Below are 54,577 nucleotides of genomic sequence, written 5' to 3'. Positions count from 1 at the left end.
CCCCCGGGCACGCCCCGGAGGCGCGAACAGGCCACACTGGACGGCGATGAACGTGCTCGCCGCCGGCCCGGTCACCGACTTCTTCTACTGGCTCCGCGGACCTGCCCTGGACGCGCTGCTGATCGTGCTGGGCGCCCTGCTGGTGGCCCGGCTGGTCAGCTGGGCGGGCAACCGGATCACCGACCGGATCGACGCCGCCGCGACCGACTCCGACGCCCTGGTGCGCTCCGAGGCGGCCAAGCACCGGCACTCGCTGACCCAGGTGCTGACCTGGGCGGCGATCGTGCTGATCTGGTCGATCGCGATCATCTTCGCCCTCGACCGGCTGGGGCTGCCGGTCACCGGGCTGGTCGCCCCGGCCACCGTGCTCGGCGTCGGTCTGGGCTTCGGCGCGCAGCGGGTCGTCGGTGACGTGCTGGCCGGCTTCTTCCTGATCACCGAGCGGCAGTACGGCTTCGGCGACGTCGTCGCCATCCAGGTGGTCGGCGGGATGGAGCCGGCGTCCGGGACGGTCGAGGACGTCACCCTGCGGATCACCCGGGTGCGCTCGGTCGACGGCGAGGTGGTGATCGTGCCGAACGGCCAGATCGTCAAGGTCACCAACCTCTCCCGCGACTGGGCCCGGGCCGTCGTCGACGTGCCGGTGCCGGCGACAGCTGACGTCGCGCGGGTCCAGGAGGTGCTGCGGGAGGTCGGCAAGCAGGCGTACGACTCGCCACGGCTGCACAAGCTGCTGCTCGACGCGCCCACCGTGATGGGCGTGGAGAGCCTCGCGCTGGACGAGGTGAACCTGCGGGTCGTCGCCCGCACGCTGCCGGGCAAGCAGTTCGACGTCGGCCGTGACCTCCGGGCCCGCGTGGCGCTGGCGCTGTCCCGGGAGGGCGTGTCGCTGCGCGCCACCGCCGTGCAGGACGGCGTCAGCATCCAGGACGAGGCGATGGCCGAGGACCGGGCACGCACGGGAGGGGCCGCATGAGCACGTCGTCGGACGACCAGCCCAACAGGGTGCTGCCGCAGGCCGCGCCCGACCAGCCGTCCGCGGTGGCCGCACCGGCGACCCGGCGCACACCGACCTGGCAGGAGCGGGTGCCCGCGCACATCGGGCGGGCCCGCACCTCGACCGTGGTGCTCGGGGTCCTCTTCGTGGTGCTGTTCGTGCTCAACCTCTTCCTGCCCAGCCCGGACAGCGGCACCACGAACGTCGTCCTGCCCAGCGGGGAGACGGTCCCCGTGCCCAACTCCGCGCTGCCCGGCGACATGCTCACGGACACCCCCACGCCGACCGCGCCCTCGACGACCGCACCGCCCGCGCCGACCAGCCAGGTGCCGCCGGAGGACGGGGAGGACGAGGAGCCCGTGACCACGCCGTCCCGCACCACCACCCGCGCGCCGGCCCCCACCCCGACGCCCACCCGGACCGCCACGCCCACCCGGACCCCGTCGCCGACGAGCGAGACGACGGAGCAGGACGAGGAGCCGACGGAGCCCGCCCCGACCACCTCCGCGGACGAGACGCCGACGGCGGACCCGACCGGCTGACCGATCAGAAGGACGTGACCACGGCGATCCCCGGCTCCTGGCCCACCGCGGCCAGCGCCGCGCCGGCGTCGTCCAGGCCGAGCTCGCGGGTGACCAGCAGCTCCGGGCGCAGCCGGCCGGCCGTGATCAGCGAGAGCATCGCCGGGTAGTCGGCCGCCGCCATCCCGTGGCTGCCCAGCAGGGCCAGCTCGCCGGCGATCACCCGCTCCATCGGGATCTCCGGGCGGCCGAGCACGGGCGGCAGCAGCCCGACCTGGACGTGCCGCCCCCGCGGGCGCAGGCCGGCGATGGAGTTCAGGCAGGTGACGGCGGCGCCGAGCGCGTCCAGCGAGACGTGCGCCCCGCCGCCGGTCAGCTCGGCGATCGCGCCGGGGACGTCGCCGGCGCCGTCCACCGTGTGCTCGGCGCCGCAGGCCCGGGCCAGCTCGAGGGCGCCGGGGGCGATGTCGACCGCGACGACCCGGGCACCGGCGGCCACCGCGACCTGGACCGCGGACAGCCCGACACCCCCGCAGCCGTGCACCGCCACCCACTCCCCGGGCCGCACCCGGCCGACGCCGGTGACCGCCCGGAACGCGGTGGCGAAGCGGCAGCCCAGGCCGGCCGCGGTGGCGAACGGCATGCCGTCGGGCAGGGCGACCAGGTTGACGTCGGCGGCGTCCAGGGCGACGCACTCGGCCAGCGAGCCCCAGTGCGTGAACCCGGGCTGGGTCTGGTTCGCGCAGACCTGCCCGGCGCCGTCCCGGCAGGGGCCGCAGTGCCCGCAGGCGCAGACGAACGGCACGGTGACCCGGTCACCCACCGCCCAGGTGCGCACCCGGTCGCCGACCGCGGCCACGGTGCCGGCCAGCTCGTGGCCGGGCACGTGCGGCAGGACGACGTCGGGGTCGTGGCCGGACCAGCCGTGCCAGTCGCTGCGGCAGATCCCGCTGGCGCCGACCCGGACGACGACGCCGTCCCGGTCCGGGGTGGGGTCGGGCACCGCCCGGACCGTCAGCGGACCACCGAACTCCTCGAACACCAGCGCGCGCACCCGCACAGCCTGCCCCGTGCCCCCCGGACGGCGGCCGGGACCCGCCGCCGGATCGCCGTCGCCCGGACGCGCACCCCGATCGACGCGTCACCCGCGCGTACCACCCGCGTGGCAGAGGTCTGCACCGTCGCCTACCGTCGGCACCACGCGGTGCTCCAGCCAGACGTAGCGCGGTCCCCTGTCGTCGCCGGTCACCCGGCACACCCGGAGCAGCCCGGGGCCAGTCTGAGAGAGCAGATGACCGCCACCACCGTGGAGGGCTCCACGCCTCCCCCCGCCCGGGCGCCCCGCTCCGAGCGCCCCCGCGAGCGTCAGGTCAGCGTCTACGCCGCGCTCTCCCAGCAGGTGAAGGACGCCGGGCTGCTGAACCGCCGCCGGCCGTACTACGTCGCGTCGATCGCGCTGACCGTGGCCGCCTTCGCCGGGGTGTGGGTGGCGATCGTGGCGCTGGGCGACTCCTGGTGGCAGCTGGGCCTGGCCGTCGTCCTCTCCCTGGTGTGCACCCAGTTCGGCTTCCTGGGGCACGACACCGCCCACCGGCAGGCCTTTGGGTCGCACCGGGCGAACGAGTGGAACGCCCGGGTGCTCTCCTGTGGTTTCGCCGGCATCGGCTACGGCTGGTGGATGCAGAAGCACAACCGGCACCACAACGCCCCGAACCAGATGGGCAAGGACCCCGACATCGAGTCCGCGGTGCTGGCCTTCACGCCCGATGACGCCGAGGACCGAATGACCGGCCTGCGCGGCTGGTGGACCCGGCACCAGGGCTGGGCGTTCTTCCCGCTGCTGTGCTTCGAGGGCGCGGCCCTGCACGCCAACAGCCTGGCCACCCTGGTCCGGGACAAGACGATGCCGCACCGCCGGCTGGAGATCGCGATCATCGCGGCCCGGCTCGGCCTGTTCGTCGCCGCAGTCTTCCTGATCATGCCGCCGCTGCTGGCCGTGGCGTTCATCCTGGTCCAGCAGGCCGTGTTCGGTCTGCTGCTGGGTGGCTCGTTCGCGCCCAACCACAAGGGCATGCCGATCGTCCCGAAGAACGCCAAGGTCGACTTCCTCCGCCGCCAGGTGCTCATGTCGCGCAACATCCGCGGCGGCCGGGTCACCGACTTCATGATGGGCGGCCTGAACTACCAGATCGAGCACCACCTCTTCCCGAGCATGCCGCGGCCGAACCTGAAGAAGGTGCAGCCGATGGTGCGCGCGCACTGCGCCGAGCACGGGATCAGCTACACCGAGACGTCGCTGGTCGGCTCGTACCGGATCGTCGTCCAGTACCTGAACCGGGTCGGTCTCGCCGAGAGAGACCCGTTCGTCTGCCCGCTCACGGCCTCGATCCGCAACTGAGGCCCCGCCGGGCCCTCGTCACCCGCTGAGCAGCACCAGCAGGGCGACGAGGACGACGAACCCCGCCAGGGCGAGCAGCCCGGCCCGGTGCCGGCGCTGCGACCGCTCGCCGTCCAGCACCCGGCCGTGGACGTCGCCGGGGTCGGCGGGGGCCCGCGCGGCGAGGTCCCGCACCCGGGCCACCACGGTGGCGCGGTCCGCCTCGAGGAGCTCCGCCAGCCGGCCGAGCCCGCCGTCGACGAGCGCCCGGACGTCGGCGACCGGGGCGCCGAGCGCGTCGGCGGCCGCCTCCTCCGGCAGGTCGGCGCCGTACCGGAGCACGAGAGCAGCGCGCTGTCGCGGGGGCAGCCGGGCCAGCGCGGCCGCCGTCGCGTCCGGCGGAACCGGGTCCGGGTGGGCCGGGGCGAAGCCGGGGACGCCGGCGGTGGACGCCAGCAGCGGGGAGCCGGCGAGCACCTCACCGACCCGGCTCCACCGCCGGCCCACGTGGGCGTCCACCAGCTCCCGCCGGACGGCGGCGCTCGCCTCCTGGCGATCGGCGAGCCGGTCCCAGCGGCGGTGGACGGCGATCAGCGCCTCCAGCAGCAGGTCACCGGCCGCGCGCTGGTCACCGGTCAGCAGGTGGGCCAGCCGGAGGGCCACCGCCGACTCGGCGGCGACGAACTCCTCGAACGACCCAGCGGTCATGCACTCCCCGGCGACGCCGTCGGCTCGGACCAGCCGGCCAGGTGCCCGATCCAGGCCAGCGCCAGCCACGCGCCGGTCAGCGACCCGTGCGCCGTCCCGTCGCTGACGGTCAGCGTCCACTCCGCCTCCGGGTGGCGGGGCGAGCGCGAGCCGGTGCCCGGCACCGCCGCCACCACCCGCCACGCCTGCACCGGCAGCCGTCGCGGCGGCCGCCCCTGCGGGGTCCCCCAGACGCCCGTCTGCGTCGCCTGCACCGGCTCGGCGGCACCGGACTCCGGCATCCGCAGCGTCAGCGGACCGAGGTCCAGGTAGTCGTCCGGGTCGGCCGGCAGCGTCCACCCGGGTCGACGAGCCCCGATCCCGGCGTCCGCGCCCAGGGTCGCCAGCGCGGAGACCAGGTGGACGACCCCGCCCAGGAACCGGCCGGCCCGCCGGGCCGCTGAGGTGTCGTCGACGGTCCAGGAGACGCGACTGCGCAGCTCCTCGGCGCTCATCCGCTCAGCCCGCCTGCTGCACCCGGCGGACGGCGCGGTGCTGGTCGAGCCGGTCGGTGTAGCTCTTCGCGTTCAGCGCGATCGCCGCGCGGTCGTCCTCGGTCGTCTCCCGCCGCACCTTGGCCGGCACCCCGGCGACCAGGGAGTTCGGCGGGATCTGCGCGCCCTGCATGACCACCGCGCCGGCGGCGACGATCGAGCCGGAGCCGATGTGCGCGCCGTTGAGCACGGTGCTGCCCATGCCCACCAGCACGTCGTCGTCGACCCGGGCGCCGTGCAGCACGACGTTGTGGCCGACGGTCACGCCGCGGCCGATCACCAGCGGGTGCCCGGGGTCGCTGTGCAGCGTCGACCCGTCCTGGACGTTGGAGTCCGCACCGATCTCGATGACCTCCGAGTCGGCCCGGGCGATCGCGCCGTACCAGATGCTGGCGCGCGGGCCCATGGTCACCTTTCCGACGACGACCGCCGTCGGGGCGACGAACGCCTGCTCGTCGATCTCCGGCGCGCCGAAGTCCAGTTCACCGATGTAGTGGTCAGCCACGTTGCTGTGCTCCTCGCCGAGGGGGCGGGCGGTTCCCGCTGGTGCGGGCAGCAGATCACACCCGGTCGCCGGCGCCCCACTCGGCGAGGAGGGCCCGCACGCTGGTCAGAGGTCCACCTCGGCCATCACCCGGGGGATCTCCGGCGGCAGCTCCCGGGCCAGGAAGCCCAGCCGGCCCACGGTGGCGGCCAGCCGCTCACCGGCGCGGCCGTGCAGGTGGGCGGCCCAGACGGCGGCCTGGGCCGGCTCCGCCCCACGGGCCAGCAGCCCGGCCACGATCCCGGCGCGCACGTCACCGGATCCGGACACCCCGAGCCCGGCGCCGCCGCTCTCGTCGGCCCAGAGCCGGCCGTCGGGGGTGGCGATCCAGCTGGTCGCCCCGCCCAGGCCCACGACGGCCGCGGTCTGCTCGGCCAGCCGTCGGGCCGCACCCGCCGGGTCGTCCGCCAACTCCTCCTGGTCCGCGTGCAACGCGATCGCCAGCTCGGTCGGGTTCGGGGTGAGCACCACGTTGCCGCCCAGGTGGCCCAGGCAGGCCGGGTCGGCGGTGACGGCGGCCAGCCCGAGCGCGTCCAGCGCGACCGGGCCTTCGAGCTCGGGCAGCAGCTGCTCGACCAGGCGCCGGGTCTCGGGCTCGTCGGCCATGCCCGGCCCGATCAGCACGGCCGAGGCCTGCTGGGCGAGGTCGAGGAACAGCTCCGCCGAGGAGCCCTGGATGGCACCGGCCTCGGTGGACGGCACGCCCCTGACCAGCGCCTCGGGCAGCGAGATGGAGACGTGCGGCGCGACCTTGGAGGGCACGACGACCTGGAGCTTCCCGGCCCCGGAGCGCAGCGCGGCCTCGGCCGCCAGCAGGACGGCGCCCACGGTCTCGGTGCTCCCGCCGACGACCAGGATCGAGCCGCGGGCCTCCTTGCCGCCGGTCGGCTCGGGCAGTCGCCAGTCGCGCAGCACCTGCGGGCTGACCAGGGTGTGCTCAGGCCGGGGTCGGGACATCGGTCTCCTCGGTCACGGGGGCCCCGTCGGCCCGGTCGGCGTCGTCCAGGTGGTCGACACCGTTGAAGCCGGCGAGCTGGAACATCCCGCCGTCGGCCGACTCGTAGCGGGTCACCGACGTGTTGGCGACCTGCTCGGCCCGGTCGATGTCCAGCAGCTGCTGCTCGGAGAGCTCCTCCAGCACGTACCGGAAGACCATGATCACGGCCTGGTGCGAGACGCAGAGCAACCGCTCGCCGTCGTGCCGCAGCGCCTCGGTGGCCAGCAGGCTGCGCACCCGGAGGGCGACGTCGGCCCAGCTCTCCCCGCCCGGGGGCCGGTAGTAGAACTTGCCGAGCAGCTCGCGCCGGCCCGCCTCCTCGGGGTGCTCGGCGCGGATGCCGTCACGGGTCATGCCGTCGAAGACGCCGAAGTCCCGTTCCCGCAGCCGCTCGTCGTGGCGGATGGTCAGGTCCAGCCCGCTGGCCGCCACCGCGCGCCGCGCGGTCTCGGCCGCGCGGCTGAACGGCGAGCTCAGCACCGTGGTGGGGCGCTCGTCCTCAGGGAGCCCCGCCAGCCAGGTGCCCAGGGCGTCGGCCTGCCGCTCGCCGGTCTCCGACAGCGGGACGTCGGGGTCGCGGACGTCGAGCTCCAGCCGGCCCGAGCCGGTCTCGTGCGCGTGCGCGTCGGCCAGGTTGCCCACGCTCTCGCCGTGTCGCACCACCCACAGGGCGGTGGGACCAGGTGCCCGTGCCATCGGTCGTCCCGTCCGTCGTCGCGGAGCCCCTGCTGAGCGCCGTCCGCCCTGCGGTAGCCGACCGGCTGCCCGGACAAACCGGACGCCCGGCCCCCTGGACGGCGCGGACGCAGCTGCGGACGATGACCGGCGTGGCCGACGAGAGCACGTTCGAGACCCGGACCTTCGCCACCGCCGCGGACTTCGACGCCTGGCTGGCCGCCGAGCGCGACCGGGCACCGGGGCTCTTCCTGAAGATCGCCAAGAAGTCGGCCGGCATCCCGTCGCTGACCGCCGGCGAGGCGGTGGAGGTGGCGCTGTGCCACGGCTGGATCGACGGTCGGGCCAACCGGGTGGACGACGACTGGTTCACCGTCCGCTACACCCCGCGGCGACCGAAGAGCGTCTGGTCGCAGAAGAACGTGCAGACCGTGGCCCGGCTGGTCGACGAGGGCCGGATGCGCCCGGCGGGGCTCGCCGCGGTCGAGGCCGCGCAGGCCGACGGCCGGTGGGACCGCGCCTACGCCGGGCCCGCCACGATCACCGTGCCCGACGACCTGGTCGCCGCACTGGCCGCCGAGCCGGCGGCCCAGGAAGCCTTCGCCGGGCTCGACGGGGCCAACCGGTACGCCGTCCTGTGGCGGGTGCACACCGCGGCGACCCCGCAGACCTGGGCCAAGCGGATCGCCGCCTGCGTGCAGCTGCTCGTGGAGGGCCGCCGCATCCACGAGTGAGCCCAGCGGTGATCAGGTCCCCTGATCGAAGACTGTCCCCCTGCACCAACGTTGGTGCGGTAGGCCAGTCGGTGATCAGGTGACCTGATCACCGCTGGGGTCGAGGGAGGGGTCAGCCGGTGACGCGGCGGGCGCTGACGTAGCCGCCCTTGTCCACGCTGGTCACCGCGACCGGCCGGCCGGAGACGCTGGCGTGCACCATCTGGCCGTTGCCGATGTACATGCCCACGTGGCTGATCGGCGAGTAGAAGAAGACCAGGTCGCCGGGCTGCAGGTCGGCCCGGGAGACGGCGACGCCCATCGTCGACTGGGCGCGGCTGGAGTGCGGCAGCGAGATCCCGGCGGCGGCGTAGGCGTACTGGGTCAGGCCGGAGCAGTCGAAGGAGTCCGGGCCGCTGGCGCCGATGCCGTACATGTCGCCGATCTGGGCGAGCGCGGTCTGCACGGCGTCCCCGGCGGCCGCGGTGGGGGCCGGCGCAGGGGCGGGGGCGGCGACCGCGGGCCCGGCGATGACGTTGTGCACCCGGACCTGGTCGGCGGCCGAGAGCCGGGCGAGGTCGGCCTGGTAGCCGGCGAGCTCGCCCTCCAGCTGCTCCTTCTGCGCCCGCAGCTCCGCCTCCGCCGCCGTCGCGGCGGCCACGGCGGCAGTGGCGTCCTGCTGGGCCTGCTCGGCGGCGGACCGGGCGGTCGCGGCCGTGGCCACGATGCCGTCGGCGTGCGTGGCCAGCTGGTCGAGGGTGTTCATCTGCTGGACCAGGTCGTCGGCCGAACCGCTGGTCAGGAAGGCGGCGAGCCGGCCGCGGGTGGTGCCGACGTACCCGGTCTGGGCGATCGCGCGCAGCTGCGGCTCGAGGGCGTCGAGCTGGGCCTGCGCCTGGGCGGCCGTGGCAGCGGCGGCGTCCGCGGCGGCCTGGTGCTCCTCGGCGGCGGCCTCGGCCTGGTGCACCTGCTCGTCCAGGGCGGTGATCTCCAGCCCGGCCTCGGTGACGGCCTTGCGGGCCTCGGCCGGGGTGGTCGGGGCCGCGGCACCGATCGACGGGGTCAGGACGACGGCCGCGCCGACGGTCAGCGCGAGGGCGGCAGCGCGCGTCCACCGCCGGTGGGTCGATCGGTTCACTGGACCTCCGTCTGCGCACAGTCGCCCCCGGGGAGGGGCGTGGGACTCCGTGCACGTCTCGACGGACGGTAGGGAGATCGCGCTCTTGTCAAGAGGCTCGGCACGCCGGGACCGATCGGTCCACAGTGGACCTCAGTCCCACAGGCCCCGCGTGCCCCTCCTGCCCCGTGCGGGCGGCACCAGGCGGTCGGCGACGGCGCCGGTGGCGAAGGAGTACACGGCCTTGTGGGCGACGTCGACGACCTGGTCCCGGCGCGACCAGGTCCACGGCGGGGCACCCACGCCGGTGACGTTCTCCAGGGTCTGGTCGACCGCCAGCCGCACGGAGGTGTGCCAGGCCGACGCCCGCACGCCGCGCAGCCCGGCCGCCGCCCACACCCCGCGCAGCGCGCCGACGGCGGCACCGGTGCCCCAGTGCATGAGGTGGTTGCGCACCGGGGGGCGCGCCGACCCGGGGAGCCGCCGCCCGGTGGCCAGGGCGGTGAGCGTCCGCGCCGGGACGTAGGAGTCCGGCCGCCCGGTCAGCTGCTGCTCGAGCTTCTCCCCCGCCGTCATGACCGCCACCCCGGCCAGCCCGGCCACCGCACCGCGTACCGCTGCTCTCGCCCACATGGACACCGGCCTACCCGGGGTGCGGGCCCGGCAAAGACGACGAGCCGCCCACCGGTTCCCCGGTGGGCGGCTCGGTCAGGTCTGGTGTGCTCAGCCGGCGGCCGGCTCCGCGGCGTCCAGGGCCTCGACCGCGGCGACGTCGCGCAGGATCGCGGACAGCTCGGCCGACGTCCACGCCTCGCAGCAGTCACAGCTGCCGGTCGCGGTGAAGCTGCGCAGGCCCAGGCTGCCGCCGGCCTGGTCCTCGGCGAGGGACAGCTGGCCGTCCGCCGGGTTGCGGTGGCATCGACACGACGAGGCGCACATGCCCAGGCCCCAGCCCGAGACGATCACGGACGGGCCGTTGTCGTGGACCTTGCCCACCTGGAAGATCGAGGGCTTCTGGCGGTACGTCATGTGGAGCTCCCCTCGCCGTCCTGCCGGGGAGGCAGGGGGTCGTCGTCGGCGTTCGGGGGAAGTAGACACGAATTGCGTTTCATGTCCGTGTCAGACGGGCATGAAACGCGGTTTGTCGGTCAGGTTGCGCTCATCCGTCACATCCGACGCGTCGCCCCCAGGCGCCCCGCTGGTCCGGCCGCGTCCCGGGCGCCTCGGCGGTCCGTCTGCACGGCCGGGCGCGCACCGCGCTGACCTGCGCAGACGCGGGACGGCCGGGTGCCCACCGCCGACCGGGCCAGGCCGATCCGGGAGGCTCGGTGACCTGCGCCGGCCGCCGGCGCATCCACCGGCGATGGGTGGGGTAGGCCCCGGCCATGTCGATGAACGCACCGCTGGACCCCTTCCCGTCGAACCCGGACGACGGGATCCCCGCCGCCGACCCCGGCGCGGGGGCACCGCAGACGGCCGACGGCTTCGGCGTCGAGGGCGAGGAGCCGGCCGCGCCGGAGCAGGGCTCGGCCGACGCCGAGGCGGCGCCGCCGACCGACACGGCCTTCCGCACCCCCGACCCGGACGACGTCGGCCGCGGACCCGTCACCCCCTGACCGTTCCGGCCGGGCCGCACGGGGTACCGGAGCCGGCATGACCGATCCCGCCGGCTCCGACCCGGCCACCGAACCGACCTCCACCGACCCGGCCACGCAGGGCCCCGAGCCGACCGGCGACCCGATCGACCCGGCGGTCGCCACCTCGAGCCCGGACCCGGGCCAGACCGGCCGCGACCGGCGCGAGCACTGACCGGCGTCCGGGCGGCGGCGCACCGGCCGCCCGGACGCCGTCGACCGTCAGCTGGCGGGGCTCACCGAGCTCATGTTGAAGTCCGGCACCCGGAGCATCGGCATCGAGGCCCGGGTGAACCAGTCGTTCCACTCCCGCGGCAGGGTCCGGACGCTGCGGCTGGCCTCGGTGGCGCGCCCCAGCAGGTCGACCGGTGACTCGTTGAAGCGGAAGTTGTTCACCGCGCCGGTCACCTCGCCGTCCTCCACGAGGAAGACCCCGTCGCGGGTCAGGCCGGTGACCAGCAGCGTCTGCGGGTCGACCTCCCGGATGTACCAGAGCGTGGTCAGCAGCAGACCGCGCTCGGTGCGCGCGATCATCTCCGCCTGGGTGGCGGTGGCGTTCGGGTCCTCGAGCACCAGGTTGTCCACCGCGGCGGTCGCCGGCGCCGTGGTCCTCAGCGCCCAGGCCCGCGGCCGGACCAGGTTGGTCAGCACGCCGTCGCGGATCCAGTCGACGGCGGGCGTGGCCATGCCGTTGTCGAACACCGAGGCGCTGCCCGACGAGCCGCCGACCACCTGGAACGGCGCGGTCTCCAGCCCGGGCGCGTGCGGGTCGCTGCGCAGGGTCAGCGGCAGCTGGGCCAGCCGCTCGCCGATCCGGTTGCCGCCGCCGGCCTTCGCGTAGACGCTGCGCCCCTCGTCGGCGTCCCGGGCCTCCATCGACCAGTAGGCGACGATCATCAGGTCGCTGACCGTGGACGGCGGCAGGAGCGTCTCGTACCGCCCGGCCGGCAGGTCGATGCGCCGTTGCGACCAGGCCATCTTCTGCTGCACCTCGGCGGCGAGGTCGGCCACCGAGACGTCGGTGAAGTCGCGGGTGCCCACCCCGGCCCAGACCGAGCGGCCGAAGTCGGTGCTCTTGCCGTTCAGCTCGACCCGGCCGGTGGGCTGGTCGTGCCGCAGCCGCAGCCCGGTCGAGGTGCCCAGGTAGGTGGTCGACATCTGGTGCTCGGCGAAGCCGAAGAGCAGCTCGCCCCGGTCGCGGGCGGCGCCGAAGGCCTCGCCCAGCGCGGGCGCGAAGTCGCCGAACACGTCGATCGAGGTCTCGGCCACGTCGGCGTCCCAGTCGCCGGACCCCGCGGGCGCCTCGCTGATCAGCGGCATCGCGTCCTCGGCCGGGCCGGCGTCCCGCGCGGCGCGCTCGCTGGCCGCGACCAGCTCCGCGATGTCCGGGGTGCCGGTGCGGGCGACCGTGCCGGTGGCCATGCCCGCGCCGCCGTCGACGAAGGAGATGACCACGACCTGCCGGGAGCGCATCGCCCCGTTGGTGGTGAGGCTGTTGCTGGCCCAGCGGAGGTTGGCCTCGGAGCTGTCGGTGACGTAGACGACCGAGCCGTCGGCCTGCGACGCGGCCAGCGCGGCCTCGACCAGCTGCTGCGGGGACAGAGTGCTCATCGCTCCGCTCCTCGCTCGCCGGCGCTCGCTGCGATGCTCACTCGTCGACTCGCTGACGCTCGCCGACACGGGTCGTGGCTCATCGCCCACCCTCCTGCTTCGTGTTGAGGATGGTCGTGTTCTCGAACAGGGCGGTCGGGCAGCCGTGGCTGACCGGGGCGACCTGGCCGGGCTGGGCCTTGCCGCAGTTGAAGGCACCACCGAGCACGTGGGTCTGCGGGCCGCCGACCGCCGTCATCGAGCCCCAGAAGTCCGTCGTCGTCGCCTGGTAGGCGACGTCCCGGAGCTGGCCGGCCAGCCGGCCGCCCTCGATCTTGTAGAACCGCTGCCCGGTGAACTGGAAGTTGTACCGCTGCATGTCGATCGACCAGCTGTTGTCCCCGACGACGTAGACGCCGCGCTCGACCCCGCCGATGATCTCCTCGGTCGAGGGTCCGTCGGGGGCGGGATGCAGCGAGACGTTGGCCATCCGCTGCACCGGCACGTGGGCGGCGGAGTCGGCGAAGGCGCAGCCGTTGGAGCGCTCCATCCCGCGCAGCCGGGCCATGTTCCGGTCGACCTGGTAGCCGACCAGCACGCCGTCGCGGACCAGGTCCCACTGCTGGCCGGCGACGCCCTCGTCGTCCCAGCCGACGGTGGACAGCCCGTGCTCGACGGTGCGGTCGCCGGTGACGTGCATCAGCGGCGAGCCGTACTGCAGGGTGCCGAGCTTGTCGACGGTGGCGAAGGAGGTGCCCGCGTAGGCGGCCTCGTAGCCCAGCGCCCGGTCCAGCTCGGTGGCGTGCCCGATCGACTCGTGGATGGTCAGCCACAGGTTGGACGGGTCGACGACCAGGTCGTAGCGGCCCGGGTCGACCGAGGGGGCCTTGACCTTCTCCCGCAGCAGCTCGGGGAGCTCGGCGAGCTCCGCGTGCCAGTCCCAGCCGGTGCCGGTGAGGTACTCCCAGCCGCGGCCCACCGGCGGGGCGAGGGTGCGCATCGACTCGAAGGTGCCGGTCGTGCGGTCGACGGTGAGCGCGGTGAGCTCCGGGTTCACCCGCACGCGCTGCTGGCGGGTGCGGGTGCCGGCCGTGTCGGCGTAGAACTTCTGCTCCTTGACCTGCGACACGCTGCTCTGCACGTGCTCGACGCCGTCGGCGGCCAGCAACCGCTCGGAGAGCTCGACCAGCAGCGCCGTCTTCTCGACGTCCGGGACGGCGAACGGGTCGACGTCGTAGGCCGACACCCACTCGCCGTCGTGCACCGGCTCGGGGGCCAGCTCGACGCGGTCGGTGTTCATCGCCGCCGAGACCCGGGCGACGGCGACGGCCTCCTCGGCCAGCCGCACCGCCTCGGCCGCGGTCAGGACGACGCCGGCGGCGAACCCCCAGGTGCCCTCGTGCACTACCCGCACCGCCAGGCCGAGGTCCTCGCCGTCGGCGAGCGCCTCCAGCCGGGCGTCGCGCAGCCGGACGGTCTGGGTGCGAATCCGCTCGACCCGCAGGTCGGCGTGCTCGCAGCCCAGGTCGACCGCCCGGGTCAGCGCCGCGTCGGCCAGCGCGGACAGCGGGAGGGCGAGGAAGGACTCGTCGACGGATCGGGGCTGTGCCACGGGTGCGTGTCTACCAGCCCGCGCGGGAGTTCGTGAGCCCCGCTACGGATCCGCCGGTCACCCGCTGCACCCGCCGCGGCCGGGGGAGCGCATCCGGTGACCAGCGGCGCATCCCCGGCGAGGGGTCGGGGTACCCCGCGACCCATGACCGCACCCGGGGACGACGACGTCACGCTCACCTTCGGCGGCACCGCCACCACGCTGCTGCGGATCGGGCCGTTCACCCTGCTGACCGACCCGAACTTCCTGCACCGCGGTCAGCGGGCGCACCTGGGCTACGGGCTGCGCAGCAAGCGGCTGACCGACCCGGCGCTGGTGCCGGCCCTGCTCCCGGAGCTGGACGCGGTCCTGCTCTCGCACATGCACGGCGACCACTGGGACCGGGTGGCCACCCGGTCGCTGCCCAAGGAGACCCCGGTGGTCACCACCCCGGAGGCGGCCGGCTGCCTGGCGAAGCGGGGCTTCACCGCCACCGCCGACCTGCGGCCCTGGCAGACCCACGAGGTCAGCGCCGGTGACGACGTCCTGCGGATCACCAGCGTGCCGGGGGTGCACGGCCCCGGTCCGCTGGCCCGGGTGCTGCCGCAGGTGATGGGCAGCGTGCTGGAGCTGGTGCGCGGCGGGGAGACCCGGTGGCGCGGCTACGTCACCGGCGACACCCTCTTCCGCCCCGTGCTCGGGGAGGTGCTGCAGCGCTGCGGACCGCTGGACGCGCTCGTCCCGCACCTGGGCGGCACGAAGGTCTTCGGGGTGACCGTGACCATGGACGCCCGCCAGGGCGCGGACCTGGTCGAGCTGCTGCGCCCGCCGGTGACCGTGCCGGTGCACTACGACGACTACCCGGTGTTCAAGGACCCGCTGGGCAACTTCGTCGCCGAGGTGGCCCGTCGCCGGGCGCCCGGGGAGGTGCGCACCGTCGGCCGCGGCCAGACGGTCCCGCTGCGCGCCTGACCGGGTCCCCCCGGCTCACGCCCGGCCGAGTCCCCGACGGATGCGCCGGGTCGTGCGCCGGGCGTCCCGGTCGACGCCGTCGATGATCGAGCTGTTCACCCGGGTCTGCCACGGCAGCCCCATCCAGTGCAGGCCCGGCACCGGCGAGGCCCCGCGGTCGTGCCGCGGCGCACCCTCGGCGTCCAGGGCGCCCGGGACGTCGATCCACCCGGTGTCGGGCTCGAACCCGGTGCACCAGAGGACGGCGCTGACCTGCTCGGTCCGCCCGTCGTCCAGCCGTACCCGGTCGCCCTCGGCGCCGGCCACCCGCCCGGTCAGCCAGCGGATGGTGCCGTCGTCCCGGAGCCGGGCCAGGTCGCGGCCGATGATCGCGTCGCCGCGGCGACGGACGCCGCGGGCCACCCGGCTGTCCGCGCCGGCGTTGAGCACCCCGGACAGCAGCAGCCACCAGTAGACGCTCACGCCCAGCACCCGCTCGGGCAGGAACCGGGGTTCGCGGGGTGCGACCACGGTGACCGGGTGGGTGGCCGCCAGCTCGACGGCCAGCTGCGCGGCGGAGTTGCCCCCGCCGACGACGAGCACCGGGCCCTCGGGGAGGTCGGTCGGCCGGCAGTAGTCCGCGGAGTGCAGCTGGGCGACCGACCCGGCCAGCTGCGCTCCCGCCGGGGGCACCCGGGGCCGGGCGAACGGGCCGGTGGCGAGCACGACCTGACGGGCCCGGACCGGTCCGTCCGGGGTCTCGGCGCGGAAGCCCACCGGGTCGGGCGTCAGCCGGGTCACCGGGGTCCGGGTGCGCAGCTCGACGTCCAGCCGCCGGGCGTAGCCGTGCAGGTACTCGGCCATCTCGACCCGGTCCGGCGTCGGCGTCGGCCCGTCGGGGAACGGCACGCCGGGCAGGCTGCTGAACCGGCGGGGGGTGAACAGCTGCAGGCTCTCCCAGCGCCGCAGCCAGCTGCCGCCGACCTCCGCGGCGTCGACGACCACGACGTCCCGGACGCCGGTGCGGGTGAGCCACCAGGCGGTGCCGAGGCCGGCCTGGCCGGCACCGACGACGAGCACGTCGTGCACGGAGGGCGGGGTGGTCACCCGGCCGATGATCCCGTGCCCGCTCCCGCCCCGCCGCCGCTCAGCCGTCACCGTCGACCTCGCCGGCCGGCGACGACCCGGCCCCCGGGGTCAGCGACCGGGCCGGCAGGCCGCTAACAGCACCTGGTCGACGGCGGTCTCGAAGGACGCCCGGGTCGGGGGTGTGGCGCCGAACATGAGCCAGTGGGTGGCCAGCGCGGGCACCACCTCGGCCAGCACGGCGATGTCGGTGGGCGGCGCGATCTCACCGCGGTCGGCGGCACGCTGCAGCAGCGCACGGTAGGCCTCGGTGTAGGGGTCGACGACCTGCCGTCGGAGGGCGTCGGCCAGCCGGGGCGAGTGCAGGGCCGCCGAGGTCAGCCCCCGCAGACCCCGCAGACGGCTGGCGGGCCCGCCGAGCCACGCGGAGTCGACGAGCGCCAGCAGGTCGGTGCGCAGGTCGCCGGTGTCCGGGAGCTCCTGCTCCTCCGGAGGCCGGCCGATGTGGGCGACGACCGCCAGGACCAGGGACTCCTTCGTCGGCCACCGGCGGTACAGGGTCGCCTTCCCGGCCCCGGCCCGCGCCGCCACCGCGCTGATCGTCATGTCCTCGTACCCGGCGTCGGCCAGCACGTCGTAGGCCGCGGACAGGATGACCGCGTCGAGCGAGGCGTCCCGCCGTCGTCCGCCGGAGCCGCGCCGGGCCTCCCCCCGGCCGCCGTGCAGCGTGTCGCCGTGCTCCTCCGGTGCTGTGCCCACCGGGGGACGGTACTGGACGCCGCCGCTCCGGTCACACGAAACGGACTTGCCGTCTCCGATACGTCTCGTCTCCGATACGGTCGGCCTCTCATCCCGCTCGAACACGGAGGTCGTCGTGCAGATCGATGGAGCAGTCGTGGTGGTCACCGGGGCCTCGTCCGGCATCGGGGCCGCCACCGCCCGGGCCGCAGCCGCAGCCGGCGCCCGGGTCGTCCTGGCCGCACGGCGGGAGGACCGCCTCGCCGCGCTCGCCGAGGAGCTCGGCTCGGCACGGGGCGCAGCCCTCGCCGTCCGGTGCGACGTCACCGACCCCGCCCAGGTCGCCGATGCCCTGCAGGCGGCCGTGGACGCCTTCGGGCGCATCGACGTCGTGGTCAACAACGCCGGCCAGGGACTGCAGGGCACCGTGGCCGACGTCGACCTCGAGGACGTGCGGGCGGTCCTGGAGCTCAACGTGCTGGGACCGCTCGTCGTCATGCAGGCCGCGGTGCCGCACCTGCGGGCCGGCGGCGGGGGCAGCATCGTCAACATCAGCTCGGGCACGACGCTGGCCGCCGTCCCGGGGACCGGCCCGTACGCGGCGTCCAAGAGCGCCCTGGAGAAGCTCTCCGCCGTCGCGCGCGCCGAGCTCGAGCCCGACGGCATCACCGTCTCCTGCCTGCTGCCCTTCGCCACCTCCACGGAGTTCATGACCTCGATCCGTGCCGGGCGCGAGGCGGCGGAGGAGATGACCGCCGGCGCCACCTTCGACCCGCCGGAGCGGGTGGCCGAGGCCGTCCTGGACCTCGTCCGCACCGGCGCCCCCCAGGTCGACCTGGTGCCCCGCGCCTACGGCGGCAGCGCCTGACAGCGGGCCCGTCCCGCGCCGGGGTGACGGGTGTTGACGTTCTGGCTAATCGTGCTAGCTTTTGGCTAACGCGGTAAAGCTGACGCGTCCCCCGAGGCCCCGGAGGCCGACATGACCGAGTTCCTGACCGTCGACGGCGGCACCCTCGCCTACGAGCTGACCGGCACGACCGGCCGGCTCGTGGTGCTCGCCCACGGCATGGGCGACAGCCGGGCGGCCTACCGCTTCCTCACCCCCGCCCTGGTCGAGGCCGGCCACCGCGTCGCCGCGGTCGACCTGCGCGGCTGCGGGGAGTCCAGCGCCGAGTGGCCGTCGTACTCGCGCACCGACATCGCGGGCGACCTGCTCGCCCTGGTCCGCCACCTGGGCGGCCCCGCGGTGCTGGTCGGTCACTCCATCGCCGGCGGGGCGGTCACGATCGCCGCGGCGACGGCCCCGGAGCTGGTGAGCGCGGCGGTCGAGCTCGCGCCGTTCACCCGCAAGCAGTCGATGCGCCTCGGCGACCTGCGGGTGGCCTCCTACCGACGCGGCATGCGCCACCTGCTCGCCATGGCCACGTTGGGCAGCACCGGACAGTGGGCGAAGTACCTCGAGGTCGCCTACCCCGGCGCCCGGCCGGCGGACTGGGACACCCGGATGGGCCAGATCAGCGCGATGCTCGCCGAGCCGGGCCGGATGAAGGCACTGCAGCGGATGGGCAAGACCCCACCCGGTGACGCCGGGGCCCAGCTGGGCAACGTGCGCTGCCCGGTCCTGGTGGTGCAAGGCAGCGCCGACCCCGACTGGGTCGACCCGCAGGCCGAGGGCGAGGCCATCGTCGCCGACCTGCCCACCGGGCTGGGCCGGCTGGTGGTGGTCGAGGGCGCCGGGCACTACCCGCACGTCCAGTTCCCCGCCGAGGTGGCCGCCGCGATGCTGCCCTTCCTGGCCGGTGCGCGTGCCTAGGGCCGGTCTGAGCACGGCCGCCGTGGTCGCGGCCGGCGCCGACCTCGCCGACGAGGTCGGGTTCGCCGTCCTCACCATGGGCGGGCTGGCCGAGCGGCTCGGCGTGCGCACCCCTTCGCTGTACAGGCACGTCGCCGGTCAGGAGGACCTCAACCGCCGCATCGCCGCGCTCGCCCTGGAGGAGGCTGCGGACGCGATCGGCGCGGCCATCCAGGGCCGGGCGGGCCGCGACGCCCTGCGGGCCGCCGCCCGCGCGCTGCGCGACTTCGTCCTCGCCCACCCAGGTCGGTACGCCGCCACCATCGGCCTCGAGCCCACCGGCCCCGACGACCCGGTCGCGCAGGCCGCGGCGCAGCTGCTCGAGCCCTTCACCGCCGTCCTCCGCGGCTACGACATCGCCCCCGCCGACACCACCCACGCCCTGCGCGCGCTGCGCAGCGTCTTCCACGGCTTCGCCACCATCGAGGCCGGCGGCGGCTTCCAGTGGGCCACCGGCACCGACGAGAGCTTCGACTGGCTCGTCGACCTGGTCGACCTCGGCCTGCGCGCCCGCCCGGCGGAGCCACCCCCGCGGCGCCCCTCCTCGACCTCCGGCGCCCGGTCGTGACCGGCACCGTGCCCGACACCCGGCCCGCACCCGCGAGCGCAGGGGAGGCGTGAGACGACGCGGCACGCGAGTCCACCCGCCGGGCTCGCATCGAGGCCCTGGTCCGCTCCCTGCTCCCGAGCTGAGCTGCGCTGCGGTGACGTCCGGCCTCCTGAGCGCCTAGCGTCGCCGGGCATGAGCACCCCCACGCGCCCGTCGTCCGTCCCGAGCGCCCGATGAGCCGGGAGCCCGCGGTCTGGGACCTGCTGGTCGTCGGTGGGGGCACCGCGGGGATCGTCGCGTCGACCACCGCCGCCTCGCTGGGCGCCCGGGTGCTGCTGGTCGAGCGGGAGCGCACCGGCGGCGAATGCCTGTACACCGGCTGCGTGCCGTCGAAGGCGCTGCTGGCGTCGGCGACCGCGGCGGCCGACGCCCGCGGCGCCGCCCGGCTCGGGGTCGATGTCAGCGGGGTGCAGGTCGACTTCGCCCGGGTGATGGTCCACGTGAAACAGGCGATCAGCACGATCGAGCCGGTGGACTCCCCGGAGACGCTGCGCGGCAAGGGCGTGACCGTGCTGAGCGGGGACGCGGTGTTCACCGGGCCCGACCGGGCCACCGTCGCCGGGCGGCAGATCCGGTTCCGCGCCGCGGTGATCGCCACCGGGTCGGGTCCGCGGCTCCCGCAGCTCCCCGGCCTGGCCGGCGTCGACCCGCTCACCAACGAGACCGTCTGGGACCTCGACGTGCTGCCCGCCCGGCTGGCCGTCCTCGGCGGCGGGCCGATCGGCTGCGAGCTCGGCCAGGGCTTCGCCCGACTCGGCGCGCAGGTCACCGTGGTCAACGCCGCCGACCGGCTGCTGGACGTGGAGAGCGAGGAGGCCTCAGCGCTGGTCACCGCCGCGCTGGTGCGCGACGGCGTCGACGTGCGGGTCGGCGCGGAGGCCGTCGCGGTCACCGGCGACCGGGACGGCGGCGAGCTCGAGCTGGCCGACGGCGCCCGGGTGCCCTTCGACCGGCTGCTGGTCGCCGTGGGACGGACGGCCCGCACCGACGGACTGGGTTGCGCCGCCGCCGGGGTCGAGCTGACCGAGCACGGCGACGTGGTGGTCGACGACGCGCTGCGCACGTCCAACCCGCGGATCTGGGCCGCCGGCGACGTCACCGGCGGGCCGGCGTTCACCCACGTCGCCGGCGTGCGCGGCAGCCTGGCCGCGAGCAACGCGGTGCTGGGCCTGCGCCGCCGGGTCGACCCCGTCGTCCCCCGGGTCACCTACACCTCCCCCGAGGTCGCCTCCGTCGGCGTCGGCGCGGACGGCGCCGGCGAGGCCGGGCTGACCGTGCGGCGCATCCCGCACACCGAGATCGACCGGGCCATCGCCGAGGACCTCACCGAGGGGTCGACCACGCTGGTGCACGACCGGCGCGGCCGGCTGCGCGGGGCCACCGTGATCGGCCCCCGCGCCGGGGAGAGCCTCGGTGAGCTGACCCTCGCCGTCCGGCAGGGCCTGCGGGTGCAGGACGTCGCCGGCACCACGCACCCCTACCCCACCTACGACGACGCGGTGTGGAACGCCGCCCTCGCCGACGTGCGCGCCCGGCTGCGGTCGCCCGCGGTCCGGCTGGCGCTGCGCGGCGTCGTCCTGCTCCGGAGGCTCAGCGGAGGGCGCGGTGACCGGCCACCATCCGGTGGACCGCGCTGACCCCGACCACGGCCGCCCAGACCCAGGCCAGCTGCCAGGCGAACACCGGGAACAGCAGCCACAGCGCGTGCACCACGATCGTCTCGGTGCCCTCGGCCAGCCCGCCGAGGAAGGACAGCGACCGGCCGTCGTCCAGCTGCCGGCCGGCGCGCTCGGCGAGCGAGGAGAACGCCAGGAACGCGGCCCCGTTGACGTAGTAGGCCAGCAGCACGGCGGCGAAGGGCTGCCAGGGGTCACCGCCTGCGGTCACGCCGAGCGCGACGCCCAGCACCCCGGCGCCGTAGACCAGGAAGTCCGCGGTGATGTCGAAGAACCCGCCCGCGCCGGCGTCGGCGGGGGCTCCGGCGGCGCGGCGCCGGCGGGCCAGCGGGCCGTCCAGCCCGTCGGCGAGCCGGGAGACGAGCCAGAGCGCCAGTGCCGGCCACCACCAGGTCGCCGCCGCAGCGGCGGCGCTGCCCAGGCCCAGCACCAGACCAGCGGCGGTCAGCCGGTCCGGGCTCAGCCAGGGGCGGTCCAGCACGCCCGCCACCCGGGCGAGCGGCCGGTCGAGCACCCGCCGCGCGGCAGCGTCGAGCACCCGGGTCTCCGATCCTCGCCAGCACGTCGACCCGGTGGCGTGGGCACCACCGGGTAGGGCACGATCTTGGCGCAGCCCCTGGGCCGCGGCCACCCCGCCGGCCGGCCCTCCCCAGATGCGCCATCGACCGGTGCCGTTCCCGGCGGGCCGCACCGACACGGGAGGACACACGTGACTGCAGTCCGTCGCCGGCAGGTCCGCGCCGTCGTCGCGGTGTGCGCCGCAGCCGTCGTCCTCGCCGGGTGCGCCGCCCCGGACGCGGAGGCGCCGGTGGCCGAGGAGCGCTCCTGGGAGGACGTGCTGGCCGAGGCCGAGGGGCAGACGGTCGACCTGTGGATGTACGGCGGCGACGTACAGGGCAACGCCTACGTCGACGACGTCCTCGCCCCGGCGGCGGCGGAGCTCGGTGTGACGCTGCGCCGGGTGCCGATCGCCGACACCGGGGACGCGGTGAACCGCGTGCTGTCCGAGCGGCAGGCCGACGTGACCGACGGCGAGGTCGACCTGGTCTGGGTCAACGGGGACAACTTCGCCACCGGTCGCCAGGCCGGCGCGTGGCTCTGCGACTGGACGTCGATGCTGCCCAACATGGCCGGCACCGACCCCGACGACCCGCTGCTGACCACCGACTTCGGCACCCCGGTCGACGGCTGCGAGGCGCCCTGGCACAAGGCCCAGTTCAGCCTGGTCCACGACGCCGCCCGGGTGCCCGACCCGCCGACCACGCTCGCCGGCGTGCTGGACTGGGCGGAGGCGAACCCCGGCCGGTTCACCTATCCCGCCGCGCCGGACTTCACCGGCTCGGCGTTCCTGCGCCAGGTGCTCTACAGCGTCTCCGGCGGGGTCGACGAGGTGCCGCTGGAGCACTCGGACGAGGCCTACGACGAGCTGAGCCCGGCGCTGTACGACCGGCTGGCCGAGCTGGCGCCGTCGCTGTGGCGCGGCGGGGACACCTACCCGCAGACCCAGCAGGAACTCGACCAGCTGTTCGCCGACGGCCAGGTGGACATGACCATGACCTACGGCCCGGCGACGCTGGACGACCTGGTCGCCGACGGCACGTTCCCGGAGACCACCCGGGTGCTGCCGCTGGAGGAGGGGACCCTGGGCAACGCCAGCTTCCTGGCCATCCCGTCCACCTCCGGCGACCAGGCGGGCGCGATGGTGGTCGCGGACCTGGCGCTCTCGCCGGAGCAGCAGCTGACCAAGGCGCGCCCCGAGGTCTGGGGGCAGTTCACCGTGCTCGACCTCGACCGGCTCTCCGACGACGAGCGGGCCGGGTTCGAGGCGCTGCCCGACTCGGCGGTGGTGCCCAGCTACGAGGAGCTCTCCGCCGGCGCCGACCCGGAGCTGTCGGCCGGCTGGGTGACGCCGCTGGACGACGGCTGGCGGCGCGAGGTCGCGGCCGGGTGACCGCACCGGGCCGGCACGGCTCCCCCGGTGCCCGGCGTGCGGTCCTGCTGGTGCTGCCCGCCGTGGTCCCGGTGGTGGTGGTCGTCGGCGCGGCCCTGACCTCCGCCGTGCTGCTCAGCCTGGGGCTTACCCCGCTGGTCGGCCGGCCGGAGCTGTCCCTGGACGCCTGGCGGGGCGCGGAGCTCGGCACCTCGATCCGGCTGTCGCTGGCCATCGCCGCCGGTGCGACGGCGGTGGCCGCGGTCGTCGGGCTCGGCCTGGCGCTGGCCGTGACCGCCACCGTGCGGCGGAGCCGGCTGCTCGGCACGCTCGGTGCGCTGACCATCCCCGTCCCGCACCTGGTGGGGGCGGCGGCGATGGGGCTGCTGCTGGCCGACGCAGGGTTCCTCCCCCGGCTGCTGGGCGTCGCCCCCGAGGACTGGCCGGCTCTGGTCGGCGGCCGCTGGTGGATCGCGGTCGGCGCCGAGTACGCCTGGAAGGAGTCGGCGTTCATCGCCCTGGTGGTGGCCGGGGTGCTGAGCAGCCGGGTCGCCTCCTACACCGAGACGGCGGCGCTGCTGGGCGCCGGCCGGTGGGCCCGGTTCCGGCACGTCACCCTGCCGCTGGCCGCCCCGGCGCTGGGCGCCTCCGCGGCGGTCAGCTTCGTGTACACGCTCGGCTCCTACGAGGTCGCCGCGCTGCTGGGCCGGCCCTCGCCGGAGCCGCTGCCGGTGCTCGCCGTCCGGCTGTTCACCTCCATCGACCTCGCCGCCCGGCCCCAGGCCGCCGCGGTCGCGGTGACCACCTCGGCGCTGGGGCTGGTCGCCGTGCTGCTCGCCCTCCGGTCGCTGCGCCGACTGGCGGGCGAGCAGTGAGCGCCCCCGCGCCGTGCCGGCCGGCGGTCGCTGCGCCGACTGGCGGCCGAGCAGTCAGCGTCCCCGCGTTGCGCCGCCTGGCGGGCGAGCCGTGAGCGCCCGCGCGGGGCGCCGGTCGGCGGGCGAGCCGTGAGCGGCGCCGCGCTGGCCGCCCGGGCCGGCTCCCGGGTCGGGCGGGCCGCGCTCGCGGTCTGGCTGGTGCTCCCGCTGGTCCCGCTGCTGCTGTGGGCCGCCGCCGACCGCTGGTCGGCGCCCGCCCTGCTGCCGCAGGCCTGGGGCACCTCCGGGCTGGCCGAGGCCCGGGCGCAGGGCGGCGGCGCCGCCGCCGCCCGGTCCGCGGTGCTGGGGACGGCGGTGGCCGTGCTGGCCACCCCGCTGGGCGCGCTGGCCGGCCGGGCGCTGACCTCCGGCGCGCTGCCCGCACCGGGCGCCGCGCTGGCGGTGCTGCTCTCCCCGCTGGTCCTGCCGCCGTTCGCCGTCGCCCTCGGCCTGGACGTGCTGCTGCTGCGGCTGCGTGTCCCGGCGGAGGCCGGGCTGGTGCTGCTGCTGACCGTGGCCGCGATCCCGTACACCACCATCGTGCTGCGGGCTGCGTTCGCGGCGCACGACCGGCGGTTCGAGGAGGAGGCCCGGCTGCTGGGCGCCTCCCGCTGGCGGGTGGTGCGCACGGTGCAGCTGCCGCTGCTGGCCCCGGCGTTCGCCGGTGCCGCGTTCCTCGCCTTCCTGGTGGGGTGGAGCGACTACGTCGTCACCCTGCTCGTCGGCGGTGGCCGGCTGGTGACCCTGCCGCTGCTGGTGGGCGCCGCCGCCTCGGCCACCGGCAACGACGCCCAGGTCGCGGTGCTCGCGCTGTCGGCGGTGCTGCCGCCCGTCGTCCTGCTCGCCGTGGTGGGCTCGATCGGCCGGCGGGCGCGCCGATGAGCGGCTCGCTGCAGCTCACCGGGCTCACCCGGGTGCACACCCCGGGCGCCCCGCCGGCACTGGAAGACCTGACCCTCGCCGTCCCGGCCGGCTCCTGCGTGGCGATCCTGGGCCCCTCGGGCTCCGGGAAGAGCACCGTGCTGCGGCTGACCGCCGGGCTGGACACGCCGACGCGGGGCGCGGTGCACCTCGACGGCCGGGACCTCGCCGGCGTCGTCCCGGAGCGCCGGGGGATGGCGATGGTCTTCCAGCGACCGCTGCTGTTCCCCCACCTGTCGGTGCGGGACAACGTCGGCTTCGCCGACCGGGTGCGCGGGCTGCCCCGGCGGCAGGCGCGGGAGCGCGCGGAGGAGTACCTGGGGCTCGTGCAGCTGGGCGGGTTCGGCAGCCGGCCCGCCCGGTCGCTGTCCGGCGGCCAGGAGCAACGGGTCGCGCTGGCGCGGGCGCTCGCCGCCGAGCCCCGGGTGCTGCTGCTCGACGAGCCGTTCAGCGCCCTGGACACCGGGCTCCGGCAGGAGATGCACGAGCTGCTGGCCGACCTGCGGCTCCGGCTGGCCCCCACGGTCCTGCTGGTCACCCACAACCCGGCAGAGGCCGACGCCCTGGCAGACACCGTGGCGGTGCTGGACGCCGGGCGGCTGCAGCAGCACGGGCCGATGCGCGAGCTGTACGCGCGCCCGCGGTCGCTGGCGGTCAGCCGGCTGCTCGGCGGGCGCACCGAGGTGCCCGGCACGGTCGCCGGGGGCCGGCACCGCTCCGCACTCGGCGACCTGGAGCTCCCCGATCTCGTCGCGGAGGGGCCGGGGGTGCTCGTCGTCCGCCCGGAAGCGGTCACCCTCGTCAGCGCCGCGGACGCCGACGCCCGCGGCACCGTGGTGCAGGTCCGCCGGCGGGGGCTACGGGCCCTGGTCACCGTCGAGGTGGCCGGGCGTGGGAGCTCGCCGGCCGCCGTGGACGCCGAGCTGCCCCCGGGCCAGGAGGTCGCCGTGGGCGCCGCGGTCGGGCTGCGCATCCCGGTCACCGCCCGGTGCGTCGTCCCCCCGGCCGGACTGCCGGCAGGCGCCTCGGCCCGCGACCGTCAGCCGTAGCAGCTCCTGCACCAGCCTGCCGGGAGGCGCCTCAGCCGCCAGCAGCTGCGGCCCCGGGCTCCTCAGCGCCTCACCGTGCGCGGGCAGCTCCGGCACCGGTCCGCCGGCGAGGCCTCCGCACCTGCTGCACCGGGCTCCACAGCCCACCACCGAAGGGTCCAGAGCAGTAGTGCTCTGGCTGCACTGGTGCACCAGAGCACTACTGGACAGGAAGTGGCGGTGGTGGGCTCCTCAGCCCACCACCGTCAGCGGCAGCAGCTTCCGCAGCTGGGCGTTCTCGGCCAGGTCGAGCACGGAGTGCTGAGCGCAGGCCGGCACCAGCTGGCCGGTCTCCGGGTGGGCCATCGAGTAGGTGCAGGCGGCCAGCCGCTCCTGGGTGGCACGCAGCTGCGGATCGGTGGCCTGCTCCCCGCGCTGCATGAGCTCCCAGGCGGGGCCCACCTGCTCGGCGTCCATGAAGCTGTGCACCTCGAAGGTCATCAGCCCGAGCGCACCGGCCCGGGCGGCGCGGGCCAGCGCCCGGACCCCACCGGCGCGGCGGACCGTGCGCAGCACCCAGCCCAGCGCGACCGGCAGGTCAGCGGGGTGCCGGCGCAGCACCCGGAGCACCTTGACGACCAGCAGCAGCGGGGGCGTGCCGCTGAAGGCGACCCCGCCGAAGTGCGCGAAGAACTGGTTCCGGGCGGCGCGGTCGCGGGCGTCGTCCGGGTCGATCAGCCCGTGCCAGCGGCCGGCGACCAGGAAGCCGAAGGCGACCCGGTTGCAGCGGGGGTCACCGAACTCGATGCCCTCGTGCGGCACCCGGTGACCCAGCGCCCGCTCGAGCTGCGCCCACACGGCGTCGACGTCGACCGCGGCGTAGGACTCCTTCCACCGGCGGTCGTCCCCCACGTGCGCGGCGGGCTGGAAGCTCATCATCGAGAAGCCCATCGGCAGCACCGCGCGCACCGTCTCGGCCACCTGGTCGAGGTTGGCCGGGGTGACCGTCATGTTGTGCGCCAGGTAGTACCGCAGGCCGGTCTCGGCGCGCAGCTCCCGGAACATCTGCACGAACCGCTCGCGGAACGGGTGCAGCTCCGCCTCCGACCGGGGCTTCACCGCCCCGCGGCGGCCCCGCATCAGCATGTCGAAGTGGGCGGCGAAGCTCACCCGGTCGAACCGGAGGCCGCCGTCGTCGCCGGTCACCAGCGCCCGCAGGTAGTCGGCGTCGAAGTCCCCGTGGGTCATCGACATCGGCGACCGGCCGTGGGCGCGCATCGCCTGCAGCGCCGCCGCGTGGTCGTCCGGCGGCAGCAGGCTCACCTCGCCGCCGATCAGCTGGGCGTGCGCGTAGGGCCCGCGCCGCTGCTCCAGGTAGGCCATCTGCTGCTCGACCTGGTCGACGGTGTGCTGCCCGTCGATGCGCACCTTGTTGGCGTCGGCGGAGTGGTAGCAGGGCGTGCAGGTCAGGTTGCACTTCGGGAAGACACCGTGGGTGCCCTCGCAGCCGACCGCGTGCCGGCCCAGGCTCTGCGCCGGGGTCTGCACGTGCGCCGGGAGCGCCGCCCAGCGCTCGGCCAGCGCCCGCGCCGTCTCCGGGTGCACCGGGCGGGTGCGGGTGGCGAACCTGCGCCAGCCGGCCCGCGCTCGTCCGAGCAGCGTCATCGCAGTCTCCCGTCGTGCGCACCGGCGGCGCCCTCGCGGTCCCACGGTAGCTGGCACACAACGGACCCACCGCCCGCCCGCTCAGCCCGCGGGATGACCCGCTGACCAGCGCAGATCCTCCTGCCGGCCGACGTCCGCTGACGGCGTCCGGCCCGACGCTGGTACCGCCATCGAACGGTGGCGCGAACGAGTGGAGGAACACCGGTGGTCAGCACGAAGAAGGTCGTCCTCGGCGCCGTCACGGCTTTGATCGGGGTGACCGGGGCGGGAGCCGCCGCTGTGGCGGTCACCATGCCCGACGGGGTCGACACCCCCGGTGCGGCGCTCGCCGAGCTGTGGGGGCACCGGGAGACCGACAGCTTCGCCGCCGCCGACGACGCACCCGACGGCTGGCTGCCCGGCTGGGTGCGCGGGAGCGACGTGGTCGTCGTCCGTCCCGGGGACGCCTCCGGTGAGGACGACGGGTCGGTCCGGGCCGACCTGGTCCTCGACCCGGGCACCGAGCTGCCCGCCGACTGCACCGAGCGGCCCACCGCGAGCGTCCCCTGGGACGGCGGCGGCTCCTGGCCCGACCTCGCCGCCGCTCCCCAGCTGGAGTGCGACGGCTGGGTCACCGTGCTGGTCGACGACCACCTCTACCTCTGGGGCCAGCAGCCCACCTGATCCCGCCGCCACCGCGCGCCGCCCGGCTGACCCCGTGCCGGCACAGTGCGCCTGCTGCCCACCCCAGCGGTGGGCCGGGCACTGAGCGCACACTGCTCCGAACGCGGGCCCCCGCGGCTGACAGAGTGCCGCCACTGTGCGCTTGCTGCTCGTTCCGGCCTTGCGGCCGGCACTGTGCGCGGACGGTGGGCAGTCTGCGGCGCCGGCCGTGGGGGTCAGCCGGCGGCGAGGCGCATCGCCCGGGTCTGCACGTCGGCGCGCAGCTCGGCCTCGTCGACCGTCGTGGAGACGCCGTTCGCCACGACCTGCCGGCCACCGACCCAGGTGTCGCGCACGTGCCGGGAGCCCACCGACCAGACCAGGTGGGTCAGCAGGTCGGTGACCTCGCCGACCGGCACGAACGCGATGTCGTCGGTGTCCACGTGCACCAGGTCCGCACGCCGGCCGACGGTCAGCTGGCCGAGGTCCTCGCGGCCGATCGCCGCGGCCGCGCCGCCGGTGGCCAGCCAGAACGCCTCCGGGGCGGTGAGTGCGGTGGCGTCCCGCTCGCGCAGCCGGGCCAGCTGGGCGGCCAGCCGGAGGTCCTCGAACAGGTCGAGATTGTCGTTGGACGCCGGCCCGTCGGTGCCCATCCCCACCCGGATGCCCAGGTCGAGCATGTCCCGCAGCCGGGCTGTGCCGCTGGCCAGCTTGGTGTTGCTGCCCGGGCAGTGCGCCACCGCGACGTCGTACTCGCGCCACAGCTCGAGGTCGCCGTCGTCCATGTGCACGCAGTGGTTCGCCAGGACCCGGCCGCCGAGCACGTCGTGCGCGGCGAGCAGCTGGGGCACGCTCTGCCCGTGCTGGGCCAGCAGCTCGTCGCCCTCGGTGGCGGTCTCGGCGACGTGGATGGTCAGCAGCATCCCGTGCTCGCGGCCCACCTCGGCGGCCTGGGTGAGCACCGGCAGCGGCACGGTGTAGGCCGCGTGCGGGCCGATCCCCCACTCGACCTGGTCGTCACCGGTACCGGCGGAGTCGGCGGCACGCGCCAGCTGCTCGTCGAAGGTGCCGAACCCGGGCAGCCCGATCAGCGGGTGGGTGATGACCCCCCGGGCCCCGGTGCGGCGCACCGCATCGGCCATCCGGTCGGGGTGGAAGTACATCTCCACGCTGGTGGTCACGCCGTGCCGCAGCATCTCCGCCGACGCCGCGGCCATCGCCACCTCGACGTCCTCGGGGGTGAGCCGGGCCTCCCGCGGCCACATGACCTCCTGCAGCCAGCGGTCGAGCGGCAGGCCCTCACCCTGGCCGCGGAACAGCACCATCGGCGCGTGCGAGTGGGTGTTGACCATGCCGGGGACCAGCACGCCGGGCAGTGCGGTGACCTCGGCGTCCGGCGCCGCCGGCGCCTCGGCGGCCGGACCGACCCAGCTGATCAGGCCGTCCTCGACGTCCAGCACGGCATCGGGGACGACGGTGCCGGCGCGGTCCCCGACCACGACGGCGCGAGCGGTGAAGCGGTGCACCATGAGCCCAGACCCTACGGCCGGCCCACCCCGGCAGCAGGGCGGCACACAGCGACCGCCGATACCGTGGGGCCCATGTCCGTCCTCGCCGCAGCTGCATCCGACGGAGGCGGCATCACCGGCTTCCTGCTCGACCTCATCGACCGGTTGGGAGCGGTGGGCGTCGGCCTCACCATCCTGATCGAGACGGTGATCCCGCCGATCCCCAGCGAGGCGGTCCTCAGCGCCGCCGGGGTGCTGATCAACGACGGCCGGATGTCGATCGTCCCGGTGATCCTCTGGGCCACGGCCGGCTCGGTGGCCGGCGCGACGATCCTGTACTGGGTCGGCCGGCTGCTCGGCCCGCGCCGGTCGCACGCCTTCCTCGACCGGCTGCCCCTGGTCGAGACCGCCGACGTCGACCGGTCGTTCGAGTGGTTCGCCCGGCACGGCCGCGGCGCGGTCTTCTTCGGCCGGATGGTGCCGATCGTGCGCAGCTTCGTCTCCGTGCCCGCCGGCGTGGTCAAGATGCCGATGCCGCAGTTCCTGCTGTTCACCACCGCCGGCAGCCTGATCTGGAACTGCCTGCTCATCGGCCTGGGAGTGGCGGCCGGCGACTTCGTCCAGGCCAACCTCCAGTACCTGGACTACGTGGTGGTGGCGGTCGTGGTCATCGCGGTGGCCTGGTTCGTCTACAAGAAGGTGACCGGGCGGTACCGCCGGCCGCCGCACGCGGGCCGCGACCTGCCGCTGGAGCACGAGGACCAGGCATGACCGCCGACCGCACCCGACCGGACGTCGTCGCCTTCGACGTCAACGAGACGCTGCTCGACCTCAGCCCCGTCGGCGCGGGCCTGGCCGAGCAGGGGGCCTCCGCGGACCTGCTGCACGCGGTGTTCTCCCGGGCCCTGCTGACCGGTTTCGCCGCCACGACGGCCGGCACCTGGTTCCCCTTCCGGGCCGCGTTCGAGACGGCGGTCGCGCAGGTGACCGGTCTGCCGGCCGCCGCGTGCTCCAGGGTGGCCGACTCCTTCATGGAGATGTCCCCGCACCCCGACGTCGAGCCCGCGTTCCGCCGGCTGACGGACGCCGGCGTCCGGGTGGTGACGCTGAGCCACGGGTCGCCCGGGGTGGCCGAGGCCGGGCTGACCCGCGGCGGGGTGGCCGCGCTGGTCGAGAAGACGCTGACCTCGGAGTCGATCCGGGCGTGGAAGCCGAACCGGGAGGCCTACCTCTGGGCCGCCGGGGTCTGCGGCGTGGCGCCCGGGCAGATGGCGATGGTGGCGGCGCACTCCTGGGACGTCCTCGGCGCCGGCCGGGCCGGGCTCACCACCGGCTTCACCTCCGGGCGGTCGGAGAAGGTGTTCGCCGACGTCTACGCGCCGCCGCACGTGCAGGGCGGTTCCCTCGTCGAGGTCGTCGACGCCCTGCTGGCGCTGCCCCCGGCGTGACAGCCGCGCTGGAGGTGCCCACCCCGCTCGGCCCGGCCCGCGTGCACCCCGCCGAGCCGGCGGCCGACGTCCGCGGCACCCTCGTGCTGGGGCACGGCGCCGGGGGCGGGTCCGGCTCCGCCGACCTGCTGGCCGTCACCGCCGCCGCCTGCGCGGCGGGCTGGCGGGTGCTCCGCGTCGACCAGCCGTGGGTGGTGGCCGGCAAGCGGATCGCGTCCGCTCCGGCCCGGCTCGACGAGGGCTGGACGGCGGTGCTCGGCACCCTGCGCGCCGACGGCCTGCTGACCGGGCCGCTGGTGCTGGGCGGGCGGAGCGCCGGGGCCCGGGTGGCCTGCCGGACGGCGGCCGCGCTGGGCGCCGCCGGGGTGCTGGCGCTGGCCTTCCCGCTGCACCCGCCGGGCAAGCCGGAGAAGAGCCGCGCACCCGAGCTGCGCGGAGTCGCCGTCCCGCTGCTGGTGGTGCAGGGGGAGACCGACGCGTTCGGCCGTCCCGCCGAGGTGGTCACCGCGCTGGCCGGTCACCCGGGAGAGATCAGCGCCGTCCCGGGCGACCACGCGCTGAAGCGGGACGTCGACGCCGTGGCCGGCGCAACCGTGGCGTGGCTGCACCGTCGCTGACCTGCGCGGACGCCGTCCTCCCGCACCGACGGCTGTCCTCCCGCACCAACGCTGGTGCGGGAGGCCAGACGGTGATCAGGTCACCTGATCACCGTCTGGGCGGGGTCAGCGGCGGCGGCGGCGCAGGAGCAGGGCGAGGAGCAGGGCCAGGACGGTGACCCCGGCCGCCGGGGCGGCGTACCGGATGAGCGCTGCGCCCCCGGCCACCTCGAGCAGGTCGATCGGCTCCGGCTCGACCGCCGTCAGCGGCCGCTGCGGCGCGCCCGGCGCGCTGCGCGCGGGGCCACCCCCGGCCGGGCGGTTCGGCGGGGCGGTGGTGCCGGTCGGCGGCTTGCTCGGCGCCTTGCGAGGGCCGGCCACCGAGGCCACGTCGGGCGCCGTGGTCGAGGCGGGCTCGGCGTCGGGCGCCTGGTCCTCGACCGTGCCGGTGCCGGAGAAGGGCGCTGCGTCACCCGCGGCCGGAGCCGAGTCGGTGGCCGACGGGGCGCTGTCGGCGGCCGCGGGGGCGCGCTTCGCCGGCGGGGTCAGCGGGTCGGGGACCGCGGCCTTCGCGGGGGTGCTCTTCGCCGGTGCCGCCTTGGCGGGAGTGGCCTTCACCGGGGCCGCCGCCTGCTCGGCGTCGGCCGCCTTGTCCGCCGCCGCAGCCGCGGTCTTCTTCGCCGCGGCACCGGCCTTCTTGGCGGCGTCGGCCGCCGGGGAGTCGCCCGCGGCACCCTCGACGCTGGCCGCGGCCTCCTCGACCACGCCCGCGGTGGTCGCGGCGGCCTTGGCGGCAGCGGCGGTCGCCGTCCCCGCCACGGTGGGCTCCTGCGAGCCCACGGCTGCCGCGGCCCGGGAGGCGTCGCCCTCCGCGTCCCCGCTGGCCAGCTGGGCGGAGAGCTTGTCGGCGAACTGGCCGAGCAGCTTGTTGCCGACGTCGGTCATGACGCCGCGGCCGAACTGGGCCGGCCGCCCGGTGATGTTCAGGTCGGTGAGGACGTCGACGCGGGTGGTGTCGCCCTCGGCCGCGAGCGTGGCGGTGATGACCGCCGCCGCGGTGCCGTTGCCGCGCTGGTCCTTGCCGCGGGCGTCGATGACCGCGCGGTGGGCTGTGTCGTCCTTCTCCACGAACGACGCCTTGCCCTGGTAGGTCAGGTTGATCGGCCCGAGCTTCACCTTCACCCGGCCGGTGAAGTCGTCCCCGGTCACCGAGTCGAGGGCAGCCCCGGGCATGCAGGGGGCGATGCGCTCGATGTCCAGCAGCACCCGCCAGGCTTCGTCGATCGGCACCGGCACGGTGAACGCGTTCTCCAGCTGCACTGCAGGACCTCCGGGTGTGGGCTGCCCGGGCGGGAGGCGACGAGTCGGCGACAGCCCGTCCGGGTCGTGCGGTGATCGAGGCGAGACGGCGACGCTACCGCGCCGTCCACCGCCCCCTGACATCCGATCACGAGCAGGGCGTCCCCGCAGGTGGGACGCCCGGTGGTGAGCCGGACCGGTCGCGCCACCGACGTGACGGACCGGTCCGGCCCCTGGCGCCTACAGCCCGGCCGCCGCCGCCAGCGCCCGCCGGGTCAGCACCTGGGCGAGGTGCTGCCGGTAGTCCGCCTGGGCGTTCAGGTCGTTGCTGGGGCTGGTGCCCTCGGCGGCCTGGGCCGCCGCCGCGGTCACCGTCTCCATGCTGACGTCCACCCCGACCAGCGCGGCCTCGGTGGCCGAGGCCCGCAGCGGGGTCGGCCCCATGTTGGTCAGCCCGATCCGGGCCTCGGCGATCCGGCCGCCCTCCCGCCGGACGGCCGCGGCCACCGCCACGATCGACCAGGCCTGGGCCACCCGGTTGAACTTCTCGTACCGCACGCCCCAGCCCTCGCCGAGCTTGGGCACCCGGATCTCGACCAGCAGCTCCCCCTCCTCCAGCGCGGTGGTGAGGTAGTCGACGAAGAACTCCGCCGCGGGCACGGTGCGCCGCCCGCCCGGGCCGGCGAGCACGAACTCCGCGTCCAGGGCAAGCGCGACCGCCGGGAGGTCCCCGGCCGGGTCGGCGTGCGCGAGCGCCCCACCGAAGGTGCCGCGCCGGCGCACCTGCCGGTCGGCCACCGTCTCGGTGGCCTGCACGATCAGCTGGCCGTACTGCGCCAGCAGCGGGTCGGTGAGGACGTCGGCGTGCGTGGTCATCGCGCCGATGACCAGCATCTCGCCGTCCTCCCGCACGCCGCGCAGCTCGGTGACCCGGGTGAGGTCGACGAGCGTCTCGGGCGCGGCCAGCCGCAAGCGCATGACCGGGATCAGCGACTGCCCGCCGGCGAGGACCTTGACGTCCTCGCCGCCGTCGGCGATCGCCTGCAGGGCCTCCTCGACCGTGGTCGGGCGGGCGTAGGCGAAGGGTGCGGGTATCACTGCTGTGCCTCCTCGATGCCGGACTCGGTCGTGCGGGCCCCGCCGTAGGCGTTGCTGCCCTCGGCGGCGCGGTCGCCGCCGTCCCCACCGGCGTGGATCGCCCGCCACACCCGTTCCGGGGTGAGCGGCATCCGGATGTCGGTGACGCCGAGGTGCCGGACGGCGTCCAGCGCGGCGTTGACGACCGCCGGGGTGCTGGCGATGCAGCCGGCCTCCCCGACGCCCTTGGCGCCCAGCGGGTTGCTGGTCGCGGCGTGCACGGTGTTGCCGGTGTCGAAGTGCGGCAGGTCCGAGGCCGCCGGCACCAGGTAGTCGACGAAGCTGCCGGTGGTCAGGTTGCCCTCGGCGTCGTAGATCGCCTCCTCGTACATCGCCTGGGCGATCCCCTGCGCCAGCCCGCCGTGCACCTGGCCCTCGACGATGAGCGGGTTGACGATCGTGCCGACGTCGTCCACGCAGGCGTACTTGCGGATCTTGGCAAAGCCGGTCTCGGTGTCGATCTCCATCGCGCAGATGTGCGTGCCGTGCGGGAAGGAGAAGTTCTCCGGGTCGAAGGTCGCCTCGGCGTCGATGGAGGGCTCGATGCCCTCCGGGTAGTCGTGCGCGGCGAAGATCGCCAGGGCGACCTCCTGGATGCCGACCCCGGCGCCCGGCGTCCCCCGCACGGAGAACTTCCCGCCGGTGAACTCGAGGTCGTCGGCGTTGGCCTCCAGCAGGTGGGCGGCGATCACCCGGGCCTTCTCCACCACCTTCTCCGCGGCCTTCACGACCGCGGTGCCCCCGACGACCAGCGAGCGGGAGCCGTAGGTGTCCAGCCCGCGGGAGGAGATCGCGGTGTCCCCGTGCAGCACCTCGACGTCCTCGAAGGGCACGCCCAGCTGGTCGGCGACGATCTGGCTCCACGCCGTCTCGTGCCCCTGGCCGTGCGGCGTGGAGCCGGTGACCACCTCGACCTTGCCGGTGGGCAGCATCCGGATCGAGGCCTGCTCCCAGCCGCCTGCCCCGAAGGCGAGCGAGCCGAGCACCCGGGAGGGGGCCAGCCCGCACATCTCGGTGAAGGTGGAGAAGCCGATGCCCAGCTGGACCGGGTCGCCTGACTCCCGGCGGCGCTGCTGCTCGGCCCGCAGCTCGTCGTAGCCGAGCAGCTCCAGCGCCGCCTCGGTGGCCTGGTGGTAGTCGCCGGAGTCGTACTCCAGGCCGGCGACCGTGGTGAACGGGAACTCCTCGGCGCCGATCCAGTTCTTCCGGCGCAGCTCCAGCGGGTCCATGCCCAGCTCGACGGCGAGCTCGTCCATGATCCGCTCGATCGCGAAGGTCGCCTCCGGCCGGCCGGCGCCGCGGTAGGCGTCGGTGGGCACCTTGTTGGTGAAGACGCCGTCGCACTCGAACCGGTAGGCCGGGAACTTGTAGATGCCCGGGAACATGAACGCGCCCAGGGCCGGGACGCCGGGGGTGATCAGCCGCAGGTAGGCGCCCATGTCGGCCAGCAGCCGCACCCGCAGGCCGCGCACCGTGCCGTCGCGGTCGGCGGCGACGTCGATGAACTGCACCTGGTCGCGGCCGTGGTGGGCGGTCATCAGCGACTCGCCGCGGGTCTCGGTCCACTTGACCGGCTTGCCCAGCCGGCGGGCGATGAGCAGGCAGAGGATTTCCTCCGGGTTCACCTGCAGCTTGCCGCCGAACCCGCCACCGACGTCGGGGGCGATCACCCGCAGCTTGTGCTCCGGGATGCCGGTGACCATCGCGGCCATCACCCGCAGGATGTGCGGGATCTGGGTCGCCGACCACATCGTGTAGTTGTCACCAGCGGGCTGGACGACGACCGACCGGGGCTCCATGAACGCCGGGATGAGCCGCTGCTGGACGAACCGGCGGCTGACCGTGACGTCGGCGTCGGCGAAGGCCTGGTCGGTGTCGGTCCCGGTGCCGGCCTCGCCGGCGTCGAAGACGAAGTGGTAGCTGGTGTTCGAGCTGGTGGAGTCGTGCACCAGGGGCGAGCCCTCCTGCACGGCCTGCTCCATGTCCAGCACGACCGGCAGCGGCTCGTAGTCGACGTCGATCGCCTCGAGGGCGTCGGCGGCGGCGGTGCGGCTGCGAGCGACGACGACGGCGACCGCCTCACCCACGTGGTTGACCTGCTCGACGGCGATCGAGGGGTGCCCGGGGTTGACCATGTCCGGGGTGACCGGCCAGGCGCAGGGCAGAGAGCCCTGCTCCTCGGCGAGGTCGGCCCCGGTGTAGACGGCGACGACGTTCGGCCGCTCCTTCGCGGCGCTGACGTCCAGGTGGGTGATCCGGCCGTGCGCCACCGGGCTGCGCAGCACCGCCAGGTGCAGCATCCCGGGCAGCACCATGTTGTCGGTCCAGGTCGTCTTGCCGGTGATCAGCCGGGCGTCCTCCTTGCGGCGGCGCGCCTGACCGACCTCCTTGGCCGGCGGCAGGTCGACGGCGGCGGCCGGGTCCTCGACGGCGGTCATGCCTGCACCGCCACGTGCTCGGCGGCCGCGGTGTCGACGGCGGCGGGCTCGGCCTGCGGGTCGTCGGCGGCCTTGCCGTTCATCTCGGCCGCGGCCTGCCGCACCGCCCGGACGATGTTCTGGTAGCCGGTGCAGCGGCAGAGGTTGCCCTCGATGCCCTCCCGGACCTCCTCGTCGCTGGGGTCGGGGTTCTCCTTCAGCAGGTCGATCGAGGCCATGATCATCCCCGGGGTGCAGAAACCGCACTGCAGGCCGTGCATCTCGTGGAAGGCCCGCTGCACCGGGTGCAGGGTCGCGCCGTCGCCCTCGCCGGTGGCGACGCCCTCGATCGTGGTGACCTGGCAGCCGTCGGCCTGGACGGCGAACACGGTGCAGGACTTCACCGCCTGCCCGTCCAGGTGCACGGTGCAGGCGCCGCAGTTGCTGGTGTCGCAGCCGACGACGGTGCCGACCTTGCCGAGCTGTTCCCTCAGGTAGTGGACCAACAGGGTCCGTGGCTCGACGTCGTCCGTGTAGGACGCCCCGTCGACCCGCACGTTGATCTGGGTCACGTGTCCTCCGCATCGTTGCTTCGGCTGTGCACCGCGGTCGTCCCGCGGGTCCGTCGGCAGTGTGACAAGCGACACGTGAGTTAGGCCATACTCAGTTCGCCGCACCCGCCTGCGCGGACGTGGCCGACGGCGCCCCGGGCCGAGGACACGCGGATGTCCGGGCTCCCGGACCGGGTCCGGCAACGTTGCACCTCGTTGCAGCGCGGAGGCGCCGAGGCGTCGCCGCGGGGACGCGCCGGAGGCGGAGCCGCCCCGGGGCCGCTGTGGCACGGCAGCGGGCCACGCCTGGGGTTCAGCGGCGGGCGGTGCCGCGCCCGCTCCCGCGCAGCCGCTGGACCCGGGCGGCCGCGGCGTTCCGCCGTCCCCCGGGCGGCAGGAGCGCGAGGCACGCCTGCCAGACCGCGAGGTCCTCGGCCGCCTCCGGCCGCTCGCTGTACCGGAGGAGGAGGTCCGGCCGGCCGCTGGCCAGCACGGCCGCTCGCAGGTCGTCGGCCAGCCGGGCGCGGGCGGCCCGCACGCCGGGCGCCCGGGACCCGGGGAGCAGCGGGCCGCGGTACCGGTCCAGCGCGGCAGCCGGGGCGCCCCGGGCGAGCTGGGTGCGCACCTCCTCGACGTCGGTGCGCACCGGCCCGAGCAGCCGGTAGGGCCTCGACCCGACCACGTTCCCGCCCACGAGCCGGCGGAGCCGGGAAAGCTCGGCGCGCACGGTGACCTCGGCGGCCGCACCGCCGTGGCACTCCGCGGCCAGCTGCTCGGCCGTCCGCCCCTCGCCCCGGGCGGCCGCCTCGGCGAGCAGCACCAGCAGCTCGGAGTGCCGCAGCGACAGCTCCTGCACGGTCGTGGCCGTGGTCAGCCGCGCCCGGTCCCGGCCCAGCACCTCCAGCAGCGGGACGGCCGGGCCGAGCCCACCCGAGGCGTCCCCGTGGCGGGAGAGCCAGCGCAGCTCGGCCTCCGCCGCCGCCGCGGTGGCCCGCACCAGGGTCAGCACGTGCGGGTTCGCGACGTGGTCGCCACCGGTGACGTCGATGGCCCCCAGCAGGGCGCCGGTCCGCGGGTCGTGCACCGGCGCCGCGGAGCAGCTCCAGGGCTGCACCGGACGCCGGAAGTGCTCACCGCCGTAGATCTGCACGGCGTGGTCCAGGGCGAGCGCCGTCCCGGGGGCGTTGGTGCCCGCGACGTCCTCACCCCAGGAGGCGCCCTCCACGAAGTGCATCCCGGCGGCCCGGTCCCGCAGCCGCGCGTCGCCCTCCACCCACAGCATCCGGCCGGCCGCGTCGGTGACCGCCACGATCATCCGGTCCACCTCCGCGTCGGCGACCAGCAGCCGGCGGATCACCGGCATGACGGCGGCCAGCGGGTGGGCGGCCCGGTAGGCGGCCAGCTCGTCGTCCAGCAGGTCGACCGGCGGGGCCGGCCCGTCGGTGTCGACCCCGCTGTTCAGCGAGCGGCGCCAGGAGTCCCAGACCACCGGGCGCACCTGGGCGGGCGCGGGGGCGTCGACCCGCGTGACCAGCGCCTCGTGCGCCGCCCGCAGCCGGCGGGCCAGCACGGGGCTCGGCGCCCCGTCGGGGAGCGCCAGCCACGGGTTCAGGGCCGGCACGGCGCGGCGTCCCCGGGGCGGAGGGTCATGGTGACCCCATCGTGACCGCTGTCACGGGATGGCGCCAGGAGGTCGGCCACGCCTCCGTCGATCAGGGAGTGCGCAGCTCCCGGCGTCGCAGCACGGCGGAGGCCAGCAGGAAGCCCAGGCCGAGGACGGCGAGCCCGGCGCCGACCACGCTCGGCGCCCGGTAGCCCAGGCCGGCGGCGATGACCAGGCCACCGAGCCAGGCGCCCAGGGCGTTGGCCGCGTTGAGCGCCGAGTGATTCAGCGCGGCGCCGAGCATCTGCGCCTCACCGGCGACCTCCATCAGCCGGAGCTGGAGGAGCACGACCATCGTGGAGGCGGCCGCGGCGATGGTGAAGACCGTGACGACGAGCGCCAGCGCGTTGCCGGCGGCCACCGCCATGACGCCGAGCAGCAGGCCGGTGGCGACCGTCGCCCCGACCAGCGACCGGAACAGCGCCCGGTCGGCGAGCCGCCCGCCCAGCACCGTCCCGAGGACGCCGCCCACCCCGAAGGCGAACAGCACGACCGGCACGAACCCGGCCGACCGGCCGGCCACGTCGGTGACGATCGGCGCGATGTAGCTGTACATGGCGAACATGCCGCCGAACCCGACGGTGGCGACCAGCAGGGTCAGGATCACCTGGGGACGGCGCAGGGCGCCCAGCTCGGTGCGGATCGTCGCCTCCGACCGCCCGGGCACCGGGGGGACGACGGTGAGCACGGCCAGCAGCGTGACCGCGCCGATGACCACGACCGCCCAGTAGGCCGAGCGCCACCCCAGCTGCTGGCCCAGCCAGGTCGCGGCGGGCACCCCGGCGACGTTGGCGGCCGCCAGCCCGAGCATCACCGAGCTGACCGCGCGGCCACGCAGGTGCGCCGGCACCAGGGACGCGGCGATCAGGGAGGCGACGCCGAAGTAGGCGCCGTGCGGGAGGCCGGCGACGAAGCGGGAGACCACCAGGGAGCCGTAGCCGGGGGCCAGCGCGCTCAGGGTGTTGCCGACGACGAACGCCACCATCAGCCCCATCGCCAGGCGCCGTCGTGGCAGCCGGGCACCCAGCGCGGCGAGCACCGGGGCGCCGACGACGACCCCGAGGGCGTACGCGGAGATCAGGTGCCCGGCCGCGGGGATCGTCGCGTCCACCCCGCGGGCGATGTCGGGCAGCAGCCCCATGGTCACGAACTCGGTGGTGCCGATGGCGAACCCGCCGAGCGCGAGGGCGACGATCGCGAGCACCGCGGTGCGGGTGGAGGGTGCGGGAGGAGCCGGCGTCGTCGAGACGGCGGGGGGTGCGCTCACAGCTGGCCCAAGACGTTGCCCACCGCCACCATTCCCGTCGCACCGTTCCCGCCGCCCGATCCGTTCGGGTGGTTCGGCGCGAGCCGGAGGCCCTCCGTGCCGATGCTCACCCGAGGACCGGGAGGGAGCCGTCATGGCCGAGCAGGGACGACGCACCACGGGCGGCCGACCCGTGGCGCAGCGGCGCGCCCCGGCCCGGCGGGCCCCGGTCCGGCGAGGGAGCCGGGTCCGCCGTCGCCGGGACCACACCCGCTGGCTGGTCCCGCTGCTGGCCGTGACCGTCGGCGCGGTCGTGCTCGCCCCGCAGGTCACGCCGGCACTGGTCGACCTGACCGCCAGCACCTCACCGGCGGTGACGCCGGTGGTGCGCGGGCCGGCCGCCGTCCCGGCTCAGGCGCCGGTGCTGGCCGAGGCGCAGGGCGTGGACACCCTGGCCGACGTCGCCGCTGCCCGGACCGAGGCCGTCTCCCGCGCGGGGGCCGCCTCCCGCGCCGACGTGGCGACGGACGGCGGGCTGACCGTCCCCCAGCCGCCGCGGCCGGGGCGGATCTCGATCGTGCCCAACGCCTCGGTGGGGCGGCCGCCCGTCTACACCCTGCGGCCCGACGGCTGCGGCGGCGCCGGCACCACGCCCCGCCGGATCGTCCCCGGCGTCGTCCCCGGGCCGGGGTCGGCGACGCTGGACTGGATGTCGGACAACCGGCCCGAGGTGGTCGGCTACCGGGTGCAGGCAGTGAGCCAGCGGCTCGTCGGCGGGCAGCAGCCCCCGCCGGTCGTCCGGGCGGTCGACCAGGTCGAGGGCTGTGTGCCGATGACCGTCACGGTCGACGGCCTGACCCCCGGTGAGCCCTACGTCTTCTGGTTCGAGGAGCAGGTGACCAGCGCCAGCACCGGGGTGACCCGGCTGGTGCAGGTGGGCACGACCGACGCCGTCGTCATCGGCTGACCCGGCCGCCGCTCAGTGCGCGGCGACGGCGGCGAGCTCGGGGTCGGGGTCCTCGAGCTGCCACGGCCGGACGACGGTGACCAGGACGACGATCGCCAGCACGAGCGACGCGACGATCACCGCACCCATCGCGACCGCGTCGTTGCCCAGCAGACCGACCAGCGGGGAGACCGCGGCGCCCACGCCGAACTGCACCGCGCCCAGCAGCGCCGCGGCCGTGCCGGCCGCGTCGCCGTGCCGGGACAGCGCGAGCGCGGGGGCGTTGGGGAGCGCAAGACCGCAGGCGAACAGCACCGCCCACAGCGGGATGGCCACCGCGAACAGCCCACCGGTCCCGGTGCCGGCCAGCGCGAGCAGCACCGCGCCGGCGACCGCGCCGCCGACGGTGCCGGCGACCAGCACCTGCGCCGGGGAGAAGCGGCGCAGCAGCACCGGGTTGAGCTGGGTCGCGCCGATCAGCCAGAAGGCGCCGGCGCCGAAGAGCAGCCCGAACTGCTGCTCGTCGAGGCCGAACTGGCCCTGGTAGACGAACGAGGAGCCGGAGACGTAGGCGAACAGCCCGGCCATGGTCAGGCCGGCGACCAGCACGAGGCCGACGTAGGCGCGGTCGCCGAACAGCGACCGGTAGCCGCGCAGCGTCCCGCCGACCCCCTCGGTGCTGCGCCGCTCGGGCGGCAGGGTCTCCCGGATGAGGAACCAGCCGATGGCCAGCAGCGCCAGGCCGTAGAGCGCCAGGATCACGAAGACCCCGCGCCACGAGGTGAACCGCAGCATCTCGCCGCCGATCGTCGGCGCGAGCACCGGCGCCGCGCCGAGCACCAGGAAGAGCCGGGAGAGCATGGTGGCCGCCGCGCGGCCGTCGAACAGGTCGCGGACGACGGCGATCGCGATCACCGCGCCGGCGGCCGTGCCCATGCCCTGCAGCACCCGCAGCGCGCCGAGCACGGCGATGTTCGGTGCGAGCAGCACCAGCAGCGACGCGACGACGTGGACCGCCGTCCCGGCCAGCAGCGGGCGGCGGCGGCCGAACCGGTCGGACAGCGGACCGAGCACGAGCTGGCCCAGCGCGAGGCCGATCAGGGTGCCGGTGAGGGTGAGCTGCACCGCCGCGGACGTCGTCTCCAGGTCGGTGGCGATCGTCGGCAGCGCCGGGAGGTACATGTCGATGGTCAGCGGGCCGAGGGCGACGAAGGCGCCCAGGGTCAGCGCGAGGCGCGCGGTCTTCGGCTTCTCGACGCGCGGGTCGGGCAGCGCGGAGACGTCGACCGGGGTGCGGGCGGCCTGGTCGGGCGCGGCCTGGCCGGCGCGTGCGGAGTGTTCAGTGGCGGTCATCGGGTCCCCCTGGTCGGTGCTGTGCTCCCGCGGGACCGACGCTGGCCACGTTCGCAGTTCTCCGGCGACAAGGCTGCACGATGCAACTGCATTCCGGCCGGACGAGAAGTTCGGTCGCACGTCACCCCGCGGTCACCGTCGCGGGGCGACCGGCTCGGGAGCAGCGGGCAGCAGCGCCCGGCCGTCCCGGGCCCGCAGCGCCCCCCACCAGAGCCCGGCACCGTAGGCCAGGTCCTCCAGCCGGCGGCCGGCCGCGAAGGCCGGGAGGTCGATCTCCCGGCGGTGCGGCCACCACGCGGCGACCGCGTCGACGACCGCCACCGCGCCGGCCGCGCGCCGGGCCCGGCGGGAGACGAGCGCGGCGGCCACGGTCAGCGGCCAGTGGTGCCGGGTCACCGTCCGGGCCAGCGCGCGCCCGGACGACGCCGTCCCGCGCAGCACCAGGCCGGCCGCCCAGCCGATCGGCGGGGGCTGGCCGGGGGCGGCGACCCTGCGGGCGAGCAGCACGCTGGCCCGGCCGAGCACCCCGGCCGCGCCCAGGACACCGAGCCGGCCGCCGAACACCGGGAGCACCCAGGCCGCCAGCGACCAGGGGGAGATGACCAGCGGGGCGACGGCGGCGCCGTGCCGCTCGGCGAGCAGCGCGGCCCCGGTGCCGTAGAAGGCCCGGCGCCGCAGCCAGTCGCCCAGCTCCACCCGGTGGTCGTGGGCCACCCGCGCGGCCGGCTCGTAGCGCACCCGCCAGCCCGCGCCGGTCAGCCGCCACACCAGGTCGACGTCCTCGGCGACCGGCATCGCCTCGTCGAAGCCGGTCCCCAGCGCCGCCCGCCGGGCCAGCAGCGCCGCGCTGGGCACGTAGGAGACGCCGGTGCCCGGCGCGACCCGCGCCGGGGCCGGGCCCATGTCCAGCGCGCTGGCCAGGGCCTCGTACCGGGCCACCCAGCCCGGCTGGTCCGGGTCCAGGGGGGTGATCCGCGGCGCGACCAGGGCCAGCCGCGGATCGGCCAGGTGCCCGGCGAGGGTGGCCAGCCAGCCGGGCTCGGGCACGCAGTCGGAGTCGACGAACGCCACCGCCACGGTGTCGGCCGCGCGCAGCCCGGCGTTGCGGGCGGCGGCCGGGCCGCGGGCGCGGTCGTGCCGGATCAGCCGCGCCCCGGCGGCAACGGCGGCCACCGCGGCCGGGTCGGCCGAGCCGTCGTCCACGACCACCACCGGGCACCCGGCGGTGCCCGGGTCGGCGCGCAGGGCGGCCAGCAGCCGGGCCAGCCCGTCGGTCCGGTCCTTCACCGGGACGACGACCGTGACGTCGACCAGGACGTCGGGCCGCGGCACCGCCGGCAGCTCCGGGGCGGCGACGCCGGCGTCGAGCAGCCGGGCCGCCAGCGCGGCACTGCGGGCGCCGGTGACCTCCAGCCGGTCGCCGGTCAGCAGCCCGCGCGCGGCGGGGGCGAGCCGGAGCAGCCGGGCCGGGGAGCCGCCGAGCAGCGCCGTCCCGCCCTCCCGGCGCTCGACGCCCGGGGCGAGCACCACCGTGAAGCCGTCGGGCAGCCGGCCGGCGGGGGGCGGGTTCATCGGCCGGCGAGCACCGCGTCGGTGGTGGTGAGGGTGATCAGCGGCGCGTAGAGCGCCATCGCGGCCAGCGCCCGGTCGTGGTCGGCGTCGCTGGCGCCCGCGCAGGCGTCGGTGACCACCTGCACCGGCACCCCGGCGTCCGCGGCGGGCAGGGCGGTGGAGAGCACGCAGCAGTCGGTGGAGACGCCGGCCAGCACCAGCGGGCCGGCCCCGGCCAGGGCGGCGATCTCGGGGCCCCACTTGCCGAAGGTGGTCGCGTCCACGACGGGTGCGTCGCCCGGGTCGTCGACCAGCGCGTACAACGGCGCACCCGGCGGCTGGAGGGCGAAGGGGAACTGCGCGTAGTAGGGCACCCAGGCCCCGGCCGGCTCGGCCGGGGCGACGAACCGGGTGTGCACCACGCGCCCGGCGAAGGCCGCGGTCAGCCGGCGGATCGCCGGGTGCACCTCGGCGAACCGCGGCGCCCCCCACGGCGAACCCCGGTCGGCGAAGACGTGCTGGACGTCCACCACCACCAGCACGCCGCCGGTCATGCGGCCTCCTGCTGCCGGACCGCCCCGCGCCGCAGCAGCAGCGTGCCGGCGAACCCGATCACCAGGGCGGCCAGGACGCCGAGGTTGGCGAACGCCCACTCGCCGTCCTTGCCGCCCAGGCCCACCGGGCCGAGCAGGTAGCCCTGCCAGGTCAGCCAGGTGGCGTAGGTGTTGGTGACCAGCCCCCAGCCGACCACCGTGCCGAGGCCGAGGAGGGCCAGGGGGACAGGTGGCACCGCGCCGTAGCGGCCCCGCGGGTCGTAGAGCTCGGGTTCGGCGTAGTCGCGGCGGCGCAGCAGCAGGTCGGCCAGCACGATCCCGCACCAGGCCGCGATCGGGACGCCGAGGGTGATCAGGAAGCCCTGGAACTGCACGAAGAAGGCGCCCTCGGCCAGGAAGACCACCCAGATGGCGCCGAGCACCATCAGCAGGCCGTCGATCGAGGCGGCGACCGGGCGCGGGACCCGCACGCCGGCGGCCAGCAGGGACAGGCCGGAGGAGTAGATGTCCAGCAGGGCGCCGCCGACCAGCCCCAGGACGGCGACCAGGGCGAAGGGCACCAGGAACCAGGTGGGCAGCAGCGCGGCGAGGGCGCCGATCGGGTCGGCGCTGATCGCCGCCGCCAGCTCGGTCGACGAGCCGGCCAGCAGCAGCCCCACGACCAGCAGCACGACCGGGGCCAGGGCGGAGCCGAACGTCGTCCAGCCCACGACGCCGCGGGTGGAGGCGGTGCGCGGCAGGTAGCGGGAGTAGTCGGCCGCGGCGTTCACCCAGCCGAACCCGTACCCGGTCATGACGAAGACCAGCGCTCCGATGAACGCCTGGGTCGACCCGGCCGGCAGGTCGCTGACGACCGCCCAGTCGATCTCGTCGGCGACCAGGATCAGGTAGCCGACGGTCAGCACCCCGGTGACGACGGTGATCACGGTCTGCATGCGCATGATCAGGTCGAAGCCCAGCACCCCGCCGACGACGACGAGCGCGGCGACCACCAGCAGGGCGACGACCTGGGTCGCCGTCCCGCCGCCCCAGCCGAGCTGGGTGAACACCGTGGCGGTGGCGAGGGTGGCCAGCGAGGCGAGCACCGTCTCCCAGCCGACGGTCAGGACCCAGGAGAGGACGGCGGGCACCCGGCCGCCGGTGACCCCGAACGCGGCGCGGCTGAGCACGAGGGTGGGCGCGGAGCCCCGCTTGCCGGCGATGGCGATCAGGCCGCAGAGCGCGAAGCTGAGCACGATGCCGACGACGCCGGCGGCGACGGCCTGCCAGAACGAGATGCCGAAGCCGAGGACGAACGCGCCGTAGGCCAGCCCGAGCACGCTGACGTTCGCGCCGAACCAGGGCCAGAACAGCTGGCGCGGGGTGCCCTTGCGCTCGGCCTCGGCGATCACGTTGATGCCGTTGGTCTCCACGGCCACCCGCGGTGTGGCGGCCTCCGCCGGGGGCCCGGTCTCCCCCGTCGCCTGGTGCGCCATCCGCGTGCTCCGTCCTCGCCGGCGGGCGCCCACGCCCCGCTCCCGGAGCCGGACCCTAACCGTGGTCGCCGACAGCTCCGCGGCACTCCGGGCGTCGATGCATCGACAGCCGATGCATGGAGCCGCTAGCGTCCCCGCATGGACGTCCGGCCGCTCACCGAGCCGACCTTCTTCGTGCTGGCGGCCCTGGCCGACCGGCCGAGGCACGGGTACGGCGTGATCGCGGAGGTGCAGGGCCTGTCCGGCGGCCGGGTGACGCTGCGGGTCGGCACGCTGTACGGAGTGCTGGACCGGCTGGTCGCCGAGGGACAGGTGACCCCGGACCGGGAGGAGGTGCACGCCGGCCGGCTGCGCCGTTACTTCCGGCTCACCGACGCCGGCCGGCTGGCCCTGGAGGCCGAGGTCGCCCGGCAGGAGGCCAACGCCCGCGCGGCCCGGGCCCGGCTGGCGGTGCGGCCGGCATGAGCCCGCTGGAGCAGCGCTACCGGCGACTGCTGGCCTGGCTGCCGGAGCCGGCCCGGTCGCGCTGGGCCGACGACATGACCGAGACCTACCTGCAGGTGGAGACCGCCGACGACCCCGAGTACGCCGAGTTCGGCAGCCCGTCGCTGCGCGACCGGCTGGACGTCGCCCGGCTGGCGGTGCGGCTCCGCCTGGGCGCACCCGGCGCCTCGGTCCGCGCGGTGGCGACCGGACGGACGGTCCGGCTGGTGGCCGTGGCCGGCACGGTGACCCTGGCGTCGATGGCCCTCGTCGGGCTGGTGTCGACGGCGTGGCTGCACGGCGTGATCCCCCTGGTCGACGCCCCGGACCTGGGCGGGACGCCCCTGTGGGGACCTCGGGACGCCGTCTCCACGGTGGTCTCCGCCCTCACCGTGGCCCTGGGCGTCTGCGCCGTCCGCGGACTGGCCGCCACCCGCCCGCTGGCCGTGGCCGTGCTGGCCGGCCACGTCGTCGAGGTGGCCTCCGCCGAGGTGGCGTTCCCGGGCCCGGTCGGTCCCGGCCCGCTGCTGACCGGGTTCACCCTCGCCGTGCCGCTGGTCGCGGCCGCCCTGGCCCCGGCCGGCCCCCCGGTGCGGCGCCCGTGGTGGCCCTGCTGGCTCGGCGTGGTGGTCCTCGCCCCGTGGGCGGTCGGTCTCACCGCGTTGACCCGGGCTCCGGCCGAGCCGGCGGGCTGGCTGCTCGCCCTGGCCGACCCCTTCGTGCACCTGGGCACCGTGCTGGTGCTGACCGGCGCGGCGCTGCTGGGCCGCCGGCGGCCGGCGCGGGGACCGGCCGAGCTGGCCGTCGCCGTGCTCGCCGCCGCGCTGGTGCCGACCCTGGCCGGCCGGTTGGCCTACGCCGTCCCGACCGGGTGGTCCACGACCGTGCTGGCGGTGACGCTCGGCGTGGTCGGGACCTCCGTCGTCGCCGGCGCCGTCGGGCTGCGCGCCGTCCGCGCCCTGCCGGCGACGGTGCCGGCCGACCGCTGAGACGACCGAGCGCGCAGACGACGACGCCCTCGCCGGCCCGGGCGGGCCGACGAGGGCGTCGGGGAGTGCGGTGCGTCAGCTGCGGGTGCGCGCGCCGTACCGCTGGTTGAACTTCTCGACCCGGCCGGCGGTGTCGAGCACCCGCTGGTTGCCGGTCCAGAACGGGTGCGAGGAGGCACTGATCTCGACCGGGACCACCGGCAGCGTCTCGCCGTCCAGCTCGATGGTCCGGCTGGTCTGCACGGTGCTGCGGGTGCGGAAGGTGGCCCCGGTCGCGGTGTCCTGGAAGACGACGGTGCGGTACTCGGGGTGGATGCCGTTCTGCATGGCTGGTCCTCTCGGTCTGCGCGGGACGTCCACCCCCACTGGGGCGGGCTGATCGCGGTGCCATGGACAACACCCCGGCTGCGGAGTTGTTCCCCGTCCCGGGGAGGTCCCGGGGCGGCGCGCGGGGCGGTGCCGGCCCGCGTCGCTCGCACCTCAGCGGGACCCGCTGAGCGACCCGAGCTCGTCGACGAGCTCGCGGTGCGGCGGTGCGGCCGGGACGCCGTTCGGGGGTCCCGGGACCTCCTGCCCCGGGACGGGACGGCCGGGGAGCCACCCCCGCGTCAGCAGGTCGGCCACCCGCGGGCGCACCGATGCCAGCGCCGCGGGCGGGTCGACCATGTGCATGTGGCGCAGCACCGCCCGGCCGACCGTGCGGTCGACGCCGGCGGCCGCCAGCACCATCAGGTGCGGGACCTCCCGACCGGCCTCCGCGTGACCACCCGCCGTGGCGCCGTCCCTGGGTGCTGCGTCCGGCGGGGCCAGCGGCGGCCGGCCGTCGCGCACGTTCCGCCACATCGCGGCCCGGGCCCGGTCGGCCAGCCGGGCGTCGTCGAACCAGGCCCGCAGCTCCCCCTGCTCCCAGTCGTCCGACGCCGCCCGCCAGGCGCGGGGGTCCGCGGGAGCGGCGGCGACCGCGTCGGCGAGGCGGAGGGCGTGCGCGACCGCCAGGGAGGTGCCGCGGCCGTAGTGCGGGTTCGTCGTGCAGACGGCGTCCGCGAGCGGCTGCAGCCCGAGCGGCGCCGACGGGTGCAGGACCCGGAGCCTGTTGCGCAGCCCGCCCATGACCTCCACGTCCGCGATCGGCTCGGCCCGCTCGACGTCGGTCCAGCCCGCGGCCAGCGACACCCGGCGAGCGGCGGCCTCGAACGCCGGCGCCTCGCGCAACACGGCCAGCCCGGGGTCGTCGGGCAGCCGGGTGAAGCAGACGGTGAAGACGCCGGCGTCGTGCGGGAACACGAGCAGGGAGTAGGCGTCGCCCTCGGCCACGGAGATCACCCCGCGGTTGACCGGCCCGAACGACGCGCCCGGCAGGGTGCGGTAGCGCCGGGAGGCGTAGACCTCGTCAGCGGGCTCGTCGACGGCCTCCTGCAGCCAGGGCCGCGACACGCGCCCGCGCCGTCCGGTGGCGTCGACCACCAGGTCGGCGGGCAGCACGGTCCCGCCGGCCAGGACGACGCCGGTGACCGACCCGCCGTCGACCCGCACGCTCGCCACGGTGGCGTACCCGAGGGTCACGCCGGGCTCGGCCTCGGCCATGCCCCGCAGCACCCACTCCAGCGTGCTGCGCCGGCACCACATCGCCTGCAGGCCGTCGATCAGCTCGACCTGGGGCACGCCGATCGCCCGCAGCCGGTCGAGCACGTCGGGGAGCCCGCGCTGCAGCTCCCGGGAGAGCCGGGCCAGGAAGGCGTGCGGCTGGCGGAACTGCGGCACCCCGCGCCGCGACCACCCGGCGGCCGTGGTGACGTCCGCCGGCCGGGGCGAGTCGTCCCGGTCGACGAGCCGCACGCGATGTCCCTGCCGGGCGAGGGCCAGGGCCGCCGTCAGCCCCGCCACGCCCCCTCCTGCGATCACGACCTGCATGTCCGTCCCCCGTCTCCACCCCGGTCGCCGCCGAGCGTCGAGTGCACGCGGCCGTCTGGAGAGCTGCGCCGGCCGGACCTCCCTCCGGACCCGATCGCCGGCCTCTTCCAGAACTGGTTCGGACGGTGCACGCTACAACCAACGATGGTGATCCGCATCACAGTGAGTGGTGGGACGGCGACGCCCGGCTCCCCCGGGCGTGCTGCGGCAGTGGCACCTGCACCGCGGCACGCCGGGCGACGTCGTCCTCCGGTCGTTGCCGGCGCCCGACCCGCGCCTCGTCCCCTGGCCCGCGCGCCCGGCCTCCTCGGGGATGGTGACCCGGCCGTGACCTGCGTGTGCTTAGGTCAGCCTCACCTGACCCGCCGAAGGAGCTCGTATGTCCCGCCACGCCCTCCGCACCGGAGCCCTCCGCGGCACCGCCCTGCTGGCCGCCGCCCTCGTCCTCAGCAGCTGCGGCTCGGACTCCACCGACGACACCGCCGCCGAGGGCGCCGACCCGACCGCCGGTTCGTCGGAGGAGTTCCCGGTCACCGTCGAGACCGCCTTCGGTGACGTGACCGTGGAGGAGGAGCCGACCCGGGTCGTGGCCCTCGGCTGGGGTGACGCCGAGACCGCGCTGACGCTCGGCGTCCAGCCGGTCGGCGCGAGCGACTGGCTCGGCTTCGGCGGCGAGGGCGTGGGCCCGTGGGCCGAGGGGCTCTACGACGAGCCCCCGGTGATCATCGAGACGCTGGAGCCCAGCCTCGAGGCGATCGCCGCGCTGGACCCGGACCTGATCCTCGACACCCGCTCGGCCGCCACGCAGGAGCGGTACGACGCGCTCAGCTCGATCGCGCCGACCATCGGCCAGCCCGAGGGCGTCGACCAGTACCAGACCTCCTGGCAGCAGCAGCTCGACCTGGTCGGGCAGGCGCTGGGCAGGGAGGAGGAGGCCGACGAGGTCGAGGCCGAGGTCGACCAGGCCTTCGCCGACGCCGCCGCCGCGAACCCCGGGTTCGAGGGCACCGAGGTCGCCGTGGCCGCCTACACGGCCGAGGGCTTCGGCGCCTACGTCAGCGGTGACCCGCGGGTCGACTTCATGCAGCAGCTGGGCTTCGTGAACAAGCCGGCCATCGAGGAGCTGGCCACCGACAGCTTCTACGTGCCGGTGAGCGAGGAGCAGCTCCCGCTGCTGGACGCCGGGCTCACCGTGGGCTTCCCGATCTTCGTCGAGGCCAGCGAGATCACCGACAACCCGCTGTGGCAGGCCATCCCCTCCGTGCAGGCCGGCAACTCCGTGGTGCTCGACGACCAGACGCTGACCAACGCCTTCTCCAGCGGCACCGCCCCGGGCATCCAGTACGCCCTGGAGAACGCCGTCCCGCAGTTCGCCGACGCCCTCGGCTGATCCCGCACCACCCGCTCGCACCGGCGCCGCCGGGCGGCCCTGGTTCAGCCCAGGAGCCGCCCGGCGGCGTCGGCGTCCCAGGCCCGGACGGCGGCCACCAGCCGGCCGGTCAGCGTGCGCAGCAGCTGCGCCCCCTCCGCCGCCGTGGCCCCGGCCGGGTCACCGAGCACCCCGTCCGGGCTGACCGCCCGCACGCCCTCGGCCCGCAGCCGGGGCAGCAGTTCCCCGATCGGCGCGGTCTCCCCCGCGGCGGCGAGCTCCGCCCGGACCCCCGTGGGTTCCACGTGCAACATCAGTGACGTCTCGGTGCGCCCGGCGTGCGCATCGCCGCCGGGCACGCCGCACGGGAACCAGGCGACGTCCCGGCCCTCGTGCCGCAGCAGGGGCACGGCCGCCCGCAGCGCCTCCAGGTTCCCGCCGTGCCCGTTGACCACCACGACCCGGCCGGCCCACCGGCCGGCCGAGCGCCCGTACTCGACCAGCAGGGTGGTCAACGCGGCGGTGCCGATCGAGATCGTGCCGGGGAAGTCCTCGTGCTCGCCGCTGGCCCCGTACGCGAGCGCCGGCGCGAGCACCGCGCCGTCCAGGTCGCCGACCGCGGCCTCGGCCACCGCCTGCGCGACCGCGGTGTCGGTGGTCAGCGGCAGGTGACGGCCGTGCTGCTCGACCGAGCCGAGCGGGACGACGAGCAGCGGCCGGCCCGCCAGGTCGGGCCAGGTCGCCCCGGTCAGTCGCACGGCGTCGTCCACGGCTGGGCACCCTGCCAGACCGCGGGTGTCGTCCGCCGCCGGATCGGGCAGGGCAGGCGGATGACCGACGAGAACCGCGCTGACGACACGCGCAAGGTGGCCGAGCTGCTGAAGGACGAGCGGATCGCCGTCTTCACCACCATCGCCCCCGACGGCACGCTGATGAGCCGGCCGATGTCCATGCAGCAGGTCGAGTTCGACGGCGACCTGTGGTTCTTCGCCAGCCGGGGCTCGCGCAAGGTCGCCCAGGTGACCGCGAACCCGCAGGTCAACATCGCGACCTCGGGCAGTGACAGCTGGGTCTCGCTGACCGGTCACGCCGTGGTGTTCGACGACCTGGCGAAGAAGCAGCAGCTGTGGAACCCGGTCGTCGGCGCCTGGTTCCCGGACGGTCCCGAGGACCCCGACGTGGTGCTGATCCGGGTGGACGCGGCCTCCGCCGAGTACTGGGACTCCCCGGGCGGGCGGCTCGCCAGCGTCTTCAGCTTCGCCAAGGCCAAGGTCACCGGCCAGCCGTACTCCGGCGGGGAGAACGAGACCGTCCGGCTCTGACCCCAGGCGCCGTCCGGCCTACACCCGGACGGCGCCTCCGGACAGCAGCTCACCGGCGGGGCGGCACCGTGCAGCCGGCTCCGGGCGGGCGAACAGGAAGCCCTGCGCGGACTGGCACTGCAGGTCGGCGAGCGCCTGCCGCTGACCCTCGGTCTCGACACCCTCGGCGACGACCCCGAGACCGAGGCTGCGGGCCAGCTCGACGATCGAGGCGATCAACGTCGCCGACGGACTGCCGGCCGACAGGTCACTGATGAAGCTGCGGTCGATCTTGATGATGTCGGCGGGCAGACGACGCAGGTAGGACAACCCCGCGAAGCCGGTGCCGAAGTCGTCGATCGCGATGGCCACGCCGAGGGCACGGAGCTCCTCCAGCTGACCCACCACCGCCTCGACGTCCTGGACGAGCACGCCCTCGGTGACCTCGAGGGTCAGCTGGTCGGCGGCGAACCCGGTGTCCCGCAGTGCAGCGGTGACCTCGGCGGCGATCGCCCGGTCCATCAGCTGGCGGGGCGAGAGGTTGACCGCCATCCGCACCGGGTGACCGGCGGCGACAGTCCAGGCGACGCCCTGCCGCAGCGCCTGCTCGAGGACCCAGCCACCGATGTCGGAGATCGCACCGGTCTCCTCGGCCAGCGGGATGAACTCCGCCGGCGGGACGGTGCCGCGTCGGGGGTGGTGCCACCGGACCAGGGCCTCGAAGCCGGTCGTCCGCCCGTCGACCAGCCGCACGGTCGGCTGGTAGTACACCTCCAGCTGTCCGGCCGCGACGGCGAGGGCGAGGTCGTGCTGCAACTCGGCCCGGCGGCTGGCGGCCTCGGCCATCCCCTCTGCGTAGGTGACCACCTGGTTGCCACCGCGCGCCTTGGCCCGGTACATCGCCAGGTCGGCGTCGCGCAGCAGCGAGTCGGCGGTGTGGTCGCCCGGGTCGACCGAGGTCGCCAACCCGATGCTGGCGTGCACGGTCAGCAACCCGGTGTCCAGCGCGACCGGGACGCTGAGTGCCAGCAGGACCCGCTCCCCCACGACCCGGGCGTCGTCCGGGCCCGCCGGGAGCAGCACGGCGAACTCGTCTCCCCCGATCCGGGCCACCAGGTCACCCGGCCGCACGCTGCGCTGGAAGCGCTCCGCGACGGTGAGCAGCACCTGGTCGCCGGCGGCGTGACCGCGGCTGTCGTTGACGTCCTTGAAGCCGTCGAGGTCGATGAACAGCAGGCTGGCCCGGGCGCCGTCCCGCAGCAGCCGATGGGTGCTCTCCTCCAGTTGCGTGCGGTTGGCGATGCCCGTGAGCCCGTCGCTGAGCACCAGGTCCTCGTTGAGCCGCCAGGCGGCGAGGTGGGCGAGGCTGGCCGCCAGCACGAACGCCGCGTGCACGCCGGCCCACGCCCACGCGTCGTGTCCCCCGGCGTGGGCGAACACCTCGTGCGGGTAGAGGGTCCCGATGACCCCGTGGTGCACCGTGACGATGACCAGGGCGATGCCGAAGGGCACCCAGTGCTGGTACAGCGACACCACGCCGACCATCACGAAGAAGACGAAGTGCGACTCGGTGACCCCGCTCCACACGTGCACCAGGGCGACGCACGCGCCCATCAGGCTGACCGTCGTGGCGGCCGAGCGGGTGGTCCGGCCCAGCGAGGGCGCAGCAGCCACGAGCAGCGGGCTGCCCACGGCGGCCAGGACGGCGACGGCGGCCGGCTGGCCGACCCCCCAGGCCAGGCACAGCACCAGCAGGGCGAGGCCGGAGAGCATCGCCACCCGGATGATGAGCCGGTGCCGCCGCTGCCAGACGGACTCGGGGAGCAGGCGTCCGCTCGGCAGCATCCCGATGATCCGCCCCGGAGAACTCGTGGTCACCTCCGGCACATCGACCGCGGCGGGCCGGCCCTTGAGGGTGGGTCACCAGGAAGAGCGGTACCGGCGGACGTCGGCGCGCGCGGGCCGAGTCGGCCGTGCAGCAGGTCCACAGCCGCCACCCGGCTCGCGTCCAGCGAACGGGACGATCGTGGAGGGACCCACCACCCCGGAGGTCCTGATGGTCGCCGTCGCCGTCCTCGCCGTGTTCTTCGCCCTGCTCACCGTGGCCGACCTGCTGCCCGGCCCGGCCGACGCCCCCGGGCTGGTGGCCCCCCTGCGCTGACCGGCCGGCGTCAGCCGGCGAACACGGCGGACAGCGCAGCGGGGACGTCCCGGTGGCCGCGTACCTGCCGCAACCGGCCCCGCCCGGCGCGCGCCAGGTCGCGGCCCAGCTCCACGTCGACCTCCCCGGAGGTGTCCAGCAGCACGTCCAGCCGGGGCAGGCGCGCCGCGGTGGGCCGCGGGTCGGGGCCGGCGTTGTGCACGCAGTCCGACAGCAGCAGCACGCGGGCGTCCCGTGGCGGCACCCCGGTCAGCTGCCGGGCGGCGGTCTCCAGCGCGAAGGTCACGTTGGTCAGCCCCTGCGTGGGCACCCGCAGCAGCAGGTCCAGGACGGCGAGCGGCGCCACCTGCTCGCCCCGGCGGACCAGCACGGCCGCGTCGGACCAGAAGGCGACGACGGCCAGGGCGTCCCGGTCGAGTTCGCCGGCCAGCGCGCCGACCGTGGCCGCCGCCGTCCGGACCCGCTCGCCCTTCATCGACCCGGACACGTCGACCACCAGCACCACCGAGCGCTGCTGCCGGACCCGCTCCCGCACGACGACGTCGGTCGCCTCCGGGTACGGCTCGCCCGCGATGGCCTCCAGGGTGCGCTCCAGGTCCAGCTCGTCGG

The 54,577-nt window shown here is 75.7% G+C and carries 56 protein-coding genes (1 of these 56 running past the window's edge); 25 read left to right on the top strand and 31 right to left on the bottom strand.

From position 1 onward, the window contains the following. Positions 1-46 precede the first annotated feature (46 nt). Both FB380_RS07810 and FB380_RS07805 read left to right on the top strand, forming a co-directional pair. Positions 47-976 (top strand): mechanosensitive ion channel family protein, encoded by a 930-nt coding sequence (locus tag FB380_RS07810; protein WP_166754578.1) that lies wholly within the window; start codon positions 47-49, stop codon positions 974-976. Then, on the top strand, positions 973-1,539 hold the full coding sequence (locus FB380_RS07805; protein ID WP_166754577.1) for an Rv3103c transmembrane domain-containing protein: 567 nt from the start codon (positions 973-975) through the stop codon (positions 1,537-1,539). Before FB380_RS07810 ends, FB380_RS07805 begins: the two co-directional genes overlap by 4 nt. Before the next feature lie 4 nt (positions 1,540-1,543). Here the strand turns inward: FB380_RS07805 and FB380_RS07800 are convergent, their stop codons facing one another. Next, positions 1,544-2,572, bottom strand: coding sequence for a zinc-binding dehydrogenase (locus FB380_RS07800; RefSeq protein WP_166754576.1), 1,029 nt, complete (start codon positions 2,570-2,572; stop codon positions 1,544-1,546). Positions 2,573-2,809: 237 nt separating this feature from the next. Between FB380_RS07800 and FB380_RS07795 the strand changes: the two genes are divergently transcribed. After that, positions 2,810-3,916 (top strand): fatty acid desaturase family protein, encoded by a 1,107-nt coding sequence (locus FB380_RS07795; protein ID WP_166754575.1) that lies wholly within the window; start codon positions 2,810-2,812, stop codon positions 3,914-3,916. Positions 3,917-3,934: 18 nt separating this feature from the next. Here the strand turns inward: FB380_RS07795 and FB380_RS07790 are convergent, their stop codons facing one another. The 5 genes from FB380_RS07790 to FB380_RS07770 form a co-directional block, all read right to left on the bottom strand. Beyond that, on the bottom strand, positions 3,935-4,603 hold the full coding sequence (locus tag FB380_RS07790; RefSeq protein WP_166754574.1) for a sigma factor-like helix-turn-helix DNA-binding protein: 669 nt from the start codon (positions 4,601-4,603) through the stop codon (positions 3,935-3,937). Beyond that, on the bottom strand, positions 4,600-5,097 hold the full coding sequence (locus FB380_RS07785) for a hypothetical protein (RefSeq protein WP_166754573.1): 498 nt from the start codon (positions 5,095-5,097) through the stop codon (positions 4,600-4,602). The genes FB380_RS07790 and FB380_RS07785 overlap by 4 nt, the downstream gene beginning before the upstream one ends. Before the next feature lie 4 nt (positions 5,098-5,101). Further along, positions 5,102-5,641 carry a gamma carbonic anhydrase family protein gene (locus tag FB380_RS07780; protein WP_166754572.1) on the bottom strand — a complete coding sequence of 180 codons (540 nt, stop codon included), beginning with the start codon at positions 5,639-5,641 and terminating at the stop codon, positions 5,102-5,104. A gap of 105 nt (positions 5,642-5,746) precedes the next feature. Beyond that, entirely contained in the window at positions 5,747-6,637 is an 891-nt protein-coding gene (locus FB380_RS07775; RefSeq protein ID WP_166754571.1) for an NAD(P)H-hydrate dehydratase, read from the bottom strand. Beyond that, positions 6,618-7,373, bottom strand: coding sequence for a histidine phosphatase family protein (locus tag FB380_RS07770; protein ID WP_166754570.1), 756 nt, complete (start codon positions 7,371-7,373; stop codon positions 6,618-6,620). The genes FB380_RS07775 and FB380_RS07770 overlap by 20 nt, the downstream gene beginning before the upstream one ends. A gap of 131 nt (positions 7,374-7,504) precedes the next feature. On the opposite strand from FB380_RS07770, the gene FB380_RS25900 reads away from it, so the two are divergent. Further along, positions 7,505-8,086: a YdeI/OmpD-associated family protein gene (locus tag FB380_RS25900; protein ID WP_166754569.1), complete on the top strand. Its 582-nt coding sequence runs from the start codon at positions 7,505-7,507 to the stop codon at positions 8,084-8,086. A gap of 112 nt (positions 8,087-8,198) precedes the next feature. On the opposite strand, the gene FB380_RS07760 is transcribed toward FB380_RS25900, so the two are convergent. From FB380_RS07760 to FB380_RS07750, 3 genes are all read right to left on the bottom strand, one after another. Continuing rightward, on the bottom strand, positions 8,199-9,203 hold the full coding sequence (locus FB380_RS07760; RefSeq protein WP_166754568.1) for a C40 family peptidase: 1,005 nt from the start codon (positions 9,201-9,203) through the stop codon (positions 8,199-8,201). 132 nt (positions 9,204-9,335) lie between these two features. After that, entirely contained in the window at positions 9,336-9,815 is a 480-nt protein-coding gene (locus FB380_RS07755) for a hypothetical protein (RefSeq protein ID WP_166754567.1), read from the bottom strand. 90 nt (positions 9,816-9,905) lie between these two features. Then, entirely contained in the window at positions 9,906-10,211 is a 306-nt protein-coding gene (locus FB380_RS07750) for a hypothetical protein (RefSeq protein WP_166754566.1), read from the bottom strand. Between the two features lie 356 nt (positions 10,212-10,567). Here FB380_RS07750 and FB380_RS07745 point away from each other — a divergent pair, with 356 nt between their 5' ends. Next, positions 10,568-10,798 (top strand): hypothetical protein, encoded by a 231-nt coding sequence (locus FB380_RS07745; protein WP_166754565.1) that lies wholly within the window; start codon positions 10,568-10,570, stop codon positions 10,796-10,798. Between the two features lie 37 nt (positions 10,799-10,835). Continuing rightward, complete coding sequence (locus FB380_RS07740) at positions 10,836-10,991, top strand: hypothetical protein (RefSeq protein ID WP_166754564.1); 156 nt, start codon at positions 10,836-10,838, stop codon at positions 10,989-10,991. A 47-nt stretch (positions 10,992-11,038) separates the two neighbouring features. Here the strand turns inward: FB380_RS07740 and FB380_RS07735 are convergent, their stop codons facing one another. Together FB380_RS07735 and FB380_RS07730 are read right to left on the bottom strand one after the other, a co-directional pair. Further along, a complete protein-coding gene (locus tag FB380_RS07735) occupies positions 11,039-12,427 on the bottom strand; it encodes a metallopeptidase TldD-related protein (RefSeq protein WP_166754563.1) in 1,389 nt (462 codons plus the stop codon). Positions 12,428-12,506: 79 nt separating this feature from the next. Next, complete coding sequence (locus FB380_RS07730; RefSeq protein ID WP_166754562.1) at positions 12,507-14,018, bottom strand: TldD/PmbA family protein; 1,512 nt, start codon at positions 14,016-14,018, stop codon at positions 12,507-12,509. A gap of 144 nt (positions 14,019-14,162) precedes the next feature. Between FB380_RS07730 and FB380_RS07725 the strand changes: the two genes are divergently transcribed. After that, a complete protein-coding gene (locus FB380_RS07725) occupies positions 14,163-14,969 on the top strand; it encodes an MBL fold metallo-hydrolase (RefSeq protein WP_166754561.1) in 807 nt (268 codons plus the stop codon). A 15-nt stretch (positions 14,970-14,984) separates the two neighbouring features. On the opposite strand, the gene FB380_RS07720 is transcribed toward FB380_RS07725, so the two are convergent. Together FB380_RS07720 and FB380_RS25385 are read right to left on the bottom strand one after the other, a co-directional pair. Beyond that, on the bottom strand, positions 14,985-16,055 hold the full coding sequence (locus FB380_RS07720) for a flavin-containing monooxygenase (protein WP_208382788.1): 1,071 nt from the start codon (positions 16,053-16,055) through the stop codon (positions 14,985-14,987). A 90-nt stretch (positions 16,056-16,145) separates the two neighbouring features. Further along, the gene (locus FB380_RS25385) at positions 16,146-16,793 is read right to left on the bottom strand and encodes a TetR/AcrR family transcriptional regulator (RefSeq protein WP_166754560.1); all 648 of its coding nucleotides are present in this window, start codon (positions 16,791-16,793) and stop codon (positions 16,146-16,148) included. Between the two features lie 115 nt (positions 16,794-16,908). On the opposite strand from FB380_RS25385, the gene FB380_RS07710 reads away from it, so the two are divergent. The 4 genes from FB380_RS07710 (at position 16,909) to FB380_RS07695 (ending at position 20,871) form a co-directional block, all read left to right on the top strand. Further along, positions 16,909-17,640 (top strand): SDR family oxidoreductase, encoded by a 732-nt coding sequence (locus tag FB380_RS07710; protein WP_166754559.1) that lies wholly within the window; start codon positions 16,909-16,911, stop codon positions 17,638-17,640. A 111-nt stretch (positions 17,641-17,751) separates the two neighbouring features. Further along, complete coding sequence (locus tag FB380_RS07705; protein ID WP_166754558.1) at positions 17,752-18,585, top strand: alpha/beta fold hydrolase; 834 nt, start codon at positions 17,752-17,754, stop codon at positions 18,583-18,585. Further along, a complete protein-coding gene (locus FB380_RS07700) occupies positions 18,578-19,192 on the top strand; it encodes a TetR/AcrR family transcriptional regulator (RefSeq protein WP_229681802.1) in 615 nt (204 codons plus the stop codon). The genes FB380_RS07705 and FB380_RS07700 overlap by 8 nt, the downstream gene beginning before the upstream one ends. A gap of 215 nt (positions 19,193-19,407) precedes the next feature. Beyond that, entirely contained in the window at positions 19,408-20,871 is a 1,464-nt protein-coding gene (locus tag FB380_RS07695) for a dihydrolipoyl dehydrogenase family protein (protein WP_166754557.1), read from the top strand. Here FB380_RS07695 and FB380_RS07690 read toward each other — a convergent pair. Then, positions 20,825-21,448, bottom strand: coding sequence for a CDP-alcohol phosphatidyltransferase family protein (locus FB380_RS07690; RefSeq protein WP_166754556.1), 624 nt, complete (start codon positions 21,446-21,448; stop codon positions 20,825-20,827). The genes FB380_RS07695 and FB380_RS07690 overlap by 47 nt on opposite strands. 171 nt (positions 21,449-21,619) lie before the next feature. On the opposite strand from FB380_RS07690, the gene FB380_RS07685 reads away from it, so the two are divergent. The 4 genes from FB380_RS07685 to FB380_RS07670 all read left to right on the top strand — a co-directional run bounded on the left by FB380_RS07685 (position 21,620) and on the right by FB380_RS07670 (position 25,724). Next, positions 21,620-22,861, top strand: a complete 1,242-nt coding sequence (locus FB380_RS07685) for an ABC transporter substrate-binding protein (protein WP_166754555.1) — start codon at positions 21,620-21,622, stop codon at positions 22,859-22,861. Continuing rightward, positions 22,858-23,715, top strand: coding sequence for an ABC transporter permease subunit (locus FB380_RS07680; RefSeq protein ID WP_229681801.1), 858 nt, complete (start codon positions 22,858-22,860; stop codon positions 23,713-23,715). Before FB380_RS07685 ends, FB380_RS07680 begins: the two co-directional genes overlap by 4 nt. A 129-nt stretch (positions 23,716-23,844) precedes the next feature. Then, positions 23,845-24,636: an ABC transporter permease gene (locus FB380_RS07675; RefSeq protein WP_229681800.1), complete on the top strand. Its 792-nt coding sequence runs from the start codon at positions 23,845-23,847 to the stop codon at positions 24,634-24,636. Then, positions 24,633-25,724: an ABC transporter ATP-binding protein gene (locus FB380_RS07670; RefSeq protein ID WP_166754554.1), complete on the top strand. Its 1,092-nt coding sequence runs from the start codon at positions 24,633-24,635 to the stop codon at positions 25,722-25,724. The genes FB380_RS07675 and FB380_RS07670 overlap by 4 nt, the downstream gene beginning before the upstream one ends. A gap of 231 nt (positions 25,725-25,955) precedes the next feature. Here FB380_RS07670 and FB380_RS07665 read toward each other — a convergent pair whose 3' ends face one another. Further along, positions 25,956-27,368 carry a radical SAM domain-containing protein gene (locus tag FB380_RS07665; protein WP_166754553.1) on the bottom strand — a complete coding sequence of 471 codons (1,413 nt, stop codon included), beginning with the start codon at positions 27,366-27,368 and terminating at the stop codon, positions 25,956-25,958. A 204-nt stretch (positions 27,369-27,572) separates the two neighbouring features. On the opposite strand from FB380_RS07665, the gene FB380_RS07660 reads away from it, so the two are divergent. Then, a complete protein-coding gene (locus FB380_RS07660) occupies positions 27,573-28,031 on the top strand; it encodes a hypothetical protein (protein WP_166754552.1) in 459 nt (152 codons plus the stop codon). 215 nt (positions 28,032-28,246) lie between these two features. Here the strand turns inward: FB380_RS07660 and FB380_RS07655 are convergent, their stop codons facing one another. Further along, a complete protein-coding gene (locus FB380_RS07655) occupies positions 28,247-29,539 on the bottom strand; it encodes an amidohydrolase family protein (protein ID WP_166754551.1) in 1,293 nt (430 codons plus the stop codon). Between the two features lie 72 nt (positions 29,540-29,611). Between FB380_RS07655 and FB380_RS07650 the strand changes: the two genes are divergently transcribed. Genes FB380_RS07650 through FB380_RS07640 form a run of 3 tightly spaced genes read left to right on the top strand, consistent with a single transcriptional unit; the run spans position 29,612 to position 31,583 of the window. After that, positions 29,612-30,289 carry a DedA family protein gene (locus tag FB380_RS07650; RefSeq protein ID WP_166754550.1) on the top strand — a complete coding sequence of 226 codons (678 nt, stop codon included), beginning with the start codon at positions 29,612-29,614 and terminating at the stop codon, positions 30,287-30,289. Next, positions 30,286-30,966 carry an HAD family hydrolase gene (locus FB380_RS07645; protein ID WP_166754549.1) on the top strand — a complete coding sequence of 227 codons (681 nt, stop codon included), beginning with the start codon at positions 30,286-30,288 and terminating at the stop codon, positions 30,964-30,966. The genes FB380_RS07650 and FB380_RS07645 overlap by 4 nt, the downstream gene beginning before the upstream one ends. Continuing rightward, positions 30,963-31,583 (top strand): alpha/beta hydrolase family protein, encoded by a 621-nt coding sequence (locus FB380_RS07640; RefSeq protein WP_166754548.1) that lies wholly within the window; start codon positions 30,963-30,965, stop codon positions 31,581-31,583. Before FB380_RS07645 ends, FB380_RS07640 begins: the two co-directional genes overlap by 4 nt. 105 nt (positions 31,584-31,688) lie before the next feature. Here the strand turns inward: FB380_RS07640 and FB380_RS07635 are convergent, their stop codons facing one another. The 6 genes from FB380_RS07635 to FB380_RS07610 all read right to left on the bottom strand — a co-directional run bounded on the left by FB380_RS07635 (position 31,689) and on the right by FB380_RS07610 (position 39,896). Further along, complete coding sequence (locus FB380_RS07635; RefSeq protein WP_166754547.1) at positions 31,689-32,882, bottom strand: SRPBCC family protein; 1,194 nt, start codon at positions 32,880-32,882, stop codon at positions 31,689-31,691. Between the two features lie 219 nt (positions 32,883-33,101). After that, positions 33,102-33,959 (bottom strand): FAD binding domain-containing protein, encoded by an 858-nt coding sequence (locus FB380_RS25895; RefSeq protein ID WP_166754546.1) that lies wholly within the window; start codon positions 33,957-33,959, stop codon positions 33,102-33,104. Continuing rightward, entirely contained in the window at positions 33,956-36,436 is a 2,481-nt protein-coding gene (locus FB380_RS07625) for a xanthine dehydrogenase family protein molybdopterin-binding subunit (protein WP_166754545.1), read from the bottom strand. Before FB380_RS07625 ends, FB380_RS25895 begins: the two co-directional genes overlap by 4 nt. Beyond that, positions 36,433-36,987, bottom strand: coding sequence for a (2Fe-2S)-binding protein (locus FB380_RS07620; RefSeq protein ID WP_166754544.1), 555 nt, complete (start codon positions 36,985-36,987; stop codon positions 36,433-36,435). Before FB380_RS07620 ends, FB380_RS07625 begins: the two co-directional genes overlap by 4 nt. A 292-nt stretch (positions 36,988-37,279) precedes the next feature. Next, positions 37,280-38,587, bottom strand: a complete 1,308-nt coding sequence (locus tag FB380_RS07615) for a GAF domain-containing protein (protein ID WP_166754543.1) — start codon at positions 38,585-38,587, stop codon at positions 37,280-37,282. Positions 38,588-38,678: 91 nt separating this feature from the next. Then, positions 38,679-39,896, bottom strand: coding sequence for an MFS transporter (locus FB380_RS07610; RefSeq protein ID WP_188959493.1), 1,218 nt, complete (start codon positions 39,894-39,896; stop codon positions 38,679-38,681). Positions 39,897-40,029: 133 nt separating this feature from the next. Between FB380_RS07610 and FB380_RS07605 the strand changes: the two genes are divergently transcribed. Continuing rightward, positions 40,030-40,842 carry a hypothetical protein gene (locus tag FB380_RS07605; RefSeq protein WP_166754541.1) on the top strand — a complete coding sequence of 271 codons (813 nt, stop codon included), beginning with the start codon at positions 40,030-40,032 and terminating at the stop codon, positions 40,840-40,842. A 12-nt stretch (positions 40,843-40,854) separates the two neighbouring features. Here the strand turns inward: FB380_RS07605 and FB380_RS07600 are convergent, their stop codons facing one another. The 4 genes from FB380_RS07600 to FB380_RS07585 all read right to left on the bottom strand — a co-directional run bounded on the left by FB380_RS07600 (position 40,855) and on the right by FB380_RS07585 (position 45,754). Next, the gene (locus tag FB380_RS07600; protein ID WP_166754540.1) at positions 40,855-42,174 is read right to left on the bottom strand and encodes a multidrug effflux MFS transporter; all 1,320 of its coding nucleotides are present in this window, start codon (positions 42,172-42,174) and stop codon (positions 40,855-40,857) included. Positions 42,175-42,306: 132 nt separating this feature from the next. Beyond that, complete coding sequence (gene mftF, locus FB380_RS07595; RefSeq protein WP_166754539.1) at positions 42,307-43,746, bottom strand: mycofactocin biosynthesis glycosyltransferase MftF; 1,440 nt, start codon at positions 43,744-43,746, stop codon at positions 42,307-42,309. Beyond that, the gene (locus tag FB380_RS07590; protein ID WP_166754538.1) at positions 43,743-44,279 is read right to left on the bottom strand and encodes a cysteine hydrolase family protein; all 537 of its coding nucleotides are present in this window, start codon (positions 44,277-44,279) and stop codon (positions 43,743-43,745) included. Before FB380_RS07590 ends, mftF begins: the two co-directional genes overlap by 4 nt. Continuing rightward, entirely contained in the window at positions 44,276-45,754 is a 1,479-nt protein-coding gene (locus FB380_RS07585; protein WP_188959492.1) for a purine-cytosine permease family protein, read from the bottom strand. Before FB380_RS07585 ends, FB380_RS07590 begins: the two co-directional genes overlap by 4 nt. Before the next feature lie 138 nt (positions 45,755-45,892). Here FB380_RS07585 and FB380_RS07580 point away from each other — a divergent pair, with 138 nt between their 5' ends. Further along, positions 45,893-46,219 (top strand): PadR family transcriptional regulator, encoded by a 327-nt coding sequence (locus FB380_RS07580; protein WP_166754537.1) that lies wholly within the window; start codon positions 45,893-45,895, stop codon positions 46,217-46,219. Then, complete coding sequence (locus tag FB380_RS07575) at positions 46,216-47,226, top strand: hypothetical protein (protein WP_166754536.1); 1,011 nt, start codon at positions 46,216-46,218, stop codon at positions 47,224-47,226. The genes FB380_RS07580 and FB380_RS07575 overlap by 4 nt, the downstream gene beginning before the upstream one ends. Before the next feature lie 75 nt (positions 47,227-47,301). On the opposite strand, the gene FB380_RS07570 is transcribed toward FB380_RS07575, so the two are convergent. Then, the gene (locus tag FB380_RS07570) at positions 47,302-47,553 is read right to left on the bottom strand and encodes a type B 50S ribosomal protein L31 (RefSeq protein ID WP_166754535.1); all 252 of its coding nucleotides are present in this window, start codon (positions 47,551-47,553) and stop codon (positions 47,302-47,304) included. A gap of 153 nt (positions 47,554-47,706) precedes the next feature. After that, positions 47,707-49,137 (bottom strand): NAD(P)/FAD-dependent oxidoreductase, encoded by a 1,431-nt coding sequence (locus FB380_RS07565; RefSeq protein ID WP_166754534.1) that lies wholly within the window; start codon positions 49,135-49,137, stop codon positions 47,707-47,709. Between the two features lie 379 nt (positions 49,138-49,516). On the opposite strand from FB380_RS07565, the gene FB380_RS07560 reads away from it, so the two are divergent. After that, positions 49,517-50,527: an iron-siderophore ABC transporter substrate-binding protein gene (locus FB380_RS07560; RefSeq protein ID WP_166754533.1), complete on the top strand. Its 1,011-nt coding sequence runs from the start codon at positions 49,517-49,519 to the stop codon at positions 50,525-50,527. Between the two features lie 44 nt (positions 50,528-50,571). Here the strand turns inward: FB380_RS07560 and mftE are convergent, their stop codons facing one another. After that, a complete protein-coding gene (gene mftE / locus FB380_RS07555; protein WP_229681798.1) occupies positions 50,572-51,276 on the bottom strand; it encodes a mycofactocin biosynthesis peptidyl-dipeptidase MftE in 705 nt (234 codons plus the stop codon). A 60-nt stretch (positions 51,277-51,336) separates the two neighbouring features. On the opposite strand from mftE, the gene FB380_RS07550 reads away from it, so the two are divergent. After that, positions 51,337-51,828: a pyridoxamine 5'-phosphate oxidase family protein gene (locus FB380_RS07550; protein ID WP_166754532.1), complete on the top strand. Its 492-nt coding sequence runs from the start codon at positions 51,337-51,339 to the stop codon at positions 51,826-51,828. 18 nt (positions 51,829-51,846) lie between these two features. On the opposite strand, the gene FB380_RS07545 is transcribed toward FB380_RS07550, so the two are convergent. After that, on the bottom strand, positions 51,847-53,685 hold the full coding sequence (locus FB380_RS07545; protein WP_229681797.1) for a putative bifunctional diguanylate cyclase/phosphodiesterase: 1,839 nt from the start codon (positions 53,683-53,685) through the stop codon (positions 51,847-51,849). A gap of 148 nt (positions 53,686-53,833) precedes the next feature. Between FB380_RS07545 and FB380_RS25370 the strand changes: the two genes are divergently transcribed. Further along, positions 53,834-53,968, top strand: coding sequence for a hypothetical protein (locus FB380_RS25370; RefSeq protein ID WP_268237699.1), 135 nt, complete (start codon positions 53,834-53,836; stop codon positions 53,966-53,968). Between the two features lie 10 nt (positions 53,969-53,978). Here FB380_RS25370 and FB380_RS07540 read toward each other — a convergent pair whose 3' ends face one another. Next, on the bottom strand, positions 53,979-54,577 hold the 3' portion of the coding sequence (locus FB380_RS07540; protein WP_166754531.1) for a vWA domain-containing protein. Its footprint extends 334 nt past the window's final position; only the last 599 of its 933 coding nucleotides appear in the window; its start codon lies off the right edge, out of view; the stop codon is at positions 53,979-53,981.

It is taken from the genome of Modestobacter marinus (genome assembly GCF_011758655.1).
In the GTDB taxonomy this organism is placed as follows: domain Bacteria; phylum Actinomycetota; class Actinomycetes; order Mycobacteriales; family Geodermatophilaceae; genus Modestobacter; species Modestobacter marinus.
This window is presented reverse-complemented; position numbering and strand designations above follow the sequence as displayed.

What these genes read in the sequence shown, in the direction of transcription:
- FB380_RS07580 (WP_166754537.1), top strand. Translation starts at nt 45,893, where the DNA reads ATGGACGTCCGGCCGCTCACCGAGCCGACCTTCTTCGTGCTGGCGGCC.
- FB380_RS07725 (WP_166754561.1), top strand. Translation starts at nt 14,163, where the DNA reads ATGACCGCACCCGGGGACGACGACGTCACGCTCACCTTCGGCGGCACC.
- mftF (WP_166754539.1), bottom strand. Translation starts at nt 43,746, where the DNA reads ATGAACCCGCCCCCCGCCGGCCGGCTGCCCGACGGCTTCACGGTGGTG.
- FB380_RS07605 (WP_166754541.1), top strand. Translation starts at nt 40,030, where the DNA reads ATGGCCGAGCAGGGACGACGCACCACGGGCGGCCGACCCGTGGCGCAG.
- FB380_RS07810 (WP_166754578.1), top strand. Translation starts at nt 47, where the DNA reads ATGAACGTGCTCGCCGCCGGCCCGGTCACCGACTTCTTCTACTGGCTC.
- FB380_RS07785 (WP_166754573.1), bottom strand. Translation starts at nt 5,097, where the DNA reads ATGAGCGCCGAGGAGCTGCGCAGTCGCGTCTCCTGGACCGTCGACGAC.
- FB380_RS07565 (WP_166754534.1), bottom strand. Translation starts at nt 49,137, where the DNA reads ATGCAGGTCGTGATCGCAGGAGGGGGCGTGGCGGGGCTGACGGCGGCC.
- FB380_RS07790 (WP_166754574.1), bottom strand. Translation starts at nt 4,603, where the DNA reads ATGACCGCTGGGTCGTTCGAGGAGTTCGTCGCCGCCGAGTCGGCGGTG.
- FB380_RS07705 (WP_166754558.1), top strand. Translation starts at nt 17,752, where the DNA reads ATGACCGAGTTCCTGACCGTCGACGGCGGCACCCTCGCCTACGAGCTG.
- FB380_RS07590 (WP_166754538.1), bottom strand. Translation starts at nt 44,279, where the DNA reads ATGACCGGCGGCGTGCTGGTGGTGGTGGACGTCCAGCACGTCTTCGCC.
- FB380_RS07735 (WP_166754563.1), bottom strand. Translation starts at nt 12,427, where the DNA reads ATGAGCACTCTGTCCCCGCAGCAGCTGGTCGAGGCCGCGCTGGCCGCG.
- FB380_RS07740 (WP_166754564.1), top strand. Translation starts at nt 10,836, where the DNA reads ATGACCGATCCCGCCGGCTCCGACCCGGCCACCGAACCGACCTCCACC.
- FB380_RS07550 (WP_166754532.1), top strand. Translation starts at nt 51,337, where the DNA reads ATGACCGACGAGAACCGCGCTGACGACACGCGCAAGGTGGCCGAGCTG.
- FB380_RS07670 (WP_166754554.1), top strand. Translation starts at nt 24,633, where the DNA reads ATGAGCGGCTCGCTGCAGCTCACCGGGCTCACCCGGGTGCACACCCCG.
- FB380_RS07665 (WP_166754553.1), bottom strand. Translation starts at nt 27,368, where the DNA reads ATGACGCTGCTCGGACGAGCGCGGGCCGGCTGGCGCAGGTTCGCCACC.
- FB380_RS07755 (WP_166754567.1), bottom strand. Translation starts at nt 9,815, where the DNA reads ATGTGGGCGAGAGCAGCGGTACGCGGTGCGGTGGCCGGGCTGGCCGGG.
- FB380_RS07585 (WP_188959492.1), bottom strand. Translation starts at nt 45,754, where the DNA reads ATGGCGCACCAGGCGACGGGGGAGACCGGGCCCCCGGCGGAGGCCGCC.
- FB380_RS07795 (WP_166754575.1), top strand. Translation starts at nt 2,810, where the DNA reads ATGACCGCCACCACCGTGGAGGGCTCCACGCCTCCCCCCGCCCGGGCG.
- FB380_RS07750 (WP_166754566.1), bottom strand. Translation starts at nt 10,211, where the DNA reads ATGACGTACCGCCAGAAGCCCTCGATCTTCCAGGTGGGCAAGGTCCAC.
- FB380_RS07805 (WP_166754577.1), top strand. Translation starts at nt 973, where the DNA reads ATGAGCACGTCGTCGGACGACCAGCCCAACAGGGTGCTGCCGCAGGCC.
- FB380_RS07645 (WP_166754549.1), top strand. Translation starts at nt 30,286, where the DNA reads ATGACCGCCGACCGCACCCGACCGGACGTCGTCGCCTTCGACGTCAAC.
- FB380_RS07625 (WP_166754545.1), bottom strand. Translation starts at nt 36,436, where the DNA reads ATGACCGCCGTCGAGGACCCGGCCGCCGCCGTCGACCTGCCGCCGGCC.
- FB380_RS07770 (WP_166754570.1), bottom strand. Translation starts at nt 7,373, where the DNA reads ATGGCACGGGCACCTGGTCCCACCGCCCTGTGGGTGGTGCGACACGGC.
- FB380_RS07600 (WP_166754540.1), bottom strand. Translation starts at nt 42,174, where the DNA reads ATGACCGCCACTGAACACTCCGCACGCGCCGGCCAGGCCGCGCCCGAC.
- FB380_RS07745 (WP_166754565.1), top strand. Translation starts at nt 10,568, where the DNA reads ATGTCGATGAACGCACCGCTGGACCCCTTCCCGTCGAACCCGGACGAC.
- FB380_RS07575 (WP_166754536.1), top strand. Translation starts at nt 46,216, where the DNA reads ATGAGCCCGCTGGAGCAGCGCTACCGGCGACTGCTGGCCTGGCTGCCG.
- FB380_RS07560 (WP_166754533.1), top strand. Translation starts at nt 49,517, where the DNA reads ATGTCCCGCCACGCCCTCCGCACCGGAGCCCTCCGCGGCACCGCCCTG.
- FB380_RS07655 (WP_166754551.1), bottom strand. Translation starts at nt 29,539, where the DNA reads ATGGTGCACCGCTTCACCGCTCGCGCCGTCGTGGTCGGGGACCGCGCC.
- FB380_RS07650 (WP_166754550.1), top strand. Translation starts at nt 29,612, where the DNA reads ATGTCCGTCCTCGCCGCAGCTGCATCCGACGGAGGCGGCATCACCGGC.
- FB380_RS07775 (WP_166754571.1), bottom strand. Translation starts at nt 6,637, where the DNA reads ATGTCCCGACCCCGGCCTGAGCACACCCTGGTCAGCCCGCAGGTGCTG.
- FB380_RS07570 (WP_166754535.1), bottom strand. Translation starts at nt 47,553, where the DNA reads ATGCAGAACGGCATCCACCCCGAGTACCGCACCGTCGTCTTCCAGGAC.
- FB380_RS07695 (WP_166754557.1), top strand. Translation starts at nt 19,408, where the DNA reads ATGAGCCGGGAGCCCGCGGTCTGGGACCTGCTGGTCGTCGGTGGGGGC.